The sequence below is a fragment of the Kitasatospora sp. NPDC059673 genome (genome assembly GCF_042734215.1).
Taxonomy (GTDB): domain Bacteria; phylum Actinomycetota; class Actinomycetes; order Streptomycetales; family Streptomycetaceae; genus Kitasatospora.
Genome location: NZ_JBHWEN010000001.1, coordinates 210101 through 267149 on the forward strand (window position 1 = coordinate 210101; position 57049 = coordinate 267149).

The window sequence follows — 57049 nt, forward strand, 5'->3', positions numbered from 1 at the left end:
CGCCGAGGACGGGGGCGGCGCGGACGCCTCCGCGCAGTTCGAGTTCCATCGGGTGGTCTCCTGGTGAGGGTGGCGGGCTGGCCTTCGAACCAAGGCCCGCCCCTGGACAGTTCGAGCTCACCTCGCGGCGGGCCCGAGCCGGGCGAGGGTGTCGAGCAGCCGGGTGCGGCCGGCGAACACCTCGGGCGGCAGCGAGACGTACAACTGGATGGCGGTGACGCCGGGTTGCTGGTAGCGCAGGATCTGCTCGCGGCACTCCTCGGGCGAGCCGCTGACGAACAGGGTGTCGACGATCTCGTCGGGCAGGGCGCGCTGCGCGCCCTCGTGGTCGCCGTCGGCCCAGCGTTTGTGCGTCTCGGCGAGCAACTCGCCGTTGCCGAGCCACTGGTGGAACTTGCGGTAGGGCTCGCGGTTGAGGATCCAGGCGAGGAACGGCCGGCTGGCGCGGTGCGCGTACGCGGTGTCCTCGGTGGGGCAGACGAACACCTTGACGACGAGCTCCTTGCCGGGCGGCTGCGGCCCGACGGCGTCGAGCACCTTCGGCAGGTCGTGGGCACCGAGCAGGTTGGTGATCGCGCCGTCGCCTTCGGTGAAGCCGAGTCGCAGCATGCCGGGCCGCAGCGCGCCGAGGATGACCTTGACCGGCTCGGCGGGCGGGTGGGGCAGGCGGTAGCCGGTGATCGAGAAGGTGTCGAACTCGCCCGCGACGTGCTCTCCGCGCAGCGCGGCGGTGAGGAAGCGCAGCACGTCCCGGGTGCGCTTGAAGGGCTCGTCGAACGGGATGCCGTTGATGTCGGTGACGTGCGCGGGCACGGACGCCCCGATGCCCAACAGGACGCGCCCGGGCGCGAGTTGGGCGAGGGTGGCGGCGGTCTGGGCGAGCACGGCGGGCCCGCGGGTGTGGACGGGGACGATGCCGGTGGCGATCCGCAGGTGCGGCGACCAGGCGGCGGTGGCGGCGAGCGGGGTGAACGCGTCGGTGCCGCCGCCCTCCGCGCTCCACACGTCGCCGTAGCCGAGTTCCGGCAGCCGTTCGACCAGGAAGCGGTGACGGTCGATGGTGAGCCCGGGCAGCGGCAGGGTGATGCCCCAGGCGGGCGCCGCCTGGTGCTGCGGAAGAGGGTTCGTCACGAACATGCCTTTCTCATGAGCTAGTTGATGGTCCGTCAGTTACCGACTCGGACGGTGGTGAGGTCGAGGAACCAGGACTGCGGCTGGACGAGGCCGTGGACGGTGGGGGCGAGGGCGCGCGGGTTGCGGTCGTTGACCACGAACAGCCACGGCGCGTCCTCGGTGACCTGCCGCAGCGCGCTGCGGTAGTCGTTCTGGCGGGCGGCTCGGTCGGGGTTGGCGGCGGCGCCCGCGAGCAGGCCGTCAACCTTCGGGCTGGTGTAATGCCCGGTCCAGAACGGGCTGTTGGAGCCGAGGAACAGCGGCAGCAGCGCCTCGGACTGGAACAGTGTGGTGGACTGGGCGATGGCGTCGGAGCCGAGCGCGACCTGGCCCTTGGCCTCGGCGCCGATCAGTGTGGTCCAGTCGGTGGTGCGGATCTCCACCTTGATGCCGACGGCGGCGAGGTCGCGTTGCAGTGCCTCGGTGATCGGCACCGGCAGCAGGTTGCCGGAGCCGCCGGTGGGCACCGTCACGGAGGTGCTGAAACCGTTCGGGTAGCCCGCTTCGGCCAGCAACTGCCGCGCCTTGGACGGGTCGTGGGCGTAGCGGTCGCCGGCCGGGTCGTAGGCGGCGGTGGCCCGGGGTGCGGCCTGGTAGGCCGGGTCGGCGGTGCCGTGCAGCAGCTTGTCCGCGACGGCCTGCCGGTCGATGGCGTAGTTGGCTGCCTGCCGGACCCGCACGTCCGCCCACGGCCCCTTGGTGGTGTCGAGGATCCAGTACCAGAGGTGGTCGTAGCTGTTGGTGAGGATCTGCGCGCCGGCGGCCTTCAGGCTGTCCAGGTCGTCGGGGTTGGGGTACTCGATCCAGTTGACACCGCCCGAGCGCAGCGCGGCGGTTCGGGCCGCCGCGTCGGGCAGCGCCTTGACGATCAGCCGGTCGAGCTTCGGGGCGCCACGCCAGTACGCCCGGTTGGCGGCGAGCTCGACCTGCTGGCCCTCGGTCTGCGAGACGAAGCCGAACGGGCCGGTGCCGACCGGGTGTTGGGAGAAGTCGGCGCTGCCGCTGCGGCGGACGGCGGTGGGGCTGGCGATCAGTACGTGCGCGAGGTCTTCGGGGAAGTGCCCGTTGGGGGCGGTGGTGACCAGTTCGATGTGGGCGTCGTCGGTCTTGCGGTAGGAGGCGATGTCGCCCGCGTACTCCTTGGCGGCCGCGCCGAGCGCATCGGTGTACTCCGGGCTGGACTTGTCCAGGTAGCGGTGCAGGTTGAACAGCACCGCGTCGGCGTCGAACGGTGTGCCGTCCTGGAACGTGACGCCCTTGCGGAGGGTGAACGTCCAGGTCAGCCCGTCCGGCGCGACCTGCCAGGACTCGGCGAGCGCGCCCGTCACCTGGGGCGGCCGGTCGGTGTCCTTCAGCAGCTCGTAGCGGGTGAGCCCTTCGTAGATCTGGAAGCTCAGCAGGCGTTTGCCCTCGAACCCGGCGCCGCCGATCACGGTGTCCAGGTTCGGCAGCTTCCCGGTCGCCCCGATCACCAGCGTGCCGCCACCCGCGCCGCCCCCCGCCCCGGCGTCCGGGCCGGCACACCCGGCCGTCGCCAGCAGGACGGTGGCGGCCGCCAGCGCGGCGGCTCTGGAACGGGTGCGGATGTACGTGCTCATGACGGTCCTTCGCTCGGTTCGGTGGTACGGGTGTGCGGCGCGTTCGCGGGGTGCGGGCCGGCCAGCGCGACGTGCGGGCCGGCGGCGGCCAACAGGGCCTGGGTGTAGGGGTGTTGGGGATCGCTCCAGAGGGTGTCGGTGGGGCCCTGCTCGACCACGCGGCCGGCGCGCAGCACCAGGGTGCGGTGAGCGAAGCGGGCGACGGCCGACAGGTCGTGCGAGACGAACAGGTAGGCGGTGCCGGTGCGTTCGCGCAGTTCGGTCAGCAGCTCCAGCAGCCGCCGCTGGGTGGCCGGGTCGAGCGCGGAGGTCGGCTCGTCACACACCACCAGGGCCGGTCCGGTCGCCAACGCCCTTGCCACCGCGACGCGTTGAAGCTGGCCGCCGGACAGCTCGCGCGGGAACCGCCGGGCCAGCTCGGGCGCGAGACCCACCTGCCGGAACAACTCCGCGACCCGATCGGCCCGTTGACGCCTCGGCACGCCGTGCGCCCGCAAGGCGAACCCGACCGCCTCGCCGGCCCGCAACGCCGGGTTGAGCGATCCGCGCGGATGCTGCGGCACGAACTGCAACCTGCCCCGCACCGCCCGGTCCGCCCGCGCCCGCAGGCGGGACGGGTCCCGCCCCTCGAACGCCACCGTCCCGCCGTCCGGCCGCAGCAGCCCCAGCGCGAGCCGCGCCAGCGTCGATTTCCCCGACCCCGACTCCCCCACCAGCGCGACGGTCTCCCCGGCCCGCACCTCCAGGCTCACCCCACTGACGGCGGGCCGGCCCGCCCAGCTCTTCGACACGGCGTCGAGCCGCAGCAGGGGCGCCCGGGTGCTCGACGCCACGGTCATCGGCGCGCTCCCCTCGTTTCGGCCGGGACGAGTAGGGTCTCGGCGGGTCCGGTGGTGGTCAGGCGGCCGTGCTGAAGGACGGCGACGGTGCCGCCGATCCGGGCGGCGGCGGAGAGATCGTGGGTGACCAGCAGCAGGGCGAGGCCCTGCTGGGTGCGCAGGGTGGTGAACAGGTCGAGGATGCGGGCCCGGACCAGGGCGTCCAGGGCGGTGGTCGGCTCGTCCGCGATCAGCAACTCGGGCCCGCACGCCACCGCGAGGGCGATCGCGGCACGCTGCCGCAGCCCGCCGGAGAGTTCGTGCGGGTACGCGGCGGCGGCCCGCTCCGGGTCCGGCAGCCCGGCGGCGGCGAGCACCGGGAGAGCCGCGGCGCGGGCGGCGTTCCGGCTGTCGGCCAGGCCGTGCCGGCGCAGCACCTCCGCGAGCTGCGAGCCGATCCGGCGCAGCGGGTCGAGGATCGCGGACGGGTCCTGCGGGACGTAGCCGATCCGCCGCCCCCGGACACCCGACCACTCCCGTTCGGGCAGCCCGAGAAGCTCGGCCCCGCCGAGCCGCACCGACCCATGCACGACGGCGCCGCGCCCGGGCAGGCCGAGAATGGTCCGCGCCACCGTGGTCTTCCCGCTGCCGGACTCCCCGAGCAGCACCAGCGCCTGCCCGGCCGGTACTTCCAGGCTCACGCCGTTCACGGCCCGCACCCCACCGGGGTACTCGACCGTCAGCTCCTCGATCGTCAGCACGCCGGTCGGTGCACGACCAGGGAGAGCACGACCAGGGAGAGCACGACCAGGGGCGCGGGGAACTGCGCGAAGAGGAACGCGTCCACCAGCCAGATCGCGACGCGGGACAGTCAGTTGCACGTGATCGCGACCTCGCCCACGGGCTCGCGCCCCCGGTTTCGCATCCTCTCCGGCGCGCGCCCTGAGCGTCTCGCCGAGGGTGTTGAAGAGCACCGAGACCGCGAGGATCACCAGCGCGGGGATGGCGGCGAGCCAGGGGTGGGTGAAGATCGCGGGGCGGAGTTCATCGAGCATCGCGCCCCATTCGGGGGTGGGCGGGGCGACGCCGAGGCCGAGGAAGGAGAGACCGGCGGCGTAGACGATGGCGAGGCCGACCAGCGAGGTGGCGTAGACGAGCACCACGGGGGCGACCACCGGCAGGACTTGGCGCAGGACCAGCGCGGGCCAGGTCGCGCCGCTGACTCTCGCGGCCTCCAGGTACTCCGCGCCCCGAATCCGCCGCGTCTCGGTGAACGCGACCCGCGCGACCGCAGGTGTGAGCACCACGGACAGCGCCAGCACCGTCGCACCGAGGCCCGGCGCGAGCAGGGACGCGACGGCGATGGCGAGCAGCACGCCGGGGAAGGCGTACAGCACGTCGAGGGTGCGCAGCAGCGCCTGTTCGGTGGCGCGTCCGCCCAGCCCGGCGGCGATGCCGAGCAGCGAACCCGCCAGGCCCGCCACCGCGACAGGCAGCAGTCCGGCCGTCAGCGAGGGCCGGGCCGCCCACAGCAACCGGCTGAGCAGGTCCCGCCCTTGGCTGTCCGTGCCGAGCAGGTGCCCCGCGCTGCCGGGGTCGAGCAGCCGCTCGGCGAGCTGCCCGGCAGTGGGGTCGGCGGGCGCGAGCAGCGGCGCGGCGACGGCCAGCAGGACGGGCAGCAACACACCTGCGACCAGCGCGATGACGGGAAGTCGTTTTGTCGTCATGTCCTCAGCCCCGCACTCTGGGATCGATCGCGGCGTGCGCGGCGTCCACCAGCAGGTTGATGCCGACGAAGGAGGCGCCGACGATCAGCACCCCGCCCTGGATCAGCGGCAGGTCGCGGGCGGTGAGCGCGTCGTAGAGCAGGCGGCCGAGGCCGGGCCAGGCGAACAGGGTCTCCACGAAGACCACGCCCTCCAGCAGGTAGGCCAGTTGCAGGCCGCCGATGGTGAGCAGCGCGGGCGAGGCGTTGTGCGCGCAGTGGCGCAGCACCGCGGCCCGGCCCAGGCCGCGGGCGCGCAGGCCGTCGGCGAGCTCGCCGTCCAGGACGGCGGACAGTGCGGCGCGGTGGACGCGCGCGGTGAGGCCGAGCGGGACGAGGGCGGCGGCGGTCGCGGGCAGCAGCAGGTGGCGCAGCAGGTCGCCGGGCCCGCCGCCGGAACCGAACGCGTCGTGGGTGCCGCCGGCCGGGAGCAGTTGCCAGTGGACGGCGAACACCGCGATCAGCAGCAGCGCCACCGAGTACTGGGGGGCGGAGACGGCGAGGGTGGAGGCCGCGCCGCACAGGCGTCCCCACCGGCCGCGCGGGCGCAGCGCGCCGAGGGTGCCGAGCAGGACGCCGCCGGCCAGGACGAGGGCGAACGCGGCGGCGGTGAGCGTGAGGGTCTGGCCGATGGCGGGCAACAGCAGTGCGGTGACCGGGCGTTGGGTGGACGTCGAGGTGCCGAGGTCGCCGGTGAGGGTGTGGCCGAGCCAGTCCAGGTAGCGGACGGGCAGCGGCCGGTCGAGGCCGATCCGTTCCGCCAGGGCGTGCCGGGCCTCGGCGGGTGCGCCGGGGCCGAGGAAGGCGGTGACGGGGTCGCCGGGGACGAGTGCGACGGTGGCGAACACGACGGCGCTCACCCCCAGCAGGGTGGGTACCGCGAGCAACAGGCGGCGCAGCAGGAAGCGGGTCACGGGGTGCTCGGGTCGAGACGGGCGCTGTTGGGCATCGGCGGGCAGGTCCTCCGGTTCGGCGACGGGGCGGCGGCACCAGGGCCGGTCTTCAAACGGCCCTGGGTGCGCTCGGTGCTCGCGGCGCGGCCCGTCGGCTTGTCCACGAGGGTTGCGAACAGTGCGCGTGGGCAGCCAGCCAGGCGTTCATGCTGGTACCGGTGGTCATAGGAGCAGCGGGACGGGGTATCGCGCTGGGGCCGACTCCGGGGCTGCGGACCGTCCTTGACCGCCCCTCGACGGCCTACATACGATTTCCGGTATGGCATATCGGCGGACCGACTTCACCCTCTGGGGGATCGGCGGCTCGTGGCACCGCAGGTGCTTCGACGAGACGTGTCGCCCCGGCACGGTGCGCCGCCCCCGGGCCTGACCAGGCCCCGGCGGCCGCCCGTCCTCCGCCGGGATCCGCGTGCCGCCGTCCGGCCGCCGCCGATCCCCACCTCCCGCGCCGGGCCCTGTGCCCCGGCCCGCCGCCTTCGAGGGGACCGATCCGCCATGCACTCGCACCCCGTCACGCCCTCCCGCCGGGAGGTGCGGTGCCCGCGCTGACCCGTGGCTCCACCCGCGCCCTGCGCCCGCCCACCCGGCGTGGCACCCGGACCCTGGACGCCCTGCACACCGAGATCGACAACCCGCTCGACCTGCTGGCGGGCCATCAACTGCTGACCGACACCGCCCCCGCCTGCGCCTGCGGCCACCCGCTGTGCCCGTCCGGCGGCACCCACCGGCCGGACGCGACCCGGATCTTCCTGGTCGAACGCCACCCGGTGGTCAGCGCCGGGCTGCGCAGCGTCCTCGCACCCGATCCGGGCCTCGCGGTGGTCGGCACCGCGACCGACGCGGCGCACGCGGTGGCCGCCGTCCACCGGGCCCGCCCCGATCTCGTCCTGCTCGGCCGGGGAACCGGGCGGGGCACCGGTCTGGACGCCGACCTCGCCGCCGTCGCCGCACTGCGCCGGCCCGAGGGCGCGCCCGACGCGCGGGTCCTGCTGCTGCGGCGCGCCGCGACCACCACCGAGGCCAGCCGCATCCTGATGGCGGGCGGCAGCGGCTGCTTCCCGCTCGACCTGCCGCCCGAGCGCATCATCGACGCCGTCCAGCTCGCCGCCGCGGGCGCGACCCTCTTCCTCCCCGCCCCCACTCCGCTGCGCCCGCACCCCGCCCCGGCCGAACGTCCCCTCGATCAGGCCGGCCTGACCGACCGCGAACGCCAGGTCCTCACCCAGCTCGCCCTCGGCCTCAGCAACGCCGAGATCGCCCGCCGCCTCACCCTGGCCGAGGCCACCGTCAAGAAACACCTCACCCACGCCATGCGGAAAACCGGCCAGTCCGACCGCCTCCGCGCGGCGCTCTACGCCGTCCGGCACGGCCTGACGGGCTGAGCGCCCGCGAGGACTTTCCGGCCCGGACGCCCCGACCACCGGAAGGTGCTGCCCGGTCGGGAGTTCGAGCAGCCGGTGGCTCCCGGCCGCCCGTGGAACACCGCGCCGTCGTGCTCGGTGAACGGCCGCAGCTCGCGAAACCGGCTCCCGGCGAGCAGTCGCGACCGCAGCTGCGGCCACTCGCGGGCCGGCGACTCCACGGTCGGCGGGTAGCCGGTCCGGTGCCGGTCACTCCTGAGCGTCGGGGCGACTCCACTCCAGCTCCAGGACGAAGTGGGCGTCACCGGTTCCCTTGGCGACGACGAGCCCGGCCTCGGCCGTCAGGCGGATCCCGAACTCGGCCCGGATGCGTTCGGGGCTGCGGGGCAGGTCCGCCAGCCGTTCCAGCAGGGCTTCGGCGACGTGCCGGACCCGGCCGAGCCCCGATTCGAAGGTCTCGGTCGAGGACTCGACCAGCGCGTCGCCGCGGCTCGCCCGCAGAACGCCCGTCCCCTGGCCTTCGGGCAGTTCGACCAGGATCTCCTTGCCGCTCTCGAAGGGCACGCTGAGGTACACCCGATTCCTCCCCTGGTGGATCGCCGGCCGGGCCCCGCGCGGGCCGCCGGTCTCCGTCATGGTAGGACGCGCACGGCCGGGACGCCGACTCTTTGCACCGGAACTCCTTTGGCACGTCCGGGAGTTGGATCAAGGTCCGACCGGCGGGTGTCCGTCACTCCCCTCTCGTTCCCGCCACCGCGCGGCGGGTGGCCCGGGCGGTCGTGGCGGCCGCGGTGGCCAGGGTGACGGCCGCGCACAGGGCGGCGGCGGCCAGCAGCTCGGGCCAGGCGACAGCGGTGTGCGGGGAGGTCAACAGGCGGGCCAGTGCCACGTGTTGGGTCAGCGCGGTGAGGGCCGTGGCGGCCGTGGCCAGCACGACTCCGGCCAGGACGGCGATCGCGGTTTCGGCGGCCGTCACGGCGACGATCTGACGGCGCACCGCGCCCGCGAGCCCCAGCAGCGCGAACTCGCGGCGGCGTCCGGCCACGGCCATGGCGACGGTCCCGGCGACCGAGATCAGCGCGTAGGCCAGTGCGACGCCGAGGATCACCACGGCCGCGTTGTCGGTCTGTTGGGCGGCCCGGGCGTGCGCGGCCGCCAACTGCTCCTGTCGGGCGGTCAGTTGCGCACTGGTACCGGCCAACACGTCCCGGACCGAGGCGAGTTGCCCGGCGTCCAACCGACCGTCCGGCCCGTCGAGGTACAGCATGGTGGGCGCTGCGGCCCCGATCAGCGACGCCGACAGGTATGCCTCGTCGCCGCCGAGCCCGCGCGCCACCACCGCCGCGACCACCACCGGAACACGGGCACCCGTCGGCAGCAGGGCCACCAGGTGGTCGCCCACGGCGATGCCGTCGGCCTCGGCCGCGTGTTCGTCGATCACCAGGAAGTCGGCGGGCAGCGCGGCCGTCGACCCCTCCCGCACGGGCGGCGTGAACGTCCGGCCGAACGCCGCCGCCGGCACCGCCTGCACCCGCAGCGAGTCGAGCTGCTCGCCCTGCGGCGTACCGATCTTGACGTTCAGTGAGGTCACGGGCGTGACCCGGAGGCCGGGCACGGCGGCCAGGCGCTCGGCCAGACCCGTCGCCCCGGGCGGCGCCAGCACCACGTCCGCCGACCGCACCTGCTGGCGCTGCCGGGCCAGCACGGCGGCGTCCGCACTCTGCTGCACCGTCAGCAGCGTGCCGACCAGCCCGACCGCGACCACCACCGGCGCCACCGTCGCGGCCGTGCGCCGCCGTTCGGTCAGCAGGTTCTCCCGCACCAGCATCGGGCCGGCCTTCGCGGAGCGCCGCAGCGGCCAGGTCAGCATCCGCACCAGCGGCGGCACCACCACCGGCGCGAGCAGCGCGAACGCGCCGACGTACAGCACCGGGACGGCCTGGTACTTGCGGGCACTGGCCGCCAGGTACGGCTCGGTCCGGGCGAGGACGGCACCCGTGACGACCGCGCCGACCAGCAGCGCACCACCCAGCAGCAGCCGCACCGGCACCCGGCCGCGCCGCTCCACCGCGCTCTCCCGCAGCGCCTCGGCCGGGCGGATCACCGACACCCGCACCAGCGTCGCCGCCGAACCCGCCAGTGCGGCGGCCACCCCCAGCACGAACGCCACCAGCAACGGCAGCGGGTGCACGGGCACGGTGAACCAGGACGGGGCGACGTCGTGCCGCAGCATCCAGCCGCGCAGCGGACCCACGGCGAGCGGCGCGAGCGCGCAGCCGAGCAGCGCGGCGGCCGTACCGATCAGCGCGGCCTCACCGAGCACCAACCGCCGCACCTGCCGGGGCGCGGCCCCGACCAGGCGCAGCAGGGCGAGTTCGCGGCGGCGCTGCTCGGTGGCGAACGCGAAGGTCGCGACGACCACGAACACGGCCACGCAGACGGCCAGTCCGGTGGTACTCCCCGCCATCGCCTGCGCATTGGCCAGCGCCTGCGCGCCGCCGGTGTCGTCGGGGTCGAGCCGGGTCCGGTCCCGACCGGCCAGCACGACGGCCCGGTCACCGACCAGCTCGCGCAGCCGAGTGTCCGTCAGGTTGCTCACCAGGGCGTTGACTCCGGGCGACAGGCGCTGCGCCTCGGCGTCGGTGAAGAACGCGGCCCGCTCGAACCAGCGCCCCTCGGTGACGCCGACCACCCGGTAGCGTCCGGCCCCCGTCTCCACCTGCCGCCCGATCAGCTCCGCCCCCGCGCCGCTCAGCACGGTCTCCTCGGGTGCCAGCGGCGGACGTCCGGCGCGCAGCCGGTAGCCGGCGAACGCGGCCGAGGACCACGGGTGGCCGGTGGCGTCGCCGTCGATCCGGACCGGGAAGCTGCGGTCGGCGGTGGCGCCGGCTTCGGTCAACTGCCGTACCAGGCCGGCGTCCAGCACCGCCGGGGCCTTCATCGGCCGTCCCCCGAAGCCTGCCGGGGCGACGACCGTGCCCGCCTCCCGGAAGCGCTGCGGGCCGGGGTGCGGGGTGCCGAAGGTCGCGGTCAGGACCAGCGCCATGGTTCCGATCATCGTGGTGCCGAGCGCGAGCGCGACGAACGCGCCGAGGAAGCTCGTCCAGCGGCCCTTCAACGTGGCCGCCGCCAGCCTCAACACGCCTGCTCCCCCGCCTCGCCCGGCTCCAGCGCGGCCATCCGCAACGCGACCGCCTCCGCCGTCGGCTCGTGCAGCTCGCCGACCACCCGCCCGTCCGCGAGGAACAGCACCCGCTGGGCGTACGAGGCCGCCACCGGGTCGTGCGTCACCATGACCACCGTCCGACCATGTCGCTCCACCACCTCGCGCAGCAGCGCCAGCACCGCCCGCGCCGCGCGCGAGTCCAGGGCGCCGGTCGGCTCGTCCGCGAAGATCACCTTCGGCCCGGCGGCCAACGCCCGTGCGATCGCCACCCGTTGCTGCTGCCCACCCGACAGCTCGGCGGGCCGGTGGTTGCCACGCTCCCCCAGACCGACCTCGGCCAACCGCCGGTCGATCTCCACCGGATCGATCGGCCGCCCGGCCAACCGCAGTGGCAGCTCGACATTCTGACGGGCAGTCAGTACTGGAACCAGATTGAACGACTGGAACACGAACCCCAGTTGCTCCCGGCGCAGTTCGGTCAGCGCCCGCTCCGACATCCGGTGCACGGGCGAACCGTCCAGCAGCACCTCCCCCGCATCGACCGGCTCCAGCCCCGCCGCACAGAGCAACAGCGTCGACTTCCCCGACCCCGACGGCCCCATCACCGCCGTGAAACTCCCCGCCGCGAACCCGGCGTCCACCCCGTCCAGCGCCCGCACCACCCCCTCGCCCCGCCGGTACGCCCGCCGCACCCCGGCCAGCCGCACCACTTGCTCCCGCGTCACACCATCACTGTTCACCGACCGGACGCTAGGCCCCCGCCCCTCCCCGGCACCTCCGGGAAGCCCCCTGATCCCGCCCCTGAACCACCCCTGACGGCCACCAGGGTCGGCGCCACGACCGGCTCCCGCCCGTCACACAGCACAGCGCCACAGGAGGCGACCGCACTGTCCGCCAACAGCAGTCCCGTGACGGCCAGTTCGCGGGCGCATCGCGGTCGGCGGCGGTGCGGGAGTCGGGCGGCCGGCGGAGGTGTCCCCGAACGCTGCCCCTGCGGTCGAACTCCGAACCGGGGGGCAGGTGTTCAGGACCGCGCCGGCACATCAGGACTGCCACCGCCGACAGGCCGTGGCCGTTGTCCCGCAGGGCGGTCCGGTGGGCGAGGACGACCCTCCCTCGTCCGCGATCACGTCATCGACCGCGGCACCGCCCGGGGCCGGATCGTCGCCGACGTGGCCGCTGATCGGGTGGCCGGCCCCGTGGGGCGGGAGTGTCGCGGCCGGTTGTCCGACCGGGTGACCCAGTCTCGTCCCCAAAAGGAGGCGATGACCATGACCCCCGTACGCCGCTCCAGGCTTCTCACCCCCACCCTGCTCGCAGCCGCCCTGCTGACCGCCGCCACCGGATGCGGCAGCAGCGGCAAGCCTCCTGCCGCAGCGGGCAGCCCCACGGGCGGCGGGCCGTCGGCGACCGTCACGGTGACCGAGAAGGAGTACTCCCTCACCTTCTCCCAGACGCAACTCACGCCCGGCAGCCACACGTTCGTCGCCCACAACGCCGGAACGACGGACCACGCGCTGGCCATCTCGGGCCCCGGCGTCTCCACCACGCAGACCTCGACCATCCCCCCGGGCGGCGACGCGCAGTTCACCGTCACACTCCAGCAGGGCAGTTACGAACTCTGGTGCCCGATCGACGGCCACAAGGCCCTCGGCATGGACGCCCACATCCAGGTCGGCGGGGGCGGGACAGGCTCGCAGCCACCGGCCACCGCCACCACCGCCACCACACCGACCGGCAACGGCTACTGACCCAGCCCTGGCGCCGAGCGGCCGTCTCCCGGCCACCGCCAGAACGCAGGGCCCGACGGCCTACCGGCGCACGGAACACTCGGGCGGTGACGGCCGAGCCGGTCCACCACGTCTCACCTGCCGGTGGCCACCCCGCCCTCGCCCTGGTGCGCCGCAGTGGGGTGGCGGGTGACCGGGTATCCGATCTCGTACGCATCGGCCGACATGCGGGTGTCATTGACCTCCACCACGGTCCCGTCGGGGGCGGCGGCGGTCCGCAGAATGCGAAGCACCGGCGTGCCCCTGGGGAGGCGGAGATCGGTGCCGGCCACTACGGCGGCCAGAGCCGTCCCGGACCGTCATCTCTCCTTCACCGAACACCTCTGCCCCACAGACCGTGGCACGCCGGTCCTCGTGACGTCCACCCGATCGGGGCGGACCCCGGGCTCCGCAGCGGGTTGCAGGTCCGCCGTCCCACCCACGCGCTGGGCAAGGTGATCGACGTTCAGGCCGCAGGTGGGACGTTCCCCATCACCGGCACCGGCTGGCCCACCCGGGACGGCTCCGGCATCCGGGACTCCCTGCGCTGGCGCGAGGTCCGCGACGGCGTCATCGGTGACGACTGAGCAGGGCTATTTTCCGAGGCGGGACGCGTTCGCGGCGCGGCGGGCGAAGACGTCCGCCTGGCGGTCGGCCATCTCGCGGAGGGCGGACTTGCGGGCGCGGGCGGGGAGGCGGTCGAGGTAGAGGCGGCCGTGGAGGTGGTCGGTCTCGTGCTGGAGGCAGCGGGCGAAGTAGCCGTGGCCCTCGATGGTGAGAGGGCGGCCGTGGAGGTCGAAGCCGTGGGCAACGGCATGGTCGGGGCGGGCGAGTTCGCGGTGGGGGCCGGGGACGGAGAGGCAGCCTTCGGGTTCTTCGAGCAGGCGGCGGTGGGTGGCGGGGGTCTCCTCCAGGACGGGGTTGGCGAGGTGGCCGACGTGGCGCACGCCCCAGTCGTCGGTGATGTCCCAGATGAAGAGCTGGAGGTCGACGTCGATCTGATTGGCGGCCAGGCCGGCGCCCTCGGCGATGTGGTTGGTGGCGAACATGTCGTCGACGAGGCGGGCGAGTTCGGGGGTGCCGAACTCGGTGACGGGGCGGCAGCGGCGGTGCAGGACGGGCTCGCCGACCACGGTGATCCGGCGGACCGCGCCGCGCACGGTCTCGGGGGCGAGCGCCGGGTAGGCGTCGACGGGTTCGCCCTGGACGCGGACCCGGCGGTCCTGTGGGGCATCGGCCATGGGGGTACCTCAAATCGGCTGTCGGACTGACGGCTTGTCATTTGCTCTGCAAAGTAGCACGCTTTGCAAAGTGACTGATGAGATTCGCGAGAGCCCCAGCCCCCTGCCGCCGGGCGTCCGGCGGCCACTGCCCGACCACCCCGTCCGGATCGCCCTGCTCGATCTGCTGGCCGAGGCCGGCACCGTGACCTCGACCGAGGCCGCCGCGCGGCTCGGCCTCAGCTCGGGGCTGTGCTCGTTCCACCTGCGGCAGTTGGCCCGCTACGGCCTGGTCGAGGAAGTCCCGCAGGGCGGCCGCGCCCGTCCGTGGCGCCTGCGCTGGGAGACCGACGCCACGCCCGCGCCGCACCCCGTCCACGCGACCACCGAAACCGCCCAGACCCCCGAGGCCGCCGAGACTGCCGAGGCCGCCGAACCGTTCACGGCGGTGCTGCACCTGACGCCCGCGGAGGCCGAAGAACTCGACCGAGCGGTACGGAAGTTGCTCAACAGGTACGCCGACCGGGAGCACCGTCCGCGCAACGCCCGGCCGTACGCCGCAGCCGCCCGGATCGTTCCGCTGCTGCCCGGCTGAGGGCACCGCGGAGGCGACGAAGGTCGCCCCGGGGGGATCCGTTCGGGGCTTCTGGGGCCCGGTGGGTGCTGCCTAGCGTGGCGGGCAGGACGCAGCCGCACGGGTCGGAGGGAGAGCACCGATGGGCGTCGTACCCGAGCGCAGGACGGGGCCGGACGGGGTCGCACTCCTGCCGGTGGACAAGGAACAACAAGAGGCAGCGGAGAGTTGGCGCTCGCCGTACCGGTCGATGACGGACGGCGAGCGCTCCGCGCTCTGGCGGCGGCGCCTGCACGAGGCCGAGGCGGGGCTGACCAGGTACCTGGTGAGTCTCGGCGATCAGCCGCAGCTCGCGGAGTGGTTCGCCTTGCAGGGCGAGATCTTCGCCGATCTGCCGGACGGGGCCGCGCCGTCCGCGCAGTGGCAGCGGTTGTTCTTCCGCGGGCAGGCGCTGATGGAGCGGTTCCTGGTGCGGCACTACGGCGAGCGGGTGCTCGCGGCGTGGGCGGCGTCCAACGCGGAGGTGCACCGCGCCGTCGAGCCGGACCACGGCCGGGGTGCGGCGGATCCGATCCACCGGATCGCCCGGCAGGCCGAACTGTACGGCTCCGACTACGAGTTCGACGACGCGCGGCCGCCGGGCCCGCAGCGCGCGGCGCTGACCATCACGCACTGCGCGATCTGGGACTACCGCGAGCAGGCCCGTCGCAGCGGGGTGACGCTCACGCTCGCCTCGCCGTGCACGTACTGCACGCACGCGCTGTCCGCGAACATCCGCGCCAAGGGCTTCCGCCCGGCGCACCGCCTGCTCTCGGGGCCGGCCGGCCACGGCTGCCACTGGGAGGCGAGCGTCGACACAGCAACCGACGGGACGACGGGGGCATCCTGATGTGCGGAGTGACGGGCTGGCTGGACTGGGCGGAGGATCTGCGGCCGCACGCGGAGACGGTCCGCCGGATGACGCGGACGCTGGACTGCCGGGGGCCGGACGCCGACGGGGTGTGGCTGTCGCGGCACGCGGCGCTGGGCCACACCCGGCTGGCGGTGATCGACCTGGCGGGCGGGCTGCAGCCGTTCACCGACGGCGAGCCGGTCCGGGCGGTGCTGGCGTACAACGGCGAGCTGTACAACCACCGTGAGCTGCGGGCCGAGTTGGAGTCGCACGGGCACGTGTTCCGGACCCGCTCGGACACCGAGGTGGTGCTCCGCGCGCACCTCCAGTGGGGCCACCGGGCGCCGGCCCGGTTCAACGGGATCTTCGGGTACGCGCTGTGGGACGCCCTGCGCGAGGAACTCCTGCTGGTGCGCGACCACTTGGGCATCAAGCCGCTCTACTGGCACCAACTCGCGGGCGGCGGCGTACTGTTCGGCTCCGAGCCGAAGGCCGTGCTCGCAAACCCTTTGCTGCCCGCCGAGTTGGACGCCTCCGGCATCGCGGAGCTGTTCGCCCTCCCGGCCGCGCCGACCGCCGGGCACGGCCTGTTCCGCGGCCTGCGGGAGGTCCGGCCCGGGCACCTGGTGCTGGCCACCCGTCGGGCGATCAGCGAACTCCCGTACTGGCAATTGGAGTCGGCCCCGCACCTGGACGACGAGCGGACCACCCGGGCCACCGTGCGGGCGCTGCTCGCGGACGCGGTGGAGCGGCAGTTGGTCAGCGACGTCCCGCTGTGCACGCTGCTGTCCGGCGGCGTCGACTCCTCGGCGATCACCGCCCTGGCGGCGGCCGCCCGGGAACGGAACGGCCAGGAGAAGATCACCAGCTTCTCGGTGGACTTCCCCGGCAGCGCCGACCGCGCCCCCGACGCCTGGCGCACCGGCCAGGACGCCCCGTTCGTGCAGGCCGCCGCCGCGCACATCGGCACTGTGCACACCAGCGTGCTGATCCCCGACGACGACCTGCTGGACGCCCGCGCCGCCGTGCTGCGGGCCCGCGACCGGCCCGGCTGGGGCGAGATGGACGCCTCGCTGCACCTGCTGTTCCGCGAGGTGCGCCGCCGCTCCACGGTCGCACTGTCCGGCGAGGCGGCGGACGAAGTCTTCGGCGGCTACCCGTACTTCCACGACGCCCCGGCACTCGCCTCCGGCACCTTCCCCTGGCTGCACGGCCGCGCCACCCCGGCCGCGCTGCTGCGCCCGGAGGTGCGCGCCGAGGTCCGGCCGGCCGAGTACACCGAGGCCGCGTACCGCGGCGCTCTCGCCTCGGTGCCCCGACTGGACGGCGAGGACCCGGCGGCGGCGAAGGTGCGGGAGACCTTCCACCTGGCGCTGACCCGCTGGCTGCCGCCGCTGCTGGACCGGGTGGACCGGGTGTCGATGTCGGTCGGGCTGGAGGTGCGGGTGCCGTTCTGCGACCACCGGCTGGTGGAGTATCTGTGGAACGTGCCATGGGAGTTGAAGTCCCCCGGTGGCCGCCCGAAGGGGCTGCTGCGGGACGCGGTGCGCGACCTGCTGCCGCCGCAGGTGGCGGACCGTCCCAAATCCGGTTACCCGTCCACCCCGGCGGTGCGCTACACCGAGGTGCTGACCGCCCGCGCCCACGAGCTGCTGGCCGACCCGGCCGCGCCGGTGTTCGACCTGGTGGACCGGGAGTTGGTGCGCCGCCACCTCGCCGAGGGCCGGCCGCTGCCCGGCCCCCGCACCGCGCCGAACCCGGTCGGCGGCCTGGACCACCTGGTGCAGGTCGACGAGTGGCTGCGCGCCTACCGGGTCGGCCTGCGGTGAGCGCGCCCGCCCGTGCGGCGCTCACCGAGACCGCGTTCCGTTCGGCCGCCCGGCACTGGCCGACCGGCGTCGCCGTGCTCACCGTCCGCTGGGCGGGCGTCGAGTACGCGAAGACCGTCTCCTCCTTCAGCACCCTCTCGCTCGACCCGCCACTGATCGGCGTCGCCGTCTCCCCGCACAGCCCGCTGACGGCCGCGGTACGCGCGGCGGGACGCTTCGCCGTCGCCGTCCTGGGCGAGCAACAGGCGGCGCTGGCAAGCCGGTTCGCCACCCCGGGCGCGGGCCGGGCGATCGGCCGCTTCACCGACCTGGCCACCCTCGCCGACCCGACCGGCGGGCCCGTACCGGTCGGCGCGCCGGCCTGGTTCGACGCCCGGCTGTACGCCGAACTCCCGGTCGGCGACCACCTGTTGCTGGTCGGCGAGGCCCTCACGGCCGGCGAGACCCTCACGGTCGGCGACGCTCTCACGGCCGGCGAGGGCACCGGCCGCCCGCTGCTGCACCACGCCGCCCGCTACCGGCAACTCGGCCCCGAGATCACCCCAACCAACCGCCCCGCGCAAGGAGTTGACGCATGACCCTGCCGCCCCCGGAGCCGCGAGGCCTGCTCACCGGCGCCCGCTACCTGGCCGAACTCGACGACGGCCGCGAGCTGTACCTGGACGGCCGGCGCGTCGCCAACCCCGCCGTCCACCCGGCGTTCCGGCCCGCCGCCGAGGAACTCGCCCGCCTGCTCGACCTCCAGCACCGGCCCGAGCACCGCGAGTTGCTCACCTTCAAGGACCCGGAGACCGGCCGGCGGCTGGCCCGCGCCTACCAACCGCCCACCAGCCTGGAGGAGTTGCGCGTCCAGCGCCGCAGCGCCGAGTTCTGGCACGCCGAGGCGCTCGGCCAACAGGGCCGCTCCCCCGCCTTCATGGCCTCGATCGCCGTCGGCGTGCACGACTTCCGCCACCAACTGGCCACCGCCGACCCCCGGTTCGGGGCCAACGCCGAAGCCTGGTACCGGCATTGCGCGCAGAACGACCTGGTGCTCTCGCACGCGCTGGGCGACCCGCAGATCGACCGGTCGGCGAACCCGCTGGACGATCCCGACCTGGCGCTGCGCGTCCTGTCGGAGAACGAGCAGGGCATCGTGGTGCGCGGCGCCAAGCAGCTCACCACGCTCGCTCCGCTGGCGCACGAGGTGCTGGTGTACCTGTCGGCGTCCTTCGCCCAGGGCCGGGCCGAGCAGTTCGTGGTGTGGTTCGCCCTGCCGCTGAACACCCCCGGCCTGATCACCCTGGCCCGCGAACCGCTCGGCGCCGCCCCGTGGGGGCACGGACACCCGCTCGGCGCCCGCTACGACGAGCAGGACGCGATGCTGTTCTTCGACGACGTCCTGGTGCCGTGGGACCGGGTGTTCCTGCTCCGCGACGCCGACCTCGCCCGCCGCGGCCTGGCCCGGATCAACGCCTGGAGCGCGTACGTCGGCCACATCCGCTACCGGGAGCGCCTGCGCACCCTGCTGGCCACCGCCACGCTGCTCGCCGAGTCGATCGGCGTCAGCCAATTCCGCAACATCCAGGAGAACTTGGGCCGACTCGCCGGGTACGCCGAGCTCACCGAGTACTTCCTCGACGCGGCCGAGAACCGCGGCGCCCTCACCGACGCCGGCCTGTTCGCCCCCGGCGACACCTTCGCCTCCCGGGTCTGGTCCGCCGAAGTCGCGGGCCACGCCGTCGAGATCGTCCGGAAGATCGGCGCCTCCGGCCTGCTCATGCAGCCCTCCCCCGGCGACCTCGCCAACCCGCGGCTGCGCCCGCACCTGGACCGGTACATGCGCGGACGTGACATCGGTGTCACCCTCAAGTCCCGCCTGTTCAGGCTGGCCTGGGAGCTCACCGGGGACGGCTTCGGCCAGCGCCAGGACCTGTACGAATACGTCCACCGCGGCGACCTCGCCCGCAACCGCATCACCGTCTTCCACCGCTACGACCAGTCCGCGACCAGGGCCCGCCTGCTCGCCCTGCTCGACGACCCCACCGCCAACGCTCAGGAGGCCCGCGCGTGAGCCCGTCCGCCGTCGAGATCCAGGCCCGCACCCTCGCCGGGTACGCCGACGCCAGCCGCCTGCGCCAAGTCCAGGACCGTGACTGGGTGTTGGACCGCGTCACCGGCACCCCCGAGACGCTGATCGACCTGGGCAGCGGCATCGGCCAGCTGCTCGCCACCGCCCTGGACCGCTTCCCCTCGCTGCGCCTCGCCGTCGGCCTGGAACGCTCCGCACACCGGATCGCCGAAGCCACCGAGCGGCTCGCCCCGTACGGCGACCGGGCCGTCCTGCACTCCGCCGACCTCACCGCACCCGAGCAACTCCCGTACCGCGCCCAGGTGATCACCCAGACCTCGGTGCTGCACTGGCTGTACCCGGACGAGGACCGGATCTTCGCCTGGGTCGCCACCCACCTCGCCCCCGGCGGACGCTTCCTGCTCACCACCTACCACCCGGCCCGCGACGCCCACGGCCTGGGCGGCGAGGACGAGTTGGTCCGCGAGGCACTCACCGCGCTCGGCACCCCCGCCGCCGACGTCCCCGCGCTGCTCGCCGCGCACGGCGTCCTGCCGATCGCCACCCGCACCCGCACCGTCGACGACCTGATCGCCGTCCTCGCCCCGCACCTGCGCCTCGCCGGCCACGCCGAACGGGACGCGATCGTGACGGTCGACTCGGCCGCGCAGTACGAGCACTTCCACGCCGCGACCTTCGGCGACTACTACGCCCGGGTGCTGCCCGTGGAACGCCGCGCCGACTTCTACCGGGCCGTCGGGGCCGCCGCGTGGCGCCGCCAGGACACCCGCGGTCAGGTCAGCCACATGCCGGTCCGGCTCTGGGAGTTGACGGCACATGAGGAGTTTGTTTCAGGAACCGGAAGCCGCCCGCCACGCACCTAGGCTGAGGCGACGACCCCGGAACCACCCGCGACGAGGAGCCGCCCGTGTCCACCCCCGCCGTCAGTCAGGAGCTCGGCGCCTTCCTGCGCGCCCACCGCGAACGCCTCCAGCCCTCCGATGTCGGACTCACCGCCACCGCGAGGCGGCGCACCCCCGGGCTGCGCCGCGAGGAGGTCGCCTCGCTGTCCGGCGTCGGCCTGGCCTGGTACACCTGGCTCGAACAAGGCCGCATCACCGCCTCCCGGCAGGTCCTGGAGGCGGTGGCGCGAGCCCTGCGCCTGGACGCGGCCGGCCTGCGGCACGCGATGCGACTGGCCGGCTACCACGAGCCCGCCCCCGCGCAGCTCGCCGCCGAACGGCTGGCCGACGCGGTCCGCCCCGTCCTCGACTCCTGGACCGCCAGCCCCGCCGTCCTGCTCGACCGGCACTTCGACCTGCTGGCCTGGAACGCCGCGTGGACGGCCCTGTGGGGCTCCCCCGAGAAGGTCGGCGCCGACCGCCGCAACCTGATGTGGCTGATGGCCGTGGACCGCCACCTGCGCACCGTCCTGCACGACTGGGAACCGCTCGCCATGAACGTCTTCCAGCACTTCCGGGCCCAGGCCGGCCCCGCGATCGCGGATCCCCGCACCGACGAGCTCTACCGCCACCTCGAAGCCGACGCCCCCGACCTGCGCCACTGGTGGGGCTGCCACACCGTCGCCGAACTCACCGCCCGCGAGGTGGTGGTCTCACCCCCCGCGAGCGGCGCGGTCCGACTGACCCTGAGCTCGTTCCACCCGGTGGACGATCCCTCGGCACTGGTGCTGCTGTTCACCCCGAACACGGCCGCGGACCTCGCCCGGATGACCGACCTGACGACCCTCCCGCTGCGCGCCACCGCGTAGTCGCACCCGTTCAGTACCCCTTGCGCAGTGTCCGGGTCACCGACTCCCCGTCGGCCGGGGTGAACGGCCCGTCCGGCCGGTGGCCGAGCGCCGCCGCGAGGGTGTGGACGTGCAGGTCGACGGCGGACTCGACGAGTTCGGCGAGGTGTTCCATGCTCTCGCGGCCCCGCCACCGGCCGAGTGCCAGCACGGCCGTGCCGATGGCGGCTGCGGGCCACCACCACAGGCCGAGGGCGAGGTAGAGGATGCCCCAGGCGGCCGTTCGGGCGGCGGCGGTGAACGCGGTCTGTGCTTGGGCCAGCGGCACTCGCACCTCGTCCGGGAGGACCAGCCAGAGCCGGGGCCAGACGGTGGCCAGGTCGAGGTCGTAGGCGGTTCGGACGCGTTCGCCGACGGCGAGCATCCGGTCGCCGGTCCAGGTGGGTCGCTGGGGCCGGGTCGGCGCGATGCGGTCGCGGGCCGCAGCCGTCGCCACGGTGTCCGGTGTGGTCACGGGCCCCGGGCCGGGCTGCCGCGCCGAGCGCAGCAGCCGTGCTTTCTCCCGCAGGGCGTCCTCGTGGCGGGCGGCAGCCTCGTCCCAGCGCCGCCGGCGCCGGCGTACCAGTGGCCGTCCGTACCGGCCCCAGGGGCCGGTCCAGATCCGGACCATCAGCTGTTCGATTCCCTGGGCCGCCGCGGAGGACGCCACGGCCAGGGTCACCAGACCGAGCGTCACCAGCAGGGTGGCGGCACCGCCCCGGGCGGCGGGCGAGGCGGCCAGCCGGTCGAGTTCGGCGCGCAGCAGGGCCGTGTCCGACCAGTGGCCGTGGCCGAGGGTCAGGGCCAGGGCGGCGGCGCCGACGAACGCCACTCCGGGCAGCATCAGGGTGACCAGCCACCGCTCCGCGAGCTTGCCCCCGAGCGAGGCGAGCCAGGAGTTCACCGTTGACGGTCCGTCCGGAAGCGCGGCAGCGGACTCGCCCACACCGCGCACCTGGGGGCCTGGGCGGCTCCGGGCCGGGGGATCTCGACCCGGTCGCACAGATCGCCGGGGCAGACGTACACCTCCTCCAGCGGTCGCGCCGGGCCGAGACCGGGCAACGGCTGGAAGGGGGCCTGCCCCGGTTCGCCCCGGACGGTGGCTTCGCCGACACCGGCGAGCCCCTCCCGCCTGAGCATTTCCGCCAACTCGGCGATGGTGTCGCGGACTTGTTCGTCGGTGGTGTTCCCGGCCCGCAGCCTGGCGAGCACTCCGGTGAACTCCGGTCCGACCAGCTCGTCCACCTCGACCAGGTCCTCGCACATCCGTGAGAGTCGGGCGGATGTCTCCGGCGTGACACGGATCCGCGCCGCCGGCTCCCGATGGCCCATCCCCGTCCCCTCCCCGTCCGCGCCTCCCTACCGCAGGCCCGGACAGTGCGCCCGCGATCACGCGTATTGTCGAGCGTAGTCGAGAAGTTGACGGTCCGACAGATGATCGGCGGCAGCGGGAATGACTCGAGATGACGGCACCTGGTCGGTGCAGGCGCGCATCCAGGAGGCGCAGCGCCTGATCGCGGAATACCAGCGGGGGCTCGGGGACGGGCGCCTCTTGGACAGCGCGGAGCAACTGCTGCACAGCGTCCGCGGCCCGGTTCCGGCGATGGCCCGTGCGACGGTGACACACACCCTCGGCATCGTCGCCGTTCTGCGCTGGGAGTCCACCGGTCTGCGCGAGCGTCTGGCCGAAGCCGTGACGCTGTTCCGCGTCGCGCTGAACGAGGCAACGGGCCCGGGGTCCGAGCCCGCCCCCGTGTTCCTGGTGAGCCTGGCGCAGGCCCTGCTCCAGCACGGCGGCGGACCGGCGGAGCTCGACGAGTGTGTGACGGTCCACCGGCGGCTGCTGGCCGTGGGCAGCGAGGCCGATCCCCGGTACGTCGATCACCTGCACGGCGCCACCGAGGCGCTGAGGGCCCGGTACCGCTCGACCCGGCAGCGCGCCGACCTGGTGGAGTGCCTGGAGCTGTACCGGCGGGAGGCCGAGCTGCTGCCGGCCGGGGACCGGCTCCGCGCCGAGGTCCTGCGTGCCAGGGCCGGCGCTCTGGACGAACTGTGCCAACGGGACTCCGGACGGCCCGTCGCCGACGAGGCGGTCGCGGCCTGGCGGGCCCTGCTCGCCGTCCCGCCGACAGGTCACCGGGAGCGCCCGGCGGACCGGTTCCGTCTGGGCGCCGCCCTGCTGCGCCGCTACAAGCGCGCTCCGGCGCGGGAGGATCTGGAGGAGGCGGTGCTCGTGCTCGACGCCGCCTATCGGGAGGCGCCGCACCCCGGCGGCGGAACCGTGTCGATGGCGATGGCGCTCTGCGAAGCCCTGACGGCCCGCGCGGCCGTCCGGGAGTCCGGCGGGTCCGCCGCCCACGATCTGGACCTCGCTCTGGCGGTGCTGCGTCACGCGACGGGCGTGCTCGGTCCGGAGAACCCCGACTCGGTCGCCCTCGGGGTGATGACCACCATGACGCTCCGCAGGAAGTACGAGGCGACCGGTGGGATCGAGGTGCTCGACCTGGCCGTCCGGGAAGGCCGCCGGGTGCACGCCGCCGCCCGCAGCGTCGACCGCGGCAACCTTGCCGTCGCCTGCGGAACCCTCGCGGAGGCACTGCTCGCCCGCCACAGACTGACGACCCGCCCGGACGACCTCGACGAGGCGATCGCCCTGTTGCAGGCGGCGACCGCAAGCGCCTCGCCCGCCAACCGCACGGGTCTCGCGCAGACCCTCGCGAACTGTCTGCTCGCCCGGGCGGCGGGCACCCGGCACACCGGCGACGTCCAGGACGCCATCGCCGTCCTGCGCGCGGCCAGGGACGCACTCGGCCCGGGCGACCGGTCCGGCCGGCATGCAGGACTGTCCATGAGTCTGGGCAACGCGCAGCTCAGACTGTTCGAACGTACGGGTGACCCGGCCTTCCTCGTGCGCGCCACCGAGGAGTACGGGGTCGGGCTCGACTCCCTCGACCCCCGTGGTCCGCAGTACCGAGGCGCCCTGGCCGATATGGCCCACGCACTGCGCACCGCTCACGAACTCACCCGTGCCCCGGAACTGCTGGATCTCGCGGTGGGCCACTTCCGCCGGGCCCTGGCGCTCTGCCCGGCGGAACACGAGGAGCGCTGGCTGCACCTCGACAACCTGGGCTATGCCCTGCGCAAGCGGTACGACGCCACCGGCGACCTCGCCGACCTGCGGGAGTGCACAACTCTCCTGCGGGAGGCGGTCGCCACGTTCCCCGCGCAACACCCCGGGCAGATGGCCGGTCGTCACTCGCTCGCCCAGGCGCTGCGCGCGGAGCATCTGCACACCGGAGACCTGGCACTGGTCCGCGAGGCCGCCGAGGTCGCCGCCGCGGCCTCGCGGGTGCTCACCGCCCGGGTGAGCGACCGCATCGTGGCCCTGGACAACCTGGGCCACTGCCGGGCGACCCTGGGCGACTGGCCGGGTGCGGCCGACGCCCTGGGCGACGCCGTGGCGCTGCTGCCGCGACTCGCTTCGCGTGACCGGTTGACCATGGATCAGCACCACGATCTCGGCGGCCTGTCGGGGGTGGCCGGCCACGCCGCGGCCTGCGCGCTCAACGCGGGCCGGCCGGAGCGGGCGCTGGAGCTGCTGGAGCAGGGCCGCGGCATCCTGCTCGGACGCCGGTTGGCGGCCGGCGACGGCCTCGCGCCGCTGTGGGCGGCCGACCCGGACCTGGCTCGCGCCTTCGCCGACCTGCGGCGCGCGTTCGATCCACCCGTCCCGGGCCCCGGTTCCGGTCTTCGTGCGGCCGCGCCCTGGGCGTCCGGCCGGGGCGGCGGCCGCGAGGCCGAATGGGCCCGGCTGCTCGACCGGATCCGCGCGCTGCCCGGTCTCGGCGACTTCCTGCGGCCCGCCACCACCGGCGAACTGCTGGCCGCGGCCGCCGGAACCGCGGTCGTGCTGATCGTGCCCGCCAGGTACCGCTCCGATGCGCTCATCCTGCGCGACGGGCGCCTGGAGGTGCTTCCGCTCCCGGAGTTGACACCGGACGAGGCCGCCGACCGGGCCGAGGCGCTGCACGCGGCCGTCGCCGAGGCGCATGACCTGACGGTCCGGGCAGGCCATCGGCTGGCCGCGCAGCAGACGGTCCGCGAGGTCTTGGACTGGCTGTGGACCACCACCGTCCGGCCGGTGCTCGACCACCTCGGCCACCGCACGCCACCACCGCCGGGCGCGGCCTGGCCGAGGGTCACGTGGTGCCCGACCGGGCCGATGGCGTTCCTCCCGCTGCACGCGGCGGGCACGGATCCCGGCCGGTCCCGGGCCGACCGGGGAAGAGCCCGGCGCGGACCGGACGAGTCGGAGTCCGCGCTGGACCGCGTGGTGTCCTCCTGCACGCCGACCGTCGAGGCGCTGATCCGGCTCCGCTCACGCCCGCCGACCCACCCGGCACGGCGCAAGTCGTGCGTGGTCGCGATGAGCACCACGCCCGGCGGGTTCAGCCCGTTGCCGTCCGCGATCCCGGAGGCCCGGATCGCGGCGGCCTCGCTCCCGAACGCGCGGACGGCGGCGGACGGCGGCGCCAACCGCGCCCGGGTGCTCGCCGAGCTCTCCGACGCCACCCACGCCCACTTCAGCTGTCACGCCGTCGCCGACCCGGCGAACCCCGGGGCGGGGCGGCTGCTCCTCCACGACCACGCCGACCGGCCGCTCACGGTCGGCGACATCTCGGCGATCGGCCTGGACCGGGCCGAGTCGGCCTACCTCTCGGCATGCTCCACGACCCGCCCCGCGCCCCGTCTCGGCGACGAGGCCGTGCACATCACCGGGGCGTTCCTGCTGGCCGGCTTCCGGCATGTCATCGGCACTCTGTGGCAGACGGACGACGCCGCGGCGCTGGAGATCGCCCGGCAGTACTACGCCGCGCCCGGGGCACCGCCGTTCGCGCTGCACACGGCCGTCCGTGCGCTGCGCGACCGCTACCCCCGCACACCGACGCTCTGGGCGGCGCACATCCACACGGGGGCGTGACCCGACGGCGCGCGGACGGACCGTCCGGCCGCCGGGCCGGGGCGCGGCCCCCGGCGTCGGTCATTCCGCGCGCCCACCGCCCCGCAGGCGTGCCAGCGTCTCCCGGGCTGCCACGGTGTCGGGGTGGGCGGCGCCGAGGGCCCGCTCGTGATCGGCCAGCGAGGTCCGGGCCTGGTGTTCCGCCTCGTGGTGGTCGCCTGCTGCGGACAGCATCCTCACGAAGGCGGCCTGCGCCGCCAGGGTCTGCGGATGGCGGACACCGAGAGCCGACCGGTACTCGGCGACCGTCTCGGCCATGACCCGGACGGCCGCATGGGGCTGTCCCTCGCCGAGAAGAGCGTCGGCCAGACCGTGGCGGGCGTGCAGCACCACGGGATCCCTACGGCCGAGTGCCTTCTCGGTGTCCTTCACCAGCCGCTCCGCCAGGCTCACGGCCTCACGGGTCCGGCCGAGGCTGATCAGGACCGTCACATGGTTGCTGCGGGCCTGGAGCGTGGCCGGGTCCGTCGGCCCCTTGGCCCGTTCCAGTCCGGCCGCCGCCGCGGCACAGATCTGCTCCGCGTCGTCGAGCCGCCCCTGGCCGCGCATCGCGCCGACCAGTTTCATCCGGGCGAGCAGGGTCTCCGGGGCGTCCTCGCCCAGCGTCCGGACCATGCCCGCGACGACCGGGCGCAGGACCTGCTCCGACTCCGCCGGCCGGCCGAGCTGGAGCAGGAGTTCCCCCAGGTTCATGCCGCTGACCAAGGTCTCGCGGTCATCCGGGCCCAGAACCCGGCACCTCTTCTCGTACACCACCCGCTGCAGCCGCTCCGCCTCGGTGTACTCGCCGCGGATATGGAGCGCGAACGCCAGGCTGTGTTCACTCGCCAGGGTGTCAGGGTGGTCGGGCCCGAGTGCGAAGCGCTTCGCTGCCAGCAGCTCGCGGTGGATCGTCACCGCCGTCCCCGTCTCACCCTGGTCCACCAGCATCCGGGCGTAGGCGGTACCGATGCGCAGGGTCATCGGGTCGGTGGCACCGTACTCCGCCACGGCCTGGTTGTACCTCACCGCCAGGCTCATCAGCGGCCCGAGCTTCACCTCTATGACGGGCGTTCCGTCCGCCTCCGTCGTGCTCGTCACGGTGAAGGGCTCTTCCGGGCCGCCGCCCTGGCCCGTCTTCCGCTCGGCACCGCCGTTCCTTCCGAAGAACCGACGCCATCCGCCACCGCCCACCGCTGCCCCCTCGGTCTCGGCTCGGCCCGGCCCTGCTTCGGGGAACGCCGCCGTGCGGCCGTCGAGTCCTCCCCCTGGAGCGACCGACCGAACGGGCCGTCCGCACAACGACAAGGTTCTTCCCGCTCCCCGAGGACGGCAATCGGGAGTGCCCGCTCACCTCCTCGGCCGCAGGCTCCGCGTCACCAGCCAGGCCCCGCCCGCCGCGGCCACCGCCAGCGCGACGCCCACCACTGACGCCCCGTCGGAAACCTTCCCGAAAGCGCCGATCGCCCACGCTCCGACGCCCGTGCCGGCGTACATCGTGGAGGTCAGCCAGGCACTGGACGTCGCCCGGTGGGCGGGGGCGAGGGTGCCCGCCAGCGTCTGCTGGTCCGTCACGAAACCGCCGGAGGCGACGAACCAGACCAGCACGCCCAGCAACGAGAGCACCAGCCCAGGACCGGCAACGGCGAGGGCGATGCCGGCGGCCAGCAGCAACGCCCAGACCGGGAGCAGCGGCAGGTCGGTCCGGCCCGCCGCGCGGGCCTTGTCGCCGAGGCGGCCGCCGAGCAGGGAGCCCGCCACGCTGCCGGCGCCGACCAGGATGCCGACCAGGCCGAGGGCTTGGACGGAGAGGTCGAAGCGGTCGCCGAGGACGGCGCCGAGGAAGGTGTAGGCGCCGAGGTTGGCGGCGTTGAAGGCGGTGTTGACCAGCAGGGCGCGGCGCAGGGCGGGGTGCTGCCAGGCGGCGAGGACGGCGCGGACGGCGCCGCTGGGCGACGGGGCGGGCGTGCTGGGGGCGACCTGGCGGAGCAGCAGTGGGACGGCGGCAGCCGTGCCCGCGGCGAGCGCCCAGAACGCGGCGCGCCAGCCCGCCGCGCCGGCCAGCAGGCCGCCGAGCGGGACGCCGACGACCTGGCCGGTGGAGAACAGGGCCATGCCGAGTCCGAGGGCGCGGCCGCGCACCGCGTCGGGGGCGGTCTCGGCGATGTGTGCCCAGATCGCGGGGCCGGCGGCCGCGGCGGCGAGTCCGGCCAGGGCGCGGGAGAGCACCAGCAGGGTGAGGTCGGTGGAGAGTGCGGCGGCGGCGTTGGAGAGGAGGAACAGCGCGGTGCCGGCCAGCAGGGTGCGTCGGCGTCCGAGGCGGTCGCTGGCCAGTCCGAGGAATGGCGCGCAGACGGCGTAGACCAGCACGTACGCGGTGACGGTGGACGCCGTGGCGGCCTCGCCGGCGTGGATCGAGCCGGCGATGGTCGGCAGCAGCGGGGAGACCAGGAAGGTCTCCGTCCCGAACAGGAACAGCAGCGCGAACACCCCGGCGTACCGCCACCGCCGGAACGCCGGTTCGGCCGCCGGTGTCTCCGCCGCGGACTGGGGAAGATCGGACACGTCGCTCACGGCGACCACCACCTCGTCAGCGGCGCGCGGCGCGTCCTCGGACCGCGGACGCCGTCGGCCGCGCGCAGGGGGTACGGAGGTCCGATGCGGCCATCCTGGGCAGCCGCCGGTCCCGCAACCAGACAGGCGTTGGTCCTGTGACCGCCGCTCACACGCTGACGGAGCGCCGCTGTGTGCGCGGCGGCAGGACGCGATAGAAGGGCCGCATGCGTGTTGTTCCGGAGTCGGTGGCGGCGGTGGTGCGTCGCGGTGCCAGGGACCCGTTCGTGGTGCAGACGGTGCGGGCCACGGTGGCGGCGACGCTGGCGTACGTGGTGGCGACCTGGCTGAGCCGGGAGCCGGTGCCGTTGACGGCGCCGCTGACGGCGCTGCTGGTGGTGCAGGTGACGGTGTACTCCACGCTGAAGACCAGCGTGCGGCGGGTCAATTCGGTGGTGGTCGGGGTGCTGATCGCGATCGGGTTCTCCGCCGTGGTGGGGCTGTCCTGGTGGAGCCTGGGGCTGATCATCCTGGCGTCGCTGACGGTGGGGCGGTTCGTGCGGGTGGACGAGTTCGTCCAGGAGGTGGCGATCAGCGCGATGCTGATCCTGGGCGTCTCGCAGGTCACCACGCAGGCCTGGGACCGGGTGCTGGAGACGCTGATCGGCGCGGCCGTCGGCCTGCTGTTCAACCTGGTGTTCGCGCCCCCGGTGTGGGTGGACACGGCCGGGGAGAAGATCGAGGACCTGGCCCGCCGGGCCCGTCACCTGCTGCTGGACCTCGCCGAGGAGTTGGGCCGCCCGGTGCCGGTGGAGCGGGCCGCCGCGCGGCTGCACGAGGCGCGCCGGCTGGACCAGGCGATCGCCGAGGTGGACGGTGCGCTGCGGCAGGCCGAGGACAGTCTGCGGCTGAACCCGCGGATCAGCGAGGGCCTGCTGTCGCGGCTGGTGCTGCGCACCGGCCTGGACACGCTGGAGATCTGCGTGGTGGTGATCCGGGTGATCGCCCGTTCGCTGACCGACCTGGCCAAGCGGCGCACCGTCGACGAGCGGCTGTTCCCGTCGGAGGTCGCGGTGGCGCTGGAGGAGCTGTTCGCGCACATCGGCGGGGCGATGGTGAGCTTCGCGGTGCTGGTCACCACCCAGGTCAGCCGCAACGCGGACGAGGCCGAGCAGCGGCTGACGTCCGAGCTGGCCGCCGCCTGGAGCTGCCGGGAGAACGTCGCCCACCTGCTGCTGCGCCGCATCCAGCAGGACCCGCAGGCCTGGCAGTTGCACGGTGCCCTGCTCGCCGAGGTGGACCGGATCCTGGACGAGCTGGACCTGGAGCACCGCACCCGCCGCCTGATGGAGGAACTCGACCGGGCCTCGGTCGCCGGCCGCGAACGCTTCTCCCGCTTCGCGGGCATCCGCCGCCTGGCCCGCGGCGAACGCCTGCGCCCCCGCCGCCGCCCCCGGCCGGACCGGCAGGCGGCCTGACGCTCCGGCCGGGGACGGCCCGGACCGCCTGCCGGTCCGACGGCGCGTCAACCGTGACGACGGGAGGCGCGCCAGGTGGTGAGCACGCTCGCCGCCACCGCCGTCGTCAGTGACCCGAGCACGGCCGTGGCGAGCGTGGGCAGGTGGCAGGTGCCGGCCGTCCTGCGGTACCTCGGGGCCTGACGGGCCCTCGGGGTGGGGGAGCTCGGCCGTTGGTGCGAAACGTCGTACCGGACCGGAGTGTTGTCGCGGCGGGGCGGCGAAGGCCCGGTGACGCTCGTGGGGTGTCGGCGCGGTGCCGGCAAAAAAACTCCCGTCCACCCTCAGGAGTTCTCCATGGCCTCAACCCTGGCCGGGCGGCGTCTGCTTGCCCTGCGTGCCGGTGTCCTCGCCGGTGCCGCCGCGCTGCCGCTGGCCGCGCCCGCGGTGCCGGCGTTCGCCGCGCCCGGCGACCGCGGCGACGTGAAGATCCACAGTACCGGCGTACCGCTCAACGATCCCCGGGACGAGACGAAGGTCTGCAGGTTCTACCTGGACGCCCTCAACTTCGACACCGTGCCGTTGGTGTCCTGGGAGATCGACCAGCAGCAGCCGGCCGGCACCAAGGCGCTGTCCGGATCGATCGTGCTGACCGCCGGCACCGGACACACCACCAACCTCTCGGTGCCGGACGGCAGTTACAGGCTGACCTGGAGCTTCGTCGGCCAGACCGGACCGGCCCGGCAGAAGACGTTCACGGTCGACTGCGCGTCCGGCGACCCGTCCTCCCCGGCGCCCAACGCGGCCAACGCGCCCGCCGACCCGCCGGGCAACCAGCAGGGCAGCCAGCCAGGAACTCAGCAGGGCGCCCAGCAGGGCAGCCAGCCCGGTTCCCAGCAGGGCTCCCAGCACGGCAGCCAGCAGGGTGACCCGCCGGCCGCGCACCCGGCCACCCAGCCCAAGCACCAGGGCGACATGCCCAAGGGCGGGATCGCGGCCGGTGTCGGCGGCGCCTCGCAGGGCATGAACCCGGCGGAGATCGCCGTCGGCGGCTCGCTGCTCGTCGGGGCCGCCTGGCTGGTGACTCGCCGACTGCGCCGCTCCCGCCGTTGACGGCACCTCGGCGGACTCCCCGCCACCGCCCGGTCCGTGGCGCCGACCCCCTGGTGGTCGGCGCCACGGCCGTGGCGTTGCTGTTCGGCGCCATGCTGGTGCGCGACGGCCTGTCCGGCTCCCAGCCGCCCCCGCCCGGCGCCGCCGCTTCCGTCCCGTCGCACGACGGCGGGCTCGCCGCGGGCTCCCCCGCACTGGCCCCGTCCGCGCCGCGCCGCCTGCGCATCCCGTCGATCTCCGTGGACGCCACCTTCACCGACCTCGGCCTCGACGCCAAGGGCGCGCTGGAGACCCCGCCGGCCGAACGCGCGAACCTGGTCGGCTGGTACCGCGACGGCGCCGCCCCCGGCGAGGACGGCACCGCCGTGGTCGTCGGCCACGTGGACGACCGTCACGGCCCCGGCGTGCTGTACCGCCTCGGCCTGCTGCGCCCCGGCCTGGCCATCAGCGTCACCCGGGAGGACCGCAAGGTCGTCACCTTCACCATCGACCAGGTGCGTTCCTACCCGAAGACCGCCTTCCCGTCCGAAGAGGTCTACGCGAGCACCGGCCGGGCCGAACTGCGGGTGATCACCTGCGGCGGCCACTACGACCACAAGAACGGCTACGACTCCAACACCGTGGTGTACGCCCACCTGACGTCCAGCAGCCCGGCCCCCGCCTGATGGGCCGGGTCTAGCGTTTGACGTCGCGTCGGGCCGCGCCGGTCAGGAACGCCGCACCGAGCAGGGCCGCCGCCAGGGCCGCGACCAGCAGCGGGTTCGGCCCCGCCGGGTGGCCCGCGTCGCGGACGGCGCCCATGAAATCGATCGGGGCGACGTGGTTGATCAGCAGGTACCACAGCGGCAGGTACAGCGCCTGGAACGGACGGTGGCTGCGGGCAAGCGTGCCGAGCCCGAGGGCCAAGGCCGGGACGAACAGTGCACCGGCGAGCCAGTGGGCGGCCCCCGTCGAGTCGCCCGCGACGAGCATCCGCAGCAGCGGGCCGAGGCCGGCCACCGCCGCCAGTGCCACGCCTGACGCCCATTCGGCCAGCAGGCGCAGGCGAGGCGCGGGGTGGGCGGCGAGCAATTCCTCCAGGCCGTGCTCGACCTGCTGGGTGCCCAGGCGGGACCAGATCAGCACCGGCCAGAGCCACAGCACCGGCAGCAGCAGCCCGGTGGCGAGCGGCAGCGGCACCGCGAGGGCGGCCGCGCCGAGCGCACCGGTGACGGCCCACCAGGTCCACGGCACGCCCTGCACCAGGATCCGGGCCTGCCCGGCCAGCAGCCGCCCGAACGCCCCGGACCGGACCGGCGCGGCCGTGGGCAGCGCACCGAAGGGCGCGGGCGCCGCCATCGGTTCGTCGGCCACCGGTTCGTCGGCCACCGGTTCGTGGGCCACCGGTTCGTCGGCCACCGGCGCCGAGGCCGTCCGGCCGGGGTTGCGGGCCGGGTCGAAGCGGCCGAACCACAGCGCGGGCAGCACCGCCAGCACGGCCGCGCACAGGACGATCACCGGCCGGGTCGCCAGGAAGCCGCCGGTGAAGTGCGCGCCGTCCCAGACGAAGGTGTGCAGCGGTTGCGGCACCTGGGTCAGGCCGAGACTGAACTCACCGTCGCCGACCGCGAGTTGCTGCCGGTCGAGGGCGTCGGTGAGGGACTGCGTCAGCTGCTGCACGCCGATCCCGCCGAGCGGGGCGCCGGCCGACTGCCCGCCGATCGCGAGCACCAGCGACAGCACGAACCAGACCACGTTGCCGAAACCGGCCCGCAGCGGCGGCACCGTCTCGAACAGGACGGCGGCCGCGGCGGTCAGCGCGATCAGCGGCAGGGCGATCAGCACGAACGGGCCGAACAGGGCGAGCGGATCGACGGACCGGTCCTCGCCACGGACGAGTTGCAGGACCAGCGCGGTGCCGGCCAGCACGCCGAGCATCGAGCCGAGCACCAGCAGGTTGGCGAGGAACTTCGCGGCCAGGTAGCCGCCGGCGCGCAGCGGGGTGGCGGCGAGGATCTCGCCGACCCGGCCGGCGGCGTCCCGGGCGATGCCGCCGCGGACCACCCAGAATCCACCGACCGTGAGCCACAGCGCGCCGGCCAGGGCGGTCGCGGTGCCGACCCAGGCGCTGTTGTAGACGCCCCGGTTGCCGCCGACGTCGAGGATCACCCAGTGGCTGTCGGCGGCGGGCACCGCGAGGTAGCCGAGTGCGACGGCGGCCAGCAGTGTCACCGCGTACACGGGCCGGCGGACCCGGTCGCGGAAGTCCCCGGCGGCGAGCCGGACGAGCGCGGTCATCGCAGGGCCTCCGGCCGGGCGGGGGCGCCGTGCACGGCGGCCAGGTAGGCGTCCTCCAGGTCGGGCGGCACGGGCACGGCGCCGGGAGTGGGCGGGTGCCCGGCCAGGACCCGCAGGCGGACGCCGTCGGCGGTGCGCACCGCGCGGCCGACCTGGTGGCGGGCCTGCACGGCGGACACCTGGGAGGGTGCGACCAGCGTCTCCCAGACCTGTCCGTCGAGTTCGCGGAGCAGTTGGTCGGGGGTGCCGCGGCGCAGCAGTCGGCCGTGGGCGAGGACGGCGAGGTCGGCGGCGGCCGCTTCGACGTCGGAGACGATGTGGGTGGACAGCAGCACGATCCGGTCGGCGGCGAGTTCGCCGAGCAGGTTGCGCAGCCGGACGCGTTCCTCGGGGTCGAGTCCGGCGGTCGGCTCGTCCACCACCAGCACCCGGGGGTCGGCGAGCAGTGCCTGGGCGATGCCGACCCGGCGCAGCATGCCGCCGGAGTAGCCGCGCAGTGGGCGGCGGACGGCCTCGGTCAGGTTGACGAGTTCGATCAGCTGGTCGATCCGGGCGCGGGCGGAGCGGGCCGAGAGGCCCTTGGCGGCGGCCAGGTAGGCCAGGAACTCGCGCGCCGTCAGGTTCGGGTAGACGCCGAAATCCTGTGGCAGGTAGCCGAGTTCGCGGCGCACCCGATCGGGCTGGGCGAGTGCGTCGGCGCCCCGGTAGCGGTAGCTGCCGCGGGTGGGGCGGGTGACGGTGGCCAGGATCCGCATCAGCGAGGACTTGCCGGCGCCGTTCGGGCCGAGCAGTCCGGTCAGTCCGGGGCGCAGGGTCAGGGTGAGGTGGTCCAGGGCGCGTTTGCCGCCGCAGTACTCCTTCCCGATGCCGTCGAGTTCGATGGTCAGGTCCGTCATGGGTGGGTCTCCGTGGTGCGCGGGGGCGGTCAGCCCTTGAGGTCGGTGGGGCGGCCGTCGCGGGTGACGGCGACGTTGCGGGGCACTTCCACCCGGAACCTGGCCTCGCAGTCGGCCAGACCGGTGCAGCCGGCGTGCAGGTCGAGGGTGCCGTCCTCCAGCGTCCAGCTGAGCTTCTTGCCGCCGACCTGGGCGCCGGTGTCGAACCAGCGGGTGACCTTGACGTCGGTGCGGTCGGCGGGGATCAGGTCGGTGGGGTTGCCGTGCGCCTTGACGTCCAGGGTGGTGCCGGTGAACGCGAAGGTGTGTTCCTCGGGCTCGGCCTCGGAGGCGTCGGCGCAGGCGGTCAGCGGCAGCAGGGCGGCCACCGCGAGGGCGAGCAGGACGGTCTTCGGGTACGGACGTCGGTTCACCGGTTCCTCCGGTCGATTCGGTCGGGTGCAGTGCCGAGCCTCGCCGATCCGGGCGCGCCTGCCATCTGCCGTTCGGCAGATATCCGCCGGGTCTTGGGGTCCGGGCAACGGCCGGTACCGGGTGGCGAGTTCGGCGAGAATGGCGGCCGCCGCCCCGGACCCGGGGCGAGGAGGGGCGGTCATGGCTGGTCGAGGGCCACCCCCGGCTGGGTTTCGGCCTGGGCATCCGCCGCGCGCCCGGCCGCGGCGGGCCCTCGCCCGAGCCGGAGGGCGAGCGCACGCCGTTCCTCGGGATCCTGTGCGAGGACGACCGGTTGCGCGACGCGATCGCCGGCCGGCTCGGCGACAGGCAGTGGGGCGGGTACTGGGCCTGCTGGGAGTACGCCCCGCTCACGCCGCAGCCGGAGGGCGCGGAGTTCCTGCCGCACGCCGCCCGGGAGATCGCCGGGGCGGTCGAGCGGCTCTGGCGCGACCACCTGCCCACCGTCGAGGCGCTGAGCGGATGACCTCACCGCTCGCGTCCGGCCGGTCGCGGGCCGTACTGCCGGGGCTTGGACTCGCGCGGGCAGACCATCCGCCCTGACGCTGGACAGGTGAAGGAGGCGTGAATTCATGATCACCGAAGAACAGATCCGCTCCGTGCTGCACCACCCCGTGCACGACGCCGACGGCAACAGAATCGGCACCGCGGACCACCTTTTCCTCGACGACGCCACCGGCCGGCCGGAGTGGGTCAGCATCAAGACCGGACGGTTCGGGTCCAACCAGTCCTTCGTACCGATCCGCGACGCCGAGATGGTCGGGGACCACCTCCAGGTCCCGTACGGCAAGGACAAGGTCAGACGCGCCCCGAACGTGGACGTGGACAGCGGCGGCCACCTCTCCGAGCAGGAGGAACGCCGGCTGTTCAGCCACTACGGCATCGAATGGGACGATGCCTGGAAGGCGGCCAACGAGCCCGGCGAGGGAGGCTGGGCGCACCGCGACAGCGGGAGCGCGGCCACCACGGGCCGGGCCGGGGGGACGGGTCGGGACGAGACCACCACGGCGGCGACCGCCCCGACCACCCCGACCGCTCCGACCGCCCCGCCCGACACCCCGGCCGCCGGCCGGGACACCTCCACCCGGGTCACCGCCACCAGCGGGGCGGGCACGACCGGCGCCGCGGCCACCGGCGTGGCGGCGACCGGCGGCATGGCGGGTGCCCGGACCACCGAGGCCCGGACGGCTCGGGACGAGACCATGGCCCGGTCCGAGGAGCGGATGCGCGGCCGGACGGGGCAGGACGAGGTGATGACCCGGTCCGAGGAGCGGCTGCACGTCGGTGTCGAGCGGTACGAGACCGGACGCGCCCGGCTGCGCAAATACGTCGTCACCGAGGAGGCGCGGCAGACCGTGCCGATCCGGCACGAGGAGGTCCGGGTCGTGCGCGAGCCGGTCACCGAGGCGAACCGGACCGCCGCGATGACCAGTGAGCCGATCGCGGAGGCCGAGTACGACGTCGTCCTGCACGCAGAGCGCCCGATCGTGCACACCGAGGCCGTGCCGGTCGAGCGGGTGCGGCTGGTGACCGAGGAGCACGTCGAGCAGCGGACCGTCACCGGCGAGGTCCGCAAGGAACGCATCGAGGCCGAGCTGCCCGACGGGACGGCGGCCCGGCGGTCGATGACCGGCGAGGACAAGGGCGGCCCGGCCCCCCGCTGACGGCACCTCGTTCCGGGCCGGGGACCGCGACCGGCCGATCCGGTCGCGGTCCCCGGGCCGTCAGTGGTACACGCCGTAGGAGTCGATCGAGTTGGTGCCGGGCTGCTCCGACGACTCGCAGACGGTGAGCAGCCTGCCCGGGGCCTTGACGAACTCACAGCCGGCGGCGGGACCGGGCGAGTGGCCGTCCGGGCGCGTCAGTGCGCCCTTGACGGTGGGCTGATCGGACTTCAGGTCGTAGGCGATCAGATCCTGGTGGCCGGCGACGCCGCCGGTGGTGTCGCCGTCGGTGACGAACAGCACCTGGTCGGGCGAGATGTCGTCGACCAGACGGTAGATCTTTCCGGCGGGCGTGCGCCAGAGCAGTCTGCCGGTGTTCAGGTCGAGCGCGGCGTAGCCGTGGGTCTGCTGGTACTCGGCGATCAGCAGGTGCTTGTCGGCGACCATCCGGCACCGGCTGTCGAAGTGGAACTTCTCCAGCTCACCGGTGAGTTCGATGAGCTTGCCGGCGCCCTCGTGGGTGAAGGTCTGGATCCAGCGGTGCTCGGAGTCGGTCTCGAACAGCACCGTCACCGGGTCCTCGCCGAGCACCGCCAGGACCTTGCGGCCGTCGGCCGGGTACGAGTCGTTTCCGCCCTTGGTGTCCAGCTGGGAGAAGACCGTCACGCCCTCGCCCGGGCAGTCGCTGGTCATCACGCCGTGGTAGTCGGCGAGCGCGTACCGCTTCGTGCACTCGCCGCTGTGCGGAGCCGGCCGGGGCAGCGGGAGGGTGGTGCCGAGGCGGGCGTCGAAGCGGGTGACTCCGGCCTGTCCGAGGTCCGCTGTGATCATGTTGTCGTTGGCGGTGAGGATCGGCGTGGAGCTCTTGACGCCGCCGGCCAGGTTCTTGGACCACAGCACGGTGCCCGCGTTGGTGTCCACCGCCGCGATCACCGAGCAGTCGCCGCCGCCCGCGTCGTACGCGACGGCGCCCAGCCCGTTGGCGGTCGCCCGCCAGGACATCGCGCACGGCCGGCCCACGTGGTCCGGCGGCTTCAGCGTCCACTTCGGGGCGCCGGTGGCCCCGTCGAAGCCGCGCACCCCGCCGCCGTCGGCGAACACCACGGTCTGGTTGACGGCCCACAGGCCCGGCAGTCCGGTGAGCCCGGTCCCGCTCGGCTGCGTGCGCGGCACGCTCTGCTCCCAGTCCCGGGTCAGCGTGTTGCCCGGCTCCCGGACCCTGGTCGCGGCCGCGTCGCCGCCCTGGTGCCGGAAGTACACGAAACCCCCGACGCCGAGCAGCCCCAGCACCACCACGACCGCCACCACGGCGATCGCCACCGCCGCGCCCCGTCCGCGCGGAGCGGACCCAACCGGCGGCCCGGGCGGGCCGGGTGGCACGGGCGGGCCGGATGGCACGGGCGGGCCGGATGGCCGGCCCCAGCCGGGCGGCGGCGGATAACTGGCGGGCGGCGACGGGTAGTTGACTCCGGGCGGTGGGGGCGGCGGTGCCGGGTAGCCCCCCGCCGGGGGTTGTGGTCCCCAGGGCGGAGGTGGTGCCGCCCCGCCAAAGCCTTCGCCTGCGCCGCCGTTGTTCGTCATGCCCCCGTAGCTTTCTTCGCCGATCCGTCCGGGCGGCGGCACGGTGCGTGTGCCACCGACCGCCGGTAGGGCACGGTAACCAGCCGGTCCGTGACGGGTCGTCAATCCAGGGGTTGACCTTCCCCGGCCCGCTACCGCGCTGGTTGCAGCGCCCCCGTGCGGGTGTCAGGCGGTCGGGTCCCAGAGGCCGCCGGCCTCGCCGCGGGCGAGGTGTTCGGCGTAGACGCCGACCTTCCAGGAGATGACGGAGCGGCACTCCTCGAGTTCCCGGATCCGGGCGTCGACGCGCCGCCGGTGCGCTTCGAGCAGGCCGAGGCGTTCCGCTTCGTTGCCGGGCCCGGAGCGCACCAGCTCGGCGAAGCGCCGGAGTTCGGCCAACGGCATTCCGGATTCCCGGAGTTTGACGCAGATCAGCAGCCACTCGACGTCGAACGCGGTGTATCTGCGACGGCCGCCGGCGGTGCGTCCGACCGGTCCGACCAGCAGGCGTTCGCGCTCGTAGAAGCGCAGCGTGTCGATGCTGAGTCCGGTCCGCTCGGCGACCTCGCCGATGCCGAGCGGCTCCGCAGGGGTCCCGGTGGCTGCCATGGCCGACAGCCTAGGACTTGAGCTGGACCTCGCTCCAGCTCGTAGCGTCCTCGCCATGACCAGTTCTGCCATCACCCGCCCTGCCGTGCCCGCCACCGTTCAGCGGCCGATCGGCTCGCCCTTCTCCGCTGCCAGTACCGCCCAGGACGTGCTGGCCGGCCTCGACCTGTCCGGCACGAACGCCGTCGTCACCGGCGGCTCCTCCGGGCTCGGCCTGGAGACCGCACGTGCGCTGGCCGCCGCCGGGGCCCGGGTCGTCGTCCCGGCCCGACGTCCCGGGCCGGCCCGCGCCGCGCTCGCGGGGGCGGCGGGCTGCGAGGTGGTCCCGATGGACCTGGCCGACCTCGGCAGCGTGCGCGCCGCCGCCGACCGGATCGCCGACGCGCTCCAGAGGATCGACCTGCTGATGGCGGTCGCCGGGGTGATGGCCACCCCCGAGCGGCGCGTCGGGCCGGGCTGGGAGAGCCAGTTGGCCGTCAACCACTTCGGACACTTCGCCCTGGTCTGCGCGCTCTACCCGCGGCTCGCCGCCGCGGACGGCGCGCGCGTCGTGGTCAACAGCTCGGCCGGCCACGCCCTGACCGAATTCCGCTGGCAGGACCCGCACTTCGGTACCGGCTACGACAAGTGGCTGGCCTATGGCCAGGCCAAGACCGCCAACGCCCTGTTCGCCGTCCACCTCGACGCGCTCGGGCGCGGCGACGGTGTCCGGGCCTTCTCGCTCCACCCGGGAAAGATCATCACCGGCCTGCAGCGGGAGATGACCCTCCGCGAACAGATCGACCGCGGCTGGATCGACGAGCAGGGCACGGTGATCGGCGCCGGGTTCAAGACCCCGTCGCAGGGCGCCGCCACCGGCCTGTGGGCCGCCACCTCCCCGCTCCTCGCCGGACACGGCGGCCTGTACCTGGAGGACTGCGAGGTCGCCGGCAGCGCCACCCCGGGAACGCCGATGGACGACGGCGGCGTCCACCCGCACGCCGCCGACCCGGACGCGGCCGCCCGTCTGTGGGAACTCTCCCTCGCCGCGACCGGCGCGCCACCGATCACCCGCTGACGCCCGCCGCCCGCGCCCGGGGGCCTTCGGCACCGGACCTCCGGACGCCGCCGATCACTCGCTGACGCCGCCCGCTCAGGGGCTGTCGCTGCCCGGGGTCACCAGGCCGCTCTCGTAGGCCACCACCACCGCCTGGGCGCGGCTGGTCAGGGCGAGTTTGGACATCACGCGGTTGAGGTGGGTCTTGACGGTGGCGACGGTGACCACCAGGCGGGTGGCGATCTCCTCGTTGGTGAGGCCCTGGGCGACCAGGTGGAGGACGGCGGTCTCGCGGTCGGTCAGGGCTTCGAGGGCGGTGGGGCGCCGGCGGGACGGGTCGGCGCGGCGGGCGAAGGCCTCGACCAGGCGGCGGGTGACGGTGGGGGCGAACAGCAGTTCGCCGCCCGCGATCAACTCGACTGCGGCGAGCAGGCGTTCGGGCGGGGTGTCCTTGAGCAGGAAGCCGCTGGCACCGGCCTTCAGGGCGGCGTAGACGTACTGGTCCAGGTCGAAGACGGTCAGCATGACGACCTTCGGCTTGGGTTCGGCGGCGTCGGCGAGGATGCGTTCGAGCGCGGCGATACCGCTGATGCCGGGCAGCCGGATGTCCATCAGCACCACGTCGGGGCGGCGGCGGGCGGCGAGTTCGACCGCCTCCTCGCCGGTGGCGGCCTCGCCGGCCACCTCCAGTCCGGGTGCGGCGCGCACCAGGGCGGCCAGCCCGGCCCGGATCAGCACCTGGTCGTCCACGATCAGAACGGTCGTCACCCGCACCGTCTCCCCCTGTCGGCGGAACGGCCCTGCGCCGCCCCTAGGGTCTGTCCGGCCGATCTTGTCGGATCAGCGCGCGTCGTCGGGCGCCCGGCTGGGAGTGCCGGCGAACCGTCCTCGTACTGGGTGTACTTGGATGGTTTGCCGGTGCTTCCAGGCGGGATGATCCGGCGGCGCGCGCCCGGCAAGATCGGCCGGACAGACCCTACGCATCGGCCGCCGGAACCGGGAGCGAGAAGGCCACCGCGAACCCGCCGTGCGGCCGGGGGCCGGCCTCCACCGACCCTCCGTAGAGTTTGACGCGCTCACGCATTCCGATCAACCCGAGTCCACCGCCAGGCAGTTGGGTACCGGGGCCGCCACCCGCGCCGTCGTCGGCCACCTCGGCGTCCAGGCGGTCGGGACGGTACCGGAGGGCGACGGTGACCCGGACGGGCGGGCCGGCGTGCTTGATCACGTTGGTCAGCGCCTCCTGGACGACCCGGAACGCGCACAGGTCCACGCCCGGGGCGAGCGGGCGGGGCCGCCCCGTGACGGCGACCTTCACGTCCAGCCCGGCGGCGCGGGCACGTTCGACCAGGTCGTCCAGGCGGTCCAGGCCGGGTGTCGGCGAATAGGGGCCCTCCTCCTCGCCGGACGCCTCGGGGGCGAGCCGCAGCACCTGGAGCAGGCCGCGCATCTCCTCCAGCGCCTCCCGGCTGCTCGCCCCGATCGAGGCCAGTGCCGCCCGCGCGGCGGGCGGGTCGGAGTCGAACACGTAGCCCGCAAGACCGGCCTGCACAGCCAGCGCGGACAGGTGGTGGGCGACCACGTCGTGCAGCTCGCGGGCGATCCGCACCCGCTCCTCGACCACCGCGTGCTGCGCCCGAAGCTCCTGCTCGCTCCTCAACCGCTCGGTCAGCTCGGCCAGTTGGGCGTTGCGCCGGGCCAGGCTCCGGGTGCCGGTGGCGAACAGCCACACCGCGCCCGTCCCGATCAGCGACTGCGCCAGCGACACCTCGACACTCACCCGGGCCGCGAACCCGGCCGCCAGCCACAGGCCCGCCACCACCGCCGCCGCCCCGGCCGCCGACCGGGCCGGGCGGCGCACGATCACGCTGTAGCCGGCCAGCAGCGGCGACCACGGGTTCACCGACGGCTGGTACCCGGCCGCCAGGTACACCAGCAGCCCGGCGGCCGACACCAGCAGCACCGTCCACGGCAGCCGCCGCCGCAGCGCCAGCGGCAGCGTCACCAGCAGGCACAACCCGACCGCCCAGCCGTCGAAGGCCCGCCAGTCCTCGAACCGGTACCGCTCCTGGTACGCCTGCACCGAATAAACGACCGTCACCGCCGCCAGCACCACCGCCAGCACTGTGTCGACCACCAGCGGATCGAGCCGGATCCGCCTCCCACCCATCTGCACACCGGCAGCGTAGACACCCGCCGACCGCGGCACGTCAACCCTGGGGTTGACCCCGGTGCGCACGTGACAGCGCAGGTGGGGGATCGTTGGAGTTCGCACGAACGACTTTTCCGCGGGCCCGGCCCGGCCCCGGAGCACGAGAACGACGAAGGAGACCCCATGATCTTCATCGCGGTGAAGTTCACCGTCCGCCCCGAGCGCAGCGACCAGTGGCTGGACCTGGTCGCCGACTTCACGGCCGCCACCCGCAACGAGCCCGGCAACCTGTTCTTCGAGTGGTCGCGCAGCGTCGAGGAGCCGCACCAGTTCGTCCTGCTGGAGGCCTTCGCCGACGACGAGGCCGGCGCGCAGCACGTCAACTCCGCGCACTTCAAGGACGCCATGGAGAAGATGGCCGGCGCGGTCGCCACCACCCCGGAGATCGTCAACGTCAAGGTCCCCGGCAGCGGCTGGTCCGAGATGGCCGAGCTGCGCCCCACCAACTGACCTTGCCCGGCCCGGTTTTCGGGCACCGGTGCAGGAACGGCCCGTGGCCGCCGGCCGTCTCGGGCGCCGCCGGCAGGATCCGGATGATGGGGATTCGCGCCGGGGGTGCCCGGGACGCCGGGGAGATCGCCCGGCCCCACGTCGAGCCGGGAGCACGCGCATGCGGGGCCGATGCGCGGCGAGTGCCTGTCGGGGCCGCTGGAGCCGAGCAACTCGGCTTGTGACAGCGAAGATTGACGGATCGCTTCCACCTGGCGCCGGTGGAGAACGGGGCGGCGACGTACGTCATGCCGCGCAGCGTGCGCGAGGCGGTGAGCCGGGCGGAGGCACGGTCGGGTTTCTCGGCGGGCGCCGTCGGCAGGATCGGCCCGTGGCCGGCGGCCGTCACCGTTCGCCGCCCGATCACGGCCCGTGCCGCGCGTGGTGGCCGGGCGCTCCGTGGTGGTGCGCCCGGCCCGGGGCGGGCGGGGTGTCCGGCGCGTCCCGGTCAGCCGGCCTCGCGGCGGGCGGGGCCCTGGGCGGTGGCCGCGCGCAGCAGCGCGGCGACCGTGCGGCGGACGGCGGTGCGGCGGGTGGTGGCGGCCCGGAGCAGCCGGGCGTCCACGCAGAGGATCTCGGCCAGCAGCCGCAGGCCCGGGTCGGGCGCCGACAGGCGGGCCGGCACGGGCGGCTCGAACTCCTCGTCCAGTTCCCGTAGTTCGTCCGGTCCGTACTGCTCCGGGTTGCCCAGCAGGGCCAGCCAGCCGAGGTACAGCGCCCGGTGGTCGCCGGCCGCCAGGCCCGCCCGGACGCCGGCCAGCCGCTCCAGCGGGTGGTCCGCCCTGGCGCCGCGTCCGGCGAAGTCGGTGCGGAACGCGATCAGGCCGTGTTCGCCGACCGTCCACGCCTCGGCGCCGTACTGCTGGGCGAGCTCCGGCGGAACGCCGCCGCCGGGCAGCCGGAGGATCACCTCGCGGGTGCCCCAGGGCGAGGCGGCGAGGTGGATGTCGAAGTGGCGTTCCATCAGCCGCCTGGGGTCGGTGCGGAACACCCCGATCGCGGTGCTGGTGAGCAGCGCCTCCCCCGCCGGGCCTTCGACGGGACGGGCGTCGTCAACGGTGAAGAACCGGTACGTCATGCCTTGCTGCCTCGCCTCGGTGCGGGAGCGGTCGCCGGGGCGCGCGCCGGTGCCGCGGTCGGTTCCCGGTGTCACAGCTGCGCGACGCCGTCGAGCAGCCGGCCGATTTCGGCGTCGGTGTTGTAGTAGTGCACCGAGGCGCGGACCACCTCGAGCGGCTTCTGCGCGCGGGTGTCGAACCTGGCGGCGGACGGCCGGGACACCATGGCGGTCACTCCGGCGGCCCGCAGGCCGTCCACCAGGTGCTGGGCGTCGCGGCCGTCCTTGGTGAAGGTGACGATGCCGCTGCGGACCTGCCCCCGGTCGTGCACCCGGACGCCGTCGAGCCCGGACAGGCCCGCGCGCAGCCGGTCGGCCAGGGTGTCGATGCGCTCCCGGATCGGGTCGAGGCCGAGGTCGAGGGCTTCGTCCACGGCCGCGCCGAGGCCGAGCAGGTCGGCGTAGCCGCGCTCCCAGCTCTCGAAGCGGCGGGCGTCGGGGCGGATCTCGAAGGTGTCGGGGCCGGTCCAGGTGGCGGCGTGCAGGTCGAGCACCGGCGGGTCGAGGCTGGTCACCACGTCCCGGTCGACGTACAGGAAGCCGGTGCCGCGCGGGCCGCGCAGGTACTTGCGGCCGGCGGCGGACAGCAGGTGGCAGCCGATCTCCCGGACATCCAGCGGGAGTTGGCCGGCCGACTGGCAGGCGTCCAGCAGGTAGAGCGCGCCGGCCCGGCGGGCCAGCGCGCCGATCTCGGCGGCGGGCTGCACCAGGCCGTCGTAGGTCGGCACGTGGTTGACGGCGACCAGCCGGACGCCGCCCTGGTCGAGCATCTCGGCGAGGGCGTCGAGATCGACCTGCCCGTGCTTGTCGTCGGGGATCGGTTCGACGGAGACGCCGAAGCGCTGCTTGGCCTGAAGGAACGCCAGGCCGTTGGACGGGTATTCGCTGCGCGAGGTGAGGATGCGATCGCCGGGGCGGAACGCGATGGCGTAGAACGCCATGTCCCAGGCCCGGGTGGCGCTGTCCACCAGGGCGATCTCCTCGGGCCGGGCGTTCAGCAGGCGGGCCACCGAGGCGTACACCGCCTCCACCCGCTCGCTCTCCCGCTCGGCCGCCGCGTAGCCGCCGATGCGGTTCTCCAGTATCAGGTGGTCGATGACGGTGTTGGTGACGCGCTCGGTGCGCAGCGCGGACCCCGCGTTGTCGAAGAACGCGGTCTCGGTACAGCCCGGCGTCCGTGCCCGCAGGTGCGTGATGTCCATGGTGCCAACTCTCGTTCGGGCGGGCGCGGTCGCCCACCGCCGCGCTACTCCTACCCCGCGCACGGCGGCGGGCATGCCTGGCTCGGTGCCCGCCCCGTCGGGCCGGCGGGGCGTCAGGCGCCGGTCGGGAAGTGGCAGGCGGCTGTGTGGTCCACGCCGGGGGCGGCAGGGGTGGGGGGCGGCGGTTCGGTGGCGCAGCGGGTGCGCCGGTCGGGGGTGAGGGCGGCGTGGACGGGGCAGCGGGCGCGGAAGGGGCAGCCGAGGTGGCGTTCGGCGGGGGACGGCGGGTCGCCGGCCAGCAGCAGCCGGGGGCGGGCGCGTTCGGCGGCCGGGTCGGGCAGCGGGACGGCGGCGAGCAGGGCGCGGGTGTAGGGGTGGCGGGGCTCGGCGAAGACCCGTTCCACGGTGCCGGTCTCGACGGTGCGGCCGAGGTACATGACGCTGACCCGGTCGGCCAGGTGCCGTACCACGGACAGGTCGTGGGAGACGAACAGGTAGGCGAGGCCGAGTTCGGCCTTCAGTTGCTGGAGCAGGTTGAGCACCCCGGCCTGCACGGAGACGTCGAGCGCGGAGACCGGCTCGTCGAGGACCAGCAGGTCCGGGCGGACGGCGAGGGCGCGGGCGATGGAGATGCGCTGGCGCTGGCCGCCGGAGAACTCGTGCGGGTAGCGGTCGGCGTGGGCCGGGTCCAGGCCGACCTGGCGCAGCAGTTCGGGGATCCGGCGGCGGGCCTCGGCGGCGGGGGTGTGCTGGGCGAGCAGGGGTTCGGCGATCACGTCGCCGACCGGCATCCGCGGGTCGAGGGAGGCGGCCGGGTCCTGGAAGACGATCTGGACGCGGGCCCGCAGGCGGTGTGCGGCGGCCCGGTCGAGGTGGGCGGTGTCCTGGCCGAGCAGGTCGATCCGCCCGCCCTGCGGGGCGGCCAGACGGAGGATCTCGTACAGGGTGGTGGACTTGCCGGAGCCGGACTCGCCGACCAGGCCGAGGGTCTCACCGCGCCGGATGTCCAGATCGACGCCGTCCACGGCGAAGGTCTCGCCGGTCCGGCGGCGCAGCAGGGTGCCGCGGTAGCGGGGGAAGCTGCGGGTGAGGCCGGTGACGGTCAGTACGCTCTCGCGTTCCTCGCGCGGCCGGGGTTCGGCGGCGGGCACCGCGGGGACGGGGTAGACCTCGGCGGGGGCGGGCCGGGTGGCGGCGAGGTGCTCGGCGCGCACGCACGCGGCCAGGTGTGCGCCGTCGCCCGCGAGTGGTGGTTCGGCGGTGCGGCAGCGGTCCTCGACCAGCGGGCAGCGGTCGGCGAACGGGCAGCCGGGGCCGCGCAGTTCACCGGCGGCGGGCGGGCGGCCGGGGATCGGGACGAGTGGTCCGCCGCGGCCGTCGAGGCGGGGGACGGCGCCGATCAGGCCGAGCGTGTACGGGTGCCGGGGCGCGGTGAACAGCTCGTCCACCGGGGCGGTTTCGACGATCCGTCCGGCGTACATGACGGCGACCCGGTCGGCGCTGCCGGCGATCACGCCGAGGTCGTGGCTGACCAGGACGAGGGCGGCGCCGGTCTCCCGCTGGGCGGTGCGCAGCACGTCCAGCACCTGGGCCTGGATGGTGACGTCGAGGGCGGTGGTGGGTTCGTCGGCGAGCAGGATGTCGGGGTCGTTGGCGACGGCCATGGCGATCATCGCGCGTTGCCGCATGCCGCCGGAGAACTCGTGCGGGAAGGCGTCCAGGGCGCGGGCCGGGTCGGGGATGCCGACCAGGTCGAGCAGGTCGGCGGCGCGTTTGCGGGCGGCGGCCCGGCCGACGGCCTGGTGGACCCGGACGGCCTCGGCGATCTGGTCGCCGATCCGGTAGACGGGGGTGAACGCGGACAGCGGGTCCTGGAAGACCATGGCGATCCGCCGGCCGCGGATCTCCGCGAGCTGCCGGGCGGGCAGCCCGACCAGTTCGCGGCCGTCGAGCCGGACCGAGCCGCCGATCCGGGCGGTGCCGGGCAGCAGGCCGAGCACGGCGAGCGCGGTGACGGACTTGCCGGAGCCGGACTCGCCGACCAGGCCGAGGGTCTCACCGCGCCGCAGGTCGAGATCGACGCCGCGGACCGCCGGGTGGTCCCCGAAGTCGACGGTGAGGTTGCGGACGGCGAGCAGGTCGGGGGTCACGGGGTGCTCCGGCGCGAGGGGGTGACGGTCTTGCGGTTCTGTGCCCGGCGGGAGGGCCGGCGTCCGGCCGCGGCGGTGGGGTCGAGGGCGTCGCGCAGGCCGTCGCCGACCAGGTTGACGGCCAGCACGAACAGCACCAGCAGGCCGGCGGCGAAGTAGAACAGCCAGGGGAAGACGGGGGCGTCGCCCGCGCCGGCCGCCAGCAGGGTGCCGAGCGAGACGTCGGGCGGGCGCACACCGAAACCGAAGTAGGAGAGCGCGGCCTCGCTCATCACGGCGCCGCCGACGGTGATGGTGGCGTCGATGATCAGGAAGGAGGAGACGTTCGGCAGGATGTGCCGCCAGATGATCCGGAACGGCCCGACGCCCATGAACCGGGCGGCGGCGACGAATTCGCGCTCGCGCAGGGAGCGCGTCATCGAGCGGATCACCCGGGCGGTGATCATCCAGTTGAAGACGGCGAGCAGCAGCACGAACGCGATCCAGCCGCTGCCGCGCAGCCGGGGCGAGATCACCGCGATCACCAGGAACGCCGGGAAGATCAGCATCAGATCGACCAGGAAGGTCAGCAGCCGGTCCGTCCAGCCGCCGAAGTACCCGGCGCAGGCTCCGACCAGCGAGGCCAGAGCGGTGGAGAGCACCGCCACCAGCAGGCCGATCACCAAGGACTTCTGGAGGCCTCGGACGGTCTGCGCGAACACGTCCTGGCCGAGGCCGTTGGTGCCGAACCAGTGCTGCGGGGACGGGGGTTGGCGCAGCGCGGTGTAGTCGGGGGTGGCGTAGTCCCAGGGCGTCAGGTACGGCCCGAGAAAGGCCAGCAGGAACAGCAGCGCCAGCACCACCAGCCCGAGGACCGCTCCGCGAGAGGCTGCGAGCCGCCGGGCCGCCAGCCGGAGCCGGCCTGCGGGTGCGGCACCGGAGGTGGTTTCGGCGGTCACCGGGCCGGTGCCCGGGACGGACTCGGCGCTCATGCCGTCCTCACTCTGGGGTCGAGGGCGGCGTGCAGCGCGTCGGCGAGGAAGCCGGCGGCGAGGACGACCACGGCGGCGAAGAGGTTGACCGCGACGACCGAGTTGACGTCCTGTTCGTTGACGGCCTGGATGAACCACTCGCCCATGCCGTGCCAGCCGAAGATGGTCTCGGTGAAGGCGGCGCCGGTGAACAGGCCGAGGAAGGCGTAGGCGAACATCGTGGTCATCGGGATGATCGCGGTCCGCAGGCCGTGTTTGAGCAGGGCCCGGCCGCGGGTGAGTCCCTTGGCCTCGGCGGTGCGCAGGTAGTCCGCGCCGAGCACGTCGAGCATGGTGGAGCGCTGGTAGCGGCTGTAGGTGGCCAGGCCGCCGAGGGCCAGCGAGAGGGTGGGCAGCAGCAGGTGCAGGCCCCAGTCGGCGAGGTGGGTGCCGAGGCCGCCCGCCAGGTTGGGCGTCTCGTAGCCGGTGAACGGGATGACGTCGTGGCCGGCGGCGTTCTTCGCGGCGATGGCGCCGTTCTTGAGCAGCAGGGCGAGCAGGAACACCGGGGTGGAGAGCAGCACGAAGGACAGCACGGTGAGCGCCCGGTCGGAGAGCCGGTACTGCCGTACCGCGCTCCACGCGCCGGCGGCCACGCCGAGCAGCATGCCGAGCACGCTGCCGATCAGCAGCAGTCGCAGCGAGACCCAGATCCGGCGGCCGAACTCCTCGTTGACGGAGGTGTCGTGGATGGTGCGGCCGAGGTCGGCGTGCAGCAGGACACCGTCCGCCCAGGTGGCGAAGCGTTCGACCACGGGGGTGTGGTCGTTGAGGTTGAGCGCGGTCAACTGCCGGTCCACCGCGGCGGCGGAGGGTCGCGGCTGCTTGGCCTCGAAGTAGGCGCGCGGGCCGAGCGCGCTGCCGGTCAGCGCGTAGGCCAGGAACACCGCGGCGGTCAGCAGGACGACGTAGTAGCCGAGCCGCCTGGCCAGGTAACCCGTCACGGAGCCCCTCCGGCCTGGTTCGCACACCTGCGGAACATGGTCATTTGCCTTCGCTAGTACGGACTTTGACGCACTTTTGCGCAGCAGTTGTACGCCACGCCCGACCGGCCCGTCCAGGGTCGATCGCGTCGGCGGTTCGTCCGGTCCGGCGAACCCGCTGGTCACAGCTGATCAGACGGGTACGGACGGGGTGTTGCGGCGGTGTTTCACTCCGTTTCGTTTCGATCAGTTCCGCGCATCACCCTGGTGGGGGCAGCTGATGGGCTGTTACGTTCGGCCCGCCGGTATCGATTTGGCTGCCCACGATCAAGCGCCGCCACACCTGACGACGGCCACTGGCTCTTCGAAACCCTCCGAAGCCCCCCGAAGACCCCCGAAGACCCCGCGAACCCCCCGAACCCTCCGAAAGCCGAGGACTCCGCCGATGGACACATCGCCCGCCACCCGTCGAATCGGCCGCGCCGCTGCCGCCGCTCTCGCCGCGCTCCTGGCCGCGACCGCCTGCAGCAGCAGCCAGGGCGGCTCGGCGGACGGCGCCACCAAGACCGTGGTACCGACCGTGGACGCCGAGGACAACAACCCGCAGCCGCTGGAGAACATCAGAGACGGCGGCGAGCTGCGCGAACCACTCCAGCAGTGGATCACCCAGTGGAACCCGTACCAGGTCGACGGCACCTACGGCGACGCGGTCGAGATCATGGGCTACCTGGAGGCCAAGCTCTTCCGCTCCGACGCCCAGGGCGTCTACCACCCCGTCCCCGAGTACCTGGTCTCCGCGCAGGTCACCTCCACCTCGCCGCAGGTGGTGACGTACAAGCTCAACCCGAAGGCGGTCTGGTCCGACGGAACGGCAATCGGCTACCGGGACTTCGAGGCGGTCTGGAAGTCCTCCAACGGCAAGGACCAGGCGTTCAACCTGGCCGACTCCTCCGGCTACGAGCAGATCTCCGCCGTCGAGCAGGGCGCCGACGCCAGCGAGGTCAAGGTGACCTTCTCGGAGCCGTACGCCGACTGGCAGAGCCTGTTCAGCCCGCTGCTGCCGGCCTCCGGGATCTCCACCCCGCAGGCCTTCAACGAGGGCTGGATCGAGAAGGTCCCGGTCTACGGCGGCCCGTTCGTCCTGGCGAACGCCGACAAGACCGCGCAGACCATCACCCTGACGCCCAACCCCCGCTGGTGGGGCCCGAAGCCGAAGCTGGACCGGATCACCTTCCGGGTCCTCGACGCCGCCGCGATCACCCAGTCCTACCTCAACAACGAGATCGACTTCGCCTCGGCCGGCACCGCCGCCTCCTACGGCCAGCTCAAGGACGCCAAGGACTCGGTGATCCGCACCGGCACCCCCTGGGACGAGGTGCACATCTCCTTCGGCGGCAACGGCGCGCTCGCCGACCAGAAGGTCCGCCAGGCGCTCGGCAAGGCGCTGGACCGGGCATCGCTGATCAAGGTCGCCAACAAGGGCGTGCCCGTGGAGTTCAAGCCGCTCGACAACCACCTGTTCATGACCAACCAGAGCGGCTACCGGGCCAACGCCGGCGACTGGGTGACCTACGACCCGGCGACCGCCAAGAAGTGGCTGGACGAGGCGGGTTGGAAGGACTCCGGCGGCACCCGCAGCAAGGACGGGCAGCCACTGGAGCTGCACTACGTGATGAGCGACGGCTCCACCCAGGCGCAGGCCGACCTGGCCACCGCCACCCAGAACATGCTCCAGCAGGTCGGCGTCAAGCTCACCATCGACAAGGTGCCCAGCAAGGAGTACTTCTCCAAGTACATCGACCAGGGCAAGTTCGACCTGGCCAGCTGGCGCAACACCGGCTCCTTCCCGCTCTCCAAGACGGTGCCGATCTTCCGCGCCCCGCAGGGCGACAACGTGTTCGGCAACTACTCGAAGCTGAGCACCCCCGAGATCGACGGCCTGCTGCGCAAGGCCGCCGCCACCCTCGACCCGGCGAAGGCCGCCGAGCTCTACAACCAGGCCGATGTGAAGATCTGGGAACTCGGCCACACCGTCGAGCTCTACCAGCGCCCCAGCATCGTCGCCGTCCGCAAGGGCCTGGCCAACTACGGCGCCGGAAGCCTCGCCGACACCGTGATCACCTCGGTCGGCTGGCAGAAGTAGCTCCGCCGTTGACGCCCCGCCACGCGCTGCGACGGGGCGTCACTTTTCCTGCTACCGGCGGTGCTTGAAGTCCTCCAGGGCCTGTCGGACGGTCTCCGTCATGGCCTGGCTCCCCACGTGCCCGGAGTCGTCGAAGATGTGCAGCTTCGCGTCCGGCCAGGCCTTCGCCAGCTCCCACGCGGTCTGCGCCGGGCAGCCCATGTCGTACCGGCCGTGCACCAGCACGCCCGGGATGCCCGCCAACTTGTGTGCATTGCGCAGCAGTTGGTCCTCCTCCAGCCACGCGCCGTTGCTGAAGAAGTGCGAGCAGATCCGGACGAAGGCGATCCGGTCGTCCATCTCACGGTTGCTGTACATCCCGGGGATTCCGTTCGGCTCCCCCTCGATGACCGCGTCCTCCCAGGCCAGCCACTCGTTCGCGGCCTTCTCCCGGACCGCCCGGTCCGGGTGCTCCATCAGCCGCGCGTACGCCGCGAGCAACTGGTAGACGTCACCGCCGCGTTCACTCTCCGGGACGCCGTCACGGAACCGGTCCCACGCCTCGGGCCGGAACCCGCCGACGCCCCGGTACAGCCAGTCGGTCTCGGCGCGGCGGGTGGTGGTGACCGCCTGGATGACGATCTCGCCGACCCGCTCCGGGTGCTGCTGCGCGTACGCCAGGATCAGCGTCGATCCCCAGGACGCGCCGTCCAGCAACCATCGCTCCACACCGAGGTGTTCACGCAGCCGCTCGATGTCGTCGATCAGGTGCTGCGTGGTGTTCAGCGCCATGTCCGCCGCCGGGTCACTGGCGTGCGGGGTACTGAGCCCGCAGTTGCGCTGGTCGTACCGGATCACCCGGTAGCACTCCGGATCCCACGCCCGGGTCGGCCGCTTCGGAAACCCCGCCCCGGGCCCGCCGTGCACGTACAGCGCGGGCTTGCCCTCGGGGTTGCCGAGCTGCTCGTAGTAGATGCGGTTGCCGTCTCCGGTGTCCAGGAAACCACTGTCGTAGGGGTGCATCGGCTCGTAGAGATCAACCATGACCGTCGATCCTAGGACGTGGACCGCCCGCACCGCTCAGCTTTTCTGACCTGCCGTCAATCCGCCCGGGCAAGCAGTACTTCACCCACAGCAGAACGCCGCTCCCTTCCCCTCGCGCGCGGGATGTCTACGCTGAAGAGGTGAGCACTCAAGGCCAGAACGAAGCCCGTGTCATCCCGCTGCGCCCGCAGGGCGGGGCGGCCAAGCAGCCGCCGGCGCCGAAGGAACCGCTGTGGCGCGATGTGGTGGGCGGTGTGCTGCGGCGTGAACGGCTCGCCCAGCAGCGGACGTTGAAGGACGTCTCGGAGGCGGCCCGGATCTCCATGCCGTACCTGTCGGAGCTGGAGCGCGGCCGCAAGGAGGCCTCCTCCGAGGTGCTCGCGGCGGCCGCCCATGCGCTGGGGCTCGGGCTCGGCGATCTGCTGTCGCTCGCCCAGGACGACCTCGTCCGCTACTCGCAGATCCGCCGCGCCGCGCCGGCCACTCCGTACAACGGGCTGTGCCTGGCTGCCTGATGAAACGCGGGTGGGTGCGAAGCCGGGGGCGGGAGGTACCCCCCGTGCCCCGGTTTCGCACCCCTCGCACCCGCTCGCACCCGCTCGCACCCGCTCGCGCCCCTGATGTGCATTCACCTGGGTCAGACTGGAAGCAACCGCCGGCTCAGCACCTCGTCGGCCAGGCCGTAGGCAACGGCCTCCTCCGCGGTGAACACCTTGTCGCGGTCCATGTCCGCGCGCAGCGTCGCCGGGTCGTGGTGGGTGTGCCGGGCGAGCACCTCCTCGACCTGCGAGCGGATCCGCAGCATCTCCTTCGCTGCCAGGCTCAGGTCCGAGACCGTCCCCTGCCGCCCACCGCTGGCCGGCTGGCCGAGCAGCACCCGGGAGTGCTGGAGCACGAACCGCCGCCCCGGGTCGCCGCCGGCCAGCAGCACAGCCGCCGTGGACGCCGCCTGGCCGACACAGAACGTCGAGATCGGCGACTGCACGAAGGTCATGGTGTCGTAGATCGCCATCAGCGAAGTGAACGATCCACCGGGCGAGTTGAGGTAGATCGCGATCTCCTCCCCCGGGCTCGCCGACTCCAGGTGCAGCAGCTGCGCGATCACCACGTTGGCCACGCCGTCGTCGATCTCGGTGCCGAGGAAGATGATCCGCTCGTTCAGCAGCCGGCTGAACACGTCGTAGGAGCGCTCGCCCTGAGCGGTCCGCTCGATGACGTAGGGAACCGTGTACGAGCCCATGTCACAGCCCCATCCGTCGGCGGTTCGCGGCCGGGCGGATGTCGGCCAGCGACTCCACCACCTGGTCCACCATCCCGTACTCCAGGGCCTGTTCGGCCGTGAACCAGCGGTCCCGGTCGCCGTCCCGGGCGATGGTCTCCTCGCTCTGGCCGGTGTGCGCGGCGGTGATCCGCTCGATCGCCTGCTTGGTGAACTCGAGGTTCTCCGCCTGGATCGCGATGTCCGAGGCGGTGCCGCCGATGCCCGCCGACGGCTGGTGCATCATGATCCGCGCGTTCGGCAGCGCGAAACGCTTGCCGGCGGCGCCCACCGTCAGCAGGAACTGCCCCATGCTGGCGGCGAAGCCCATCGCCAGCGTCGAGACGTCGTTCGGGATCAGCCGCATGGTGTCGTAGATCGCCAGGCCCGCCGTCACCGACCCGCCCGGGCTGTTGATGTACAGGCTGATGTCGGTGCGCGGGTCCTCCGCCGAGAGCAGCAGCAGCTGCGCGCACACCCGGTTCGCCAACACCTCGTCAACCTGGGTGCCGAGCAGGATGATCCGCTGCGCGAGGAGCTGCGCCGCGAGGTGGTCGTCGAAGCGGCTGGGCGGCGTGTCGCCGTCCTCCGCGCGGGGTTGGAGCGAACTCATCGGGGTCTCCTCGTCGGGGCCGGAGTACGTCGTTCACTCCACTGTTCACCCCGCACGGCCCCCGGCAGACGCTTCTCTGCCCGCCGCAGATTCGCCGACGGCAGAGCCCGCCGGCTCAGACCCCGGGGGCAGGGCGCACCGTGATCCCGTTGCGCTCCAACAGCGCCGCCGTCACCCCGTCGCCCGGCACCAGCACACCCGCGAACGAGCCGTCGTACACCGCGCCCCGGCCGCAGGACGGACTCCTGGGCATCAGCACCGCCTCCGTGCACCCGGCCCGCTGCGCCGCGACCAGCGCCCGCTCGGCCCCCGCCACGAACTCCGCCGTCACATCCTGCCCGCCGTCGTCCACCACCCGCGCGGTCCCGTCCAGCACGTCGTACCCGTCGCCCCCGATCAGCTCTGCCGGGGGCCGAGGGGTGGGCAGCCCGCCCGCCACCTCGGGGCAGAACGGCACCGCCCGCCGCCCGTCCAGGAGCTCCGCGAGCGCGGGCGACGCCTTGTCCCGCCCGTCGAACCGGCACGGCACCCCACGCAGACACGCACTGACCAAAATCGCTTCCACCCACCCAGGCTACCGGCCCCCACCCCCACCCGACCCCGCCCCTGACCTGCCGGAACCTTCAACCGGCCACCCGCCGCACTGGCGGGCCGTCAGGCCTTGCCGGTGGTGGCGACGGCTGTCAGGCCGCCTTCGGTGGGGCCGTAGACGCGGCCGCCTCCGGCCCAGAGGGGGACGGTGAGGGAGATGGTGGGGGCCTGGAAGTCGTAGGTCCAGCGGGCGGTGCCGGTGGCGGGGTCGAGGGCCCAGGTCTTGCCGTGGAGCCAGAGGTAGAGGGTGTCGTCGGCGAACTGGGCGCCGAGGTTGGTGACGAGGGCGCCGGCGGGGAGGGTGCCGGCCCAGCAGACGGTGCCGTCGGTCGCGTTCAGGGCCTGCACCCTGAGGGTGAGGGTCTTGTAGTCGATGCCAGCGGCGAAGACGGTCGATCCGTCGGTGTTCGCCACGACCGCCTGGTAGGTCATGGTGGCGTCGGTCTTCCACGCCACCGTCCCGTCGGCCGGGTTGAGGGCGTAGACGCGGTCGGCGAGGTAGAGCAGGTGGTCGCCGGCCGAGGTGTGCGGGCCGTCGGTGAAGGTCTGGAAGAGGGCTGCCGTGCTGGGGGTGGTACCGGGCGGGCTCTGGTGCCAGGCGGAGATGCCGGCGTCCTGGGTGTCGAGGCCGGACAGGGTGGACGTGCCGTTGGACATCTCGGTCCGCTCCCAGAGCAGGTGGGTGCCGGTGGTGGGGACGGCGAGGCGGCCGCTGCCGAAACCGGAGGTCGGATATCGCTGCTCCCAGCGCCTCGTGCGGGTGGCGGTGTCCACCGCCCACACGAACATCGTCTGGCCCGCGACCCCGACGGCCGAGCCGTTGCCCTGGACGTAGAGGGTGCCGTCCAGGACGCCGCAGACCGCGCCGACGGTGGCGCGCATCGCGGCGTCGGTGTACGTCCACGCGGTTTCGCCGGAGGCCAGGTCGATCGCCTTGAGGGAGGTGCGCATGCTGAAGTTCGGAGGCGCGCTCTGCTCCCAAGTGAGGTAGTAGCCCTTGCCGTTGGCGGCGACGACCTGCCCGAGTGTCGGGGCCGGCATGCTGCCCTGGGCGGTCTTCGGCGCCCAGCGGGGCTTGCCGTCGCGGTCGAACCCGCGAATGGCCTTGGCGTCAACGGTGAGGATGCTCTCGCCGTCACCGACGATCTGGGTGAGCTGTTCGGACACGGGCACCGTCCACAGCGCGGTGGCGATGTTGGTGGTGTCCAGCGAGCGTTCCGGGTTGGTGAGGTCGGGCGCCGGTGCCGAACCGCCTTTCGCGGTGGCCGACTTGTCGGCGGTTCGGCCCATCGTCAGGTACACCGCCGTCCCGCCGCCGGCCAGCGCGACCGCTCCGCCGGCCAGCCCGTACAGCAAGGTCCGCCGCGTGGGACGCTTCGACTCCGGCTCGGCGGGCGGCAGTTCCATCGTGGGCGGAAGCGGCGGCGGTGGCAGCGTGGGCGCCAGGACGGCCGCCGAGCGCTCGACGGCGGCGAGCAGCGTGGGGTGCAGCCAGGCCCCGGGAGGCAGCGGTTCGAGCCGCTGGGAGTCGACGAGTTGGCGGGGTGTCGGCCGGTCGGCCGGGTCCTTGGCGAGGCAGGCGGCGACCAGTAGCCGCAGCCCGGCCGGGACGCCGCTCAAGTCGGGTTCCTCGGCCGCGACCCGGCGGACCACCTCGATGGGATGGCCGCCGCCGAACGGGCCCGCGCCGGTGGCGGCGTGCACCAGGGTCGAGCCGAGCGAGAAGACGTCGGCGGCGGGGCCGGCCGGGCGGGCGAGGGCCTGTTCGGGCGACAGGAAGGAGGGGGTGCCGAGGATGACACCGTCGGCGGTGAGCACGCTGTCGTCGGCGGCGCGGGCGATGCCGAAGTCGATGACGTGCGGGCCGTCGAGGGCGAGCAGGACGTTGCTGGGCTTGATGTCGCGGTGGACGAGTCCGGCGGCATGGATGGCGGCGAGTTCCTCGGCGATCCCGGCGGCAAGGATGCGCAGCACGGACTCGGGGAACGGCCCGACCAGGCGGACGGCCTCGTCGAGCGGGATGCCGGGGATGTACGCGGTGGCGAGCCAGGGCAGCGGCGCGTCCGGGTCGGCGTCCACGACGGGGGCGGTGAACGCGGAGGACGCGGTGCGGGCGGCCGAGACCTCACGCCGGAAGCGGGCCCGGAACCGCTGGTCGTCGGCGAGTTCGGGCCGGATCAGCTTGATCGCGACGGTCCGGCCACCGGCCGACCGGCCGAGGTAGACGGCGCCCATCCCACCCGCGCCGAGTCGGCCGAGCAGCAGGTAGGGGCCGACGTGCGCGGGGTCGGTGGGTGCGAGCGGGTGCATCGTCGTCAACTCGCTTTCGCAGATGGGTCGGTGAGGATCGACGGGCTCGGGGTAGCGAGGCACGGGCGTCGGGCGCCGGGCGTCCGGATCACGGTCAGGGGGCTGCTCGGGGCGAGTGGGTGCATCGTCGTCAACTCGCCTTCACAGGAAGGGTAGTGAGGATCGAGGGATGCGAGACGGCGAGGCGACGGGCGCCGCGCGGCGGCCGTCCGGATCAGCGCCCCGGGGGCGAGCGGGTGCATCGTCGTCAACTCGCTTTCGCAGGCGGGGCGGTGAGGATCGACGGGCTCGGGACGGCAAAGCATCGGCGCCGCACAGCGGCCGTCCGCATCAGCGCCACGGGGCCGTTCGGACCAAGCAGGCGCATCGTCGTCAACTCACCTTCGAAGGAAGGGCGGTGAGGATCGAAGGACTCGGCGCGGCGACGTACACCC

The 57049-nt window shown here is 73.8% G+C and carries 53 protein-coding genes (2 of these 53 cut by a window edge); 20 read left to right on the forward strand and 33 right to left on the reverse strand.

Annotation, left to right across the window (positions count from 1 at the left end; translation table 11 throughout):
• The 6 genes from ACFV18_RS00830 to ACFV18_RS00855 all read right to left on the reverse strand — a co-directional run.
• Positions 1–49, reverse strand: partial view of an LLM class flavin-dependent oxidoreductase gene (locus tag ACFV18_RS00830; RefSeq protein ID WP_380478014.1) — the 5' portion only. It extends 1025 nt beyond the left edge of the window; 49 of the gene's 1074 nt are visible here — the first part of the coding sequence; it begins with the start codon at positions 47–49; the stop codon falls past the left edge of the window.
• Positions 50–117: 68 nt separating this feature from the next.
• Positions 118–1131: an LLM class F420-dependent oxidoreductase gene (locus ACFV18_RS00835; protein WP_380478015.1), complete on the reverse strand. Its 1014-nt coding sequence runs from the start codon at positions 1129–1131 to the stop codon at positions 118–120.
• Positions 1132–1166: 35 nt separating this feature from the next.
• A complete protein-coding gene (locus tag ACFV18_RS00840) occupies positions 1167–2771 on the reverse strand; it encodes an ABC transporter substrate-binding protein (RefSeq protein WP_380478016.1) in 1605 nt (534 codons plus the stop codon).
• Positions 2768–3610, reverse strand: a complete 843-nt coding sequence (locus ACFV18_RS00845) for an ABC transporter ATP-binding protein (protein ID WP_380478017.1) — start codon at positions 3608–3610, stop codon at positions 2768–2770. Before ACFV18_RS00845 ends, ACFV18_RS00840 begins: the two co-directional genes overlap by 4 nt.
• Positions 3607–5316 (reverse strand): ATP-binding cassette domain-containing protein, encoded by a 1710-nt coding sequence (locus ACFV18_RS00850; protein ID WP_380478018.1) that lies wholly within the window; start codon positions 5314–5316, stop codon positions 3607–3609. Before ACFV18_RS00850 ends, ACFV18_RS00845 begins: the two co-directional genes overlap by 4 nt.
• A gap of 4 nt (positions 5317–5320) precedes the next feature.
• The gene (locus ACFV18_RS00855) at positions 5321–6268 is read right to left on the reverse strand and encodes an ABC transporter permease (RefSeq protein WP_380478019.1); all 948 of its coding nucleotides are present in this window, start codon (positions 6266–6268) and stop codon (positions 5321–5323) included.
• A 575-nt stretch (positions 6269–6843) separates the two neighbouring features.
• On the opposite strand from ACFV18_RS00855, the gene ACFV18_RS00860 reads away from it, so the two are divergent.
• Entirely contained in the window at positions 6844–7689 is an 846-nt protein-coding gene (locus ACFV18_RS00860; RefSeq protein ID WP_380478020.1) for a LuxR C-terminal-related transcriptional regulator, read from the forward strand.
• Between the two features lie 228 nt (positions 7690–7917).
• Here the strand turns inward: ACFV18_RS00860 and ACFV18_RS00865 are convergent, their stop codons facing one another.
• From ACFV18_RS00865 to ACFV18_RS00875, 3 genes are all read right to left on the reverse strand, one after another.
• Complete coding sequence (locus ACFV18_RS00865; protein ID WP_380478021.1) at positions 7918–8244, reverse strand: CU044_2847 family protein; 327 nt, start codon at positions 8242–8244, stop codon at positions 7918–7920.
• A 154-nt stretch (positions 8245–8398) separates the two neighbouring features.
• Positions 8399–10810 carry an FtsX-like permease family protein gene (locus ACFV18_RS00870; protein ID WP_380478022.1) on the reverse strand — a complete coding sequence of 804 codons (2412 nt, stop codon included), beginning with the start codon at positions 10808–10810 and terminating at the stop codon, positions 8399–8401.
• Positions 10804–11559, reverse strand: a complete 756-nt coding sequence (locus ACFV18_RS00875; RefSeq protein WP_380478023.1) for an ABC transporter ATP-binding protein — start codon at positions 11557–11559, stop codon at positions 10804–10806. Before ACFV18_RS00875 ends, ACFV18_RS00870 begins: the two co-directional genes overlap by 7 nt.
• A 546-nt stretch (positions 11560–12105) precedes the next feature.
• Between ACFV18_RS00875 and ACFV18_RS00880 the strand changes: the two genes are divergently transcribed.
• Complete coding sequence (locus ACFV18_RS00880; protein WP_380478024.1) at positions 12106–12585, forward strand: hypothetical protein; 480 nt, start codon at positions 12106–12108, stop codon at positions 12583–12585.
• Positions 12586–12698: 113 nt separating this feature from the next.
• On the opposite strand, the gene ACFV18_RS00885 is transcribed toward ACFV18_RS00880, so the two are convergent.
• On the reverse strand, positions 12699–12896 hold the full coding sequence (locus ACFV18_RS00885; RefSeq protein WP_380478025.1) for a UTRA domain-containing protein: 198 nt from the start codon (positions 12894–12896) through the stop codon (positions 12699–12701).
• Between the two features lie 162 nt (positions 12897–13058).
• Here ACFV18_RS00885 and ACFV18_RS00890 point away from each other — a divergent pair, with 162 nt between their 5' ends.
• A complete protein-coding gene (locus ACFV18_RS00890; protein WP_380478026.1) occupies positions 13059–13190 on the forward strand; it encodes a hypothetical protein in 132 nt (43 codons plus the stop codon).
• Positions 13191–13196: 6 nt separating this feature from the next.
• On the opposite strand, the gene def is transcribed toward ACFV18_RS00890, so the two are convergent.
• On the reverse strand, positions 13197–13844 hold the full coding sequence (gene def / locus ACFV18_RS00895; RefSeq protein ID WP_380478027.1) for a peptide deformylase: 648 nt from the start codon (positions 13842–13844) through the stop codon (positions 13197–13199).
• 70 nt (positions 13845–13914) lie between these two features.
• Between def and ACFV18_RS00900 the strand changes: the two genes are divergently transcribed.
• From ACFV18_RS00900 to ACFV18_RS00930, 7 genes are all read left to right on the forward strand, one after another.
• Complete coding sequence (locus ACFV18_RS00900) at positions 13915–14418, forward strand: helix-turn-helix domain-containing protein (protein WP_380478028.1); 504 nt, start codon at positions 13915–13917, stop codon at positions 14416–14418.
• Positions 14419–14539: 121 nt separating this feature from the next.
• Positions 14540–15286 (forward strand): hypothetical protein, encoded by a 747-nt coding sequence (locus tag ACFV18_RS00905; protein ID WP_380478029.1) that lies wholly within the window; start codon positions 14540–14542, stop codon positions 15284–15286.
• Positions 15286–17118: an asparagine synthase (glutamine-hydrolyzing) gene (gene asnB, locus ACFV18_RS00910; RefSeq protein WP_380478030.1), complete on the forward strand. Its 1833-nt coding sequence runs from the start codon at positions 15286–15288 to the stop codon at positions 17116–17118. Before ACFV18_RS00905 ends, asnB begins: the two co-directional genes overlap by 1 nt.
• Positions 17115–17696, forward strand: a complete 582-nt coding sequence (locus tag ACFV18_RS00915; protein WP_380478031.1) for a flavin reductase family protein — start codon at positions 17115–17117, stop codon at positions 17694–17696. The genes asnB and ACFV18_RS00915 overlap by 4 nt, the downstream gene beginning before the upstream one ends.
• Positions 17693–19171, forward strand: coding sequence for a 4-hydroxyphenylacetate 3-hydroxylase N-terminal domain-containing protein (locus tag ACFV18_RS00920; protein ID WP_380478032.1), 1479 nt, complete (start codon positions 17693–17695; stop codon positions 19169–19171). Before ACFV18_RS00915 ends, ACFV18_RS00920 begins: the two co-directional genes overlap by 4 nt.
• Positions 19168–20052 (forward strand): class I SAM-dependent methyltransferase, encoded by an 885-nt coding sequence (locus ACFV18_RS00925; RefSeq protein ID WP_380478033.1) that lies wholly within the window; start codon positions 19168–19170, stop codon positions 20050–20052. Before ACFV18_RS00920 ends, ACFV18_RS00925 begins: the two co-directional genes overlap by 4 nt.
• A gap of 44 nt (positions 20053–20096) precedes the next feature.
• Positions 20097–20939 carry a helix-turn-helix transcriptional regulator gene (locus ACFV18_RS00930; protein ID WP_380478034.1) on the forward strand — a complete coding sequence of 281 codons (843 nt, stop codon included), beginning with the start codon at positions 20097–20099 and terminating at the stop codon, positions 20937–20939.
• A 10-nt stretch (positions 20940–20949) separates the two neighbouring features.
• On the opposite strand, the gene ACFV18_RS00935 is transcribed toward ACFV18_RS00930, so the two are convergent.
• Entirely contained in the window at positions 20950–21903 is a 954-nt protein-coding gene (locus ACFV18_RS00935) for a hypothetical protein (RefSeq protein WP_380478035.1), read from the reverse strand.
• Positions 21858–22223, reverse strand: coding sequence for a hypothetical protein (locus tag ACFV18_RS00940; protein ID WP_380478036.1), 366 nt, complete (start codon positions 22221–22223; stop codon positions 21858–21860). Before ACFV18_RS00940 ends, ACFV18_RS00935 begins: the two co-directional genes overlap by 46 nt.
• A gap of 187 nt (positions 22224–22410) precedes the next feature.
• Here ACFV18_RS00940 and ACFV18_RS00945 point away from each other — a divergent pair, with 187 nt between their 5' ends.
• On the forward strand, positions 22411–25938 hold the full coding sequence (locus tag ACFV18_RS00945; protein WP_380478037.1) for a CHAT domain-containing protein: 3528 nt from the start codon (positions 22411–22413) through the stop codon (positions 25936–25938).
• A gap of 60 nt (positions 25939–25998) precedes the next feature.
• Here ACFV18_RS00945 and ACFV18_RS00950 read toward each other — a convergent pair whose 3' ends face one another.
• Both ACFV18_RS00950 and ACFV18_RS00955 read right to left on the reverse strand, forming a co-directional pair.
• Positions 25999–27057, reverse strand: a complete 1059-nt coding sequence (locus ACFV18_RS00950) for a tetratricopeptide repeat protein (protein ID WP_380478038.1) — start codon at positions 27055–27057, stop codon at positions 25999–26001.
• 249 nt (positions 27058–27306) lie between these two features.
• The gene (locus ACFV18_RS00955) at positions 27307–28530 is read right to left on the reverse strand and encodes an MFS transporter (RefSeq protein WP_380478039.1); all 1224 of its coding nucleotides are present in this window, start codon (positions 28528–28530) and stop codon (positions 27307–27309) included.
• Between the two features lie 206 nt (positions 28531–28736).
• Here ACFV18_RS00955 and ACFV18_RS00960 point away from each other — a divergent pair, with 206 nt between their 5' ends.
• The 3 genes from ACFV18_RS00960 to ACFV18_RS00970 all read left to right on the forward strand — a co-directional run bounded on the left by ACFV18_RS00960 (position 28737) and on the right by ACFV18_RS00970 (position 31744).
• Positions 28737–29987: an aromatic acid exporter family protein gene (locus tag ACFV18_RS00960; RefSeq protein WP_380478040.1), complete on the forward strand. Its 1251-nt coding sequence runs from the start codon at positions 28737–28739 to the stop codon at positions 29985–29987.
• A gap of 336 nt (positions 29988–30323) precedes the next feature.
• Positions 30324–31079: a hypothetical protein gene (locus ACFV18_RS00965; RefSeq protein WP_380478041.1), complete on the forward strand. Its 756-nt coding sequence runs from the start codon at positions 30324–30326 to the stop codon at positions 31077–31079.
• Positions 31076–31744, forward strand: coding sequence for a class F sortase (locus ACFV18_RS00970; RefSeq protein ID WP_380478042.1), 669 nt, complete (start codon positions 31076–31078; stop codon positions 31742–31744). Before ACFV18_RS00965 ends, ACFV18_RS00970 begins: the two co-directional genes overlap by 4 nt.
• 10 nt (positions 31745–31754) lie before the next feature.
• Here ACFV18_RS00970 and ACFV18_RS00975 read toward each other — a convergent pair whose 3' ends face one another.
• From ACFV18_RS00975 to ACFV18_RS00985, 3 genes are read right to left on the reverse strand one after another with little or no spacing between them, the layout of a single operon-like run.
• Positions 31755–33356: a hypothetical protein gene (locus ACFV18_RS00975; protein WP_380478043.1), complete on the reverse strand. Its 1602-nt coding sequence runs from the start codon at positions 33354–33356 to the stop codon at positions 31755–31757.
• The gene (locus ACFV18_RS00980) at positions 33353–34252 is read right to left on the reverse strand and encodes an ABC transporter ATP-binding protein (RefSeq protein ID WP_380478044.1); all 900 of its coding nucleotides are present in this window, start codon (positions 34250–34252) and stop codon (positions 33353–33355) included. Before ACFV18_RS00980 ends, ACFV18_RS00975 begins: the two co-directional genes overlap by 4 nt.
• Before the next feature lie 29 nt (positions 34253–34281).
• Positions 34282–34665 (reverse strand): hypothetical protein, encoded by a 384-nt coding sequence (locus ACFV18_RS00985; RefSeq protein WP_380478045.1) that lies wholly within the window; start codon positions 34663–34665, stop codon positions 34282–34284.
• A 314-nt stretch (positions 34666–34979) separates the two neighbouring features.
• On the opposite strand from ACFV18_RS00985, the gene ACFV18_RS00990 reads away from it, so the two are divergent.
• Positions 34980–35171, forward strand: a complete 192-nt coding sequence (locus ACFV18_RS00990) for a hypothetical protein (RefSeq protein WP_380478046.1) — start codon at positions 34980–34982, stop codon at positions 35169–35171.
• 106 nt (positions 35172–35277) lie between these two features.
• Complete coding sequence (locus tag ACFV18_RS00995; protein WP_380478047.1) at positions 35278–36369, forward strand: PRC and DUF2382 domain-containing protein; 1092 nt, start codon at positions 35278–35280, stop codon at positions 36367–36369.
• A gap of 60 nt (positions 36370–36429) precedes the next feature.
• Here the strand turns inward: ACFV18_RS00995 and ACFV18_RS01000 are convergent, their stop codons facing one another.
• The gene (locus ACFV18_RS01000) at positions 36430–37689 is read right to left on the reverse strand and encodes a PQQ-binding-like beta-propeller repeat protein (protein ID WP_380478048.1); all 1260 of its coding nucleotides are present in this window, start codon (positions 37687–37689) and stop codon (positions 36430–36432) included.
• Between the two features lie 426 nt (positions 37690–38115).
• Positions 38116–38538, reverse strand: a complete 423-nt coding sequence (locus tag ACFV18_RS01005) for a MerR family transcriptional regulator (RefSeq protein ID WP_380478049.1) — start codon at positions 38536–38538, stop codon at positions 38116–38118.
• A gap of 55 nt (positions 38539–38593) precedes the next feature.
• Between ACFV18_RS01005 and ACFV18_RS01010 the strand changes: the two genes are divergently transcribed.
• Positions 38594–39595 (forward strand): oxidoreductase, encoded by a 1002-nt coding sequence (locus ACFV18_RS01010; protein WP_380478050.1) that lies wholly within the window; start codon positions 38594–38596, stop codon positions 39593–39595.
• 75 nt (positions 39596–39670) lie between these two features.
• Here ACFV18_RS01010 and ACFV18_RS01015 read toward each other — a convergent pair whose 3' ends face one another.
• Together ACFV18_RS01015 and ACFV18_RS01020 are read right to left on the reverse strand one after the other, a co-directional pair.
• Positions 39671–40342, reverse strand: coding sequence for a response regulator (locus ACFV18_RS01015; protein WP_380478051.1), 672 nt, complete (start codon positions 40340–40342; stop codon positions 39671–39673).
• A 208-nt stretch (positions 40343–40550) separates the two neighbouring features.
• Complete coding sequence (locus tag ACFV18_RS01020; protein WP_380478303.1) at positions 40551–41744, reverse strand: sensor histidine kinase; 1194 nt, start codon at positions 41742–41744, stop codon at positions 40551–40553.
• A gap of 165 nt (positions 41745–41909) precedes the next feature.
• Between ACFV18_RS01020 and ACFV18_RS01025 the strand changes: the two genes are divergently transcribed.
• A complete protein-coding gene (locus ACFV18_RS01025) occupies positions 41910–42236 on the forward strand; it encodes a putative quinol monooxygenase (RefSeq protein WP_380478052.1) in 327 nt (108 codons plus the stop codon).
• 487 nt (positions 42237–42723) lie between these two features.
• Here ACFV18_RS01025 and ACFV18_RS01030 read toward each other — a convergent pair whose 3' ends face one another.
• The 5 genes from ACFV18_RS01030 to ACFV18_RS01050 form a co-directional block, all read right to left on the reverse strand.
• The gene (locus tag ACFV18_RS01030; RefSeq protein WP_380478053.1) at positions 42724–43353 is read right to left on the reverse strand and encodes a hypothetical protein; all 630 of its coding nucleotides are present in this window, start codon (positions 43351–43353) and stop codon (positions 42724–42726) included.
• Positions 43354–43424: 71 nt separating this feature from the next.
• Positions 43425–44594 carry an aminotransferase class V-fold PLP-dependent enzyme gene (locus ACFV18_RS01035; protein ID WP_380478054.1) on the reverse strand — a complete coding sequence of 390 codons (1170 nt, stop codon included), beginning with the start codon at positions 44592–44594 and terminating at the stop codon, positions 43425–43427.
• Between the two features lie 113 nt (positions 44595–44707).
• On the reverse strand, positions 44708–46744 hold the full coding sequence (locus tag ACFV18_RS01040) for a dipeptide ABC transporter ATP-binding protein (RefSeq protein WP_380478055.1): 2037 nt from the start codon (positions 46742–46744) through the stop codon (positions 44708–44710).
• Positions 46741–47715 carry an ABC transporter permease gene (locus ACFV18_RS01045; protein WP_380478056.1) on the reverse strand — a complete coding sequence of 325 codons (975 nt, stop codon included), beginning with the start codon at positions 47713–47715 and terminating at the stop codon, positions 46741–46743. Before ACFV18_RS01045 ends, ACFV18_RS01040 begins: the two co-directional genes overlap by 4 nt.
• Complete coding sequence (locus tag ACFV18_RS01050) at positions 47712–48698, reverse strand: ABC transporter permease (RefSeq protein ID WP_380478057.1); 987 nt, start codon at positions 48696–48698, stop codon at positions 47712–47714. Before ACFV18_RS01050 ends, ACFV18_RS01045 begins: the two co-directional genes overlap by 4 nt.
• Before the next feature lie 424 nt (positions 48699–49122).
• On the opposite strand from ACFV18_RS01050, the gene ACFV18_RS01055 reads away from it, so the two are divergent.
• Positions 49123–50820, forward strand: a complete 1698-nt coding sequence (locus tag ACFV18_RS01055) for an ABC transporter family substrate-binding protein (RefSeq protein WP_380478058.1) — start codon at positions 49123–49125, stop codon at positions 50818–50820.
• Positions 50821–50871: 51 nt separating this feature from the next.
• Here the strand turns inward: ACFV18_RS01055 and pip are convergent, their stop codons facing one another.
• A complete protein-coding gene (gene pip, locus ACFV18_RS01060; RefSeq protein WP_380478059.1) occupies positions 50872–51843 on the reverse strand; it encodes a prolyl aminopeptidase in 972 nt (323 codons plus the stop codon).
• 140 nt (positions 51844–51983) lie between these two features.
• On the opposite strand from pip, the gene ACFV18_RS01065 reads away from it, so the two are divergent.
• Positions 51984–52358 (forward strand): helix-turn-helix domain-containing protein, encoded by a 375-nt coding sequence (locus ACFV18_RS01065; protein ID WP_380478060.1) that lies wholly within the window; start codon positions 51984–51986, stop codon positions 52356–52358.
• A 122-nt stretch (positions 52359–52480) separates the two neighbouring features.
• Here ACFV18_RS01065 and ACFV18_RS01070 read toward each other — a convergent pair whose 3' ends face one another.
• The 5 genes from ACFV18_RS01070 to ACFV18_RS01090 all read right to left on the reverse strand — a co-directional run.
• Positions 52481–53083 (reverse strand): ClpP family protease, encoded by a 603-nt coding sequence (locus tag ACFV18_RS01070; protein WP_380478061.1) that lies wholly within the window; start codon positions 53081–53083, stop codon positions 52481–52483.
• A gap of 1 nt (position 53084) precedes the next feature.
• Positions 53085–53714 carry a ClpP family protease gene (locus ACFV18_RS01075; RefSeq protein WP_380478062.1) on the reverse strand — a complete coding sequence of 210 codons (630 nt, stop codon included), beginning with the start codon at positions 53712–53714 and terminating at the stop codon, positions 53085–53087.
• 115 nt (positions 53715–53829) lie between these two features.
• On the reverse strand, positions 53830–54279 hold the full coding sequence (locus ACFV18_RS01080) for a DUF523 domain-containing protein (RefSeq protein ID WP_380478063.1): 450 nt from the start codon (positions 54277–54279) through the stop codon (positions 53830–53832).
• Between the two features lie 89 nt (positions 54280–54368).
• Positions 54369–56615: a PQQ-binding-like beta-propeller repeat protein gene (locus tag ACFV18_RS01085; RefSeq protein ID WP_380478305.1), complete on the reverse strand. Its 2247-nt coding sequence runs from the start codon at positions 56613–56615 to the stop codon at positions 54369–54371.
• A gap of 372 nt (positions 56616–56987) precedes the next feature.
• Positions 56988–57049: the final stretch of a protein kinase gene (locus ACFV18_RS01090; RefSeq protein ID WP_380478064.1), read on the reverse strand. 2176 nt of this gene lie beyond the right edge of the window; only the last 62 of its 2238 coding nucleotides appear in the window; the start codon falls outside the window, past its right edge — the gene reads right to left on this strand; its stop codon occupies positions 56988–56990.

Bases quoted from the DNA above. Each gene is read 5' to 3' on its own strand.
- ACFV18_RS00920 (WP_380478032.1), top strand. From the start codon at position 17,693: ATGACCCTGCCGCCCCCGGAGCCGCGAGGCCTGCTCACCGGCGCCCGC.
- ACFV18_RS01025 (WP_380478052.1), top strand. From the start codon at position 41,910: ATGATCTTCATCGCGGTGAAGTTCACCGTCCGCCCCGAGCGCAGCGAC.
- ACFV18_RS00845 (WP_380478017.1), bottom strand. From the start codon at position 3,610: ATGACCGTGGCGTCGAGCACCCGGGCGCCCCTGCTGCGGCTCGACGCC.
- ACFV18_RS00995 (WP_380478047.1), top strand. From the start codon at position 35,278: ATGATCACCGAAGAACAGATCCGCTCCGTGCTGCACCACCCCGTGCAC.
- ACFV18_RS01010 (WP_380478050.1), top strand. From the start codon at position 38,594: ATGACCAGTTCTGCCATCACCCGCCCTGCCGTGCCCGCCACCGTTCAG.
- ACFV18_RS01075 (WP_380478062.1), bottom strand. From the start codon at position 53,714: ATGAGTTCGCTCCAACCCCGCGCGGAGGACGGCGACACGCCGCCCAGC.
- ACFV18_RS00880 (WP_380478024.1), top strand. From the start codon at position 12,106: ATGACCCCCGTACGCCGCTCCAGGCTTCTCACCCCCACCCTGCTCGCA.
- ACFV18_RS00965 (WP_380478041.1), top strand. From the start codon at position 30,324: ATGGCCTCAACCCTGGCCGGGCGGCGTCTGCTTGCCCTGCGTGCCGGT.
- ACFV18_RS00975 (WP_380478043.1), bottom strand. From the start codon at position 33,356: ATGACCGCGCTCGTCCGGCTCGCCGCCGGGGACTTCCGCGACCGGGTC.
- ACFV18_RS01005 (WP_380478049.1), bottom strand. From the start codon at position 38,538: ATGGCAGCCACCGGGACCCCTGCGGAGCCGCTCGGCATCGGCGAGGTC.
- ACFV18_RS01020 (WP_380478303.1), bottom strand. From the start codon at position 41,744: ATGGGTGGGAGGCGGATCCGGCTCGATCCGCTGGTGGTCGACACAGTG.
- ACFV18_RS00940 (WP_380478036.1), bottom strand. From the start codon at position 22,223: ATGTGCGAGGACCTGGTCGAGGTGGACGAGCTGGTCGGACCGGAGTTC.
- ACFV18_RS01055 (WP_380478058.1), top strand. From the start codon at position 49,123: ATGGACACATCGCCCGCCACCCGTCGAATCGGCCGCGCCGCTGCCGCC.
- ACFV18_RS01045 (WP_380478056.1), bottom strand. From the start codon at position 47,715: ATGAGCGCCGAGTCCGTCCCGGGCACCGGCCCGGTGACCGCCGAAACC.
- ACFV18_RS01070 (WP_380478061.1), bottom strand. From the start codon at position 53,083: ATGGGCTCGTACACGGTTCCCTACGTCATCGAGCGGACCGCTCAGGGC.
- asnB (WP_380478030.1), top strand. From the start codon at position 15,286: ATGTGCGGAGTGACGGGCTGGCTGGACTGGGCGGAGGATCTGCGGCCG.
- ACFV18_RS00945 (WP_380478037.1), top strand. From the start codon at position 22,411: ATGACTCGAGATGACGGCACCTGGTCGGTGCAGGCGCGCATCCAGGAG.
- pip (WP_380478059.1), bottom strand. From the start codon at position 51,843: ATGGTTGATCTCTACGAGCCGATGCACCCCTACGACAGTGGTTTCCTG.
- def (WP_380478027.1), bottom strand. From the start codon at position 13,844: ATGGCCGATGCCCCACAGGACCGCCGGGTCCGCGTCCAGGGCGAACCC.
- ACFV18_RS00905 (WP_380478029.1), top strand. From the start codon at position 14,540: ATGGGCGTCGTACCCGAGCGCAGGACGGGGCCGGACGGGGTCGCACTC.
- ACFV18_RS00980 (WP_380478044.1), bottom strand. From the start codon at position 34,252: ATGACGGACCTGACCATCGAACTCGACGGCATCGGGAAGGAGTACTGC.
- ACFV18_RS01085 (WP_380478305.1), bottom strand. From the start codon at position 56,615: ATGCACCCGCTCGCACCCACCGACCCCGCGCACGTCGGCCCCTACCTG.
- ACFV18_RS01035 (WP_380478054.1), bottom strand. From the start codon at position 44,594: ATGGACATCACGCACCTGCGGGCACGGACGCCGGGCTGTACCGAGACC.
- ACFV18_RS00960 (WP_380478040.1), top strand. From the start codon at position 28,737: ATGCGTGTTGTTCCGGAGTCGGTGGCGGCGGTGGTGCGTCGCGGTGCC.
- ACFV18_RS00850 (WP_380478018.1), bottom strand. From the start codon at position 5,316: ATGACGACAAAACGACTTCCCGTCATCGCGCTGGTCGCAGGTGTGTTG.
- ACFV18_RS01030 (WP_380478053.1), bottom strand. From the start codon at position 43,353: ATGACGTACCGGTTCTTCACCGTTGACGACGCCCGTCCCGTCGAAGGC.
- ACFV18_RS00840 (WP_380478016.1), bottom strand. From the start codon at position 2,771: ATGAGCACGTACATCCGCACCCGTTCCAGAGCCGCCGCGCTGGCGGCC.